Here is a 57,671-nt window from a genome sequence, read left to right as displayed (position 1 = left end):
GTCGGTGGTCGGGTCCGCCGGCGCGGGAACGGGCGTCACCGCAGGGGACAGGGCCGACAGCGTCCGGTCGACCCGGTCGAGGTCGGCCTCCGCGCCACGGGCGCCCGCCGGGCGGCGTTGCAGGTAGACGGTGGCGAGCACGGCGGCCTGCACGGCCGGCACGACGATCGCGGCGACGGCGGCGACCACCAGGGCGAGCGCGGGCTGCGCCTGAGTCAGCGCGGCGGCGCCCATGCCGACCAGCGCCGGGGTCACCACCACACCGATCGCCAGCGCACCGCCGGCCGTCAGCAAACGGCCCGCGGCGAGCGCGTGCGCGTGCGACAGCCAGGAGACCGCCCCGTCGCCCAGCACGATCGCGGGCACCGTCAGCAGCCTGCTGGCCAGCACGATCAGGGTCAGCACGAAGAGGCCGAAGACCGCCGCGGTGGCCACGTCCTGCGGCAGCGCGATGTCGAAGAAGGCGACCGCGAGCATGGTCACGACCTGCAGCCCGACCGCGGCGACAGCGAGCAGCAGCAGGGCCGGCACCAGCGCGGGCAGCCGTCGCAGGGACAGCAGCAGCGCGGCCCGGGGATCGACCGGGATGCCGCGCAGGCCGCCCGCCGCCACCGCGATGCCCGCGACCAGCGCCACCACCCAGCCGAGAGCGAGCGCGACCAGTCCCGCCCCGCCGGCGGCCGCCGCGGGCGCCGGGGTGAACGACCCGTCCACGATCGTGGCGCTGCCGTTGAGCGCGAACATGCCGATGACCTCACGGGCCAGCAGCGCGGGCACGAGTGCGGCGGCGGCCACCGTCAGCAGGCCGCGCCACTGCTTCAGCGTGAGCGCGGCGGCGTCGCGCAGGAGGGCCGGCAGGCTCCGGTTGGCGAGGCGCTCAGGGGTCGGCACCGGCGCAGCGTACCGGCGACACCCGTGTCACGCCTATGGCTTAGACGTCCTCCGAAAAGTCGGCATCACGCCTTCGGTCAGCCCGTGCCGGCCACGGCGGTGTGCGCGGGCCCGAGCGTGATCGCCCGTACGTGTTCGATCAGGGTGACCAGCACCTCGCGGCCGGATCGGCGGTCGCGCACGTCGCACATCACCACGGGCACGTCCGGGTCCAGCGACAGCGCCCCGCGCACGGCGTCGACGCCGAAGGGCTGGTGGCCGTGGAAGCAGTTCACCGCGACGACGAACGGGATGCCCCGGCGCTCGAAGTAGTCGATGGACGGGAAGCTGTCCGCCAGCCGCCGGGTGTCGGCCAGCACCACCGCGCCGAGCGCGCCGATCGCCAGCTCGTCCCAGAGGAACCAGAACCGGTCCTGGCCCGGCGTGCCGAACAGGTAGAGCACCGCGCTGTCGCCGATGGTGATCCGGCCGAAGTCCATGGTGACCGTGGTGGTGCGCTTGGCCTCCACTCCGGACAGGTCGTCGGAGTCGGTGCCGGCCGAGGTGAGCACCTCTTCGGTGTGCAGGGGCAGGATCTCGCTCACCGTGCCCACCATTGTCGTCTTGCCTGCGCCGAACCCCCCGGCGACCAGTATTTTGATCGCCGTGGGTACGGACCGGGCACGCTCGTCACGCATGACGGAGGCCAAGGATCACCGCCTGGAGGATGTGGTCGTCCGGAATGTGGCCGGGGGCCACGGCGGGCGCCAACCGCTTGACGGCGCCCTCGTCGAGCAGGTCTGCGAGGAGTACCCGGACCACGCCGAGGGCAAACCCGGCACGGGAGGACAGCTCGGCGACCGAGATGGGTTCGCGAGCGTGGGCCAGTAGCGCCCGGTGCTCGGGTTGCAGGTGGACGGCGTGGCGGCGCTGCCCCACCGGTGTCGCCACGACATAGCTGAGCAGGTCGAACGTGCCCGCGCCGGGGCGCGCCCGCCCGCCGGTGACCGCGTACGACCGCACCAGCGGCCCGGCCTCGGCATCGAGCCACTCGTGCGCATCGTCGTCGTCAGCGCGCATGGGTGGAGGTCGGCCGCGGCTGGGTGCCGAGGCTGTGGCCGATGCGCTCGATGACCATCTGCATCTCGTACGCGACCATGCCGATGTCCGAGTCGGCGTTGCTGAGCACCGCGAAGCAACTGCCCTCGCCGGCGTCGGTGACCAGCAGGACGGCCTCCTCCATCTCGATCACGGCCTGCCGCACCGGCCCGGCCTTGAAGTGCCGTCCGGCACTGCGCGACAGGCTGGCGAAGCCGGCCGCGATCGCGGCCATGTGGTCGGCGTCGGCCTGGGACAGGTCGCGCGACGCGCCGAGCAGCAGCCCGTCCACTGAGAACACGACGGCCCGCAGCGCCGCGGGTATGCGGTCCACGAAGTCGTCGAGCAGCCAGTCCAGGCCCGCGGGATTGCTCATGATGTCGACTCCTCAGGCGGTTCGGCCGCTGCGGGGGTGTCAGCGGGAGGGGTGGGTCCGGTCCGGACCGTGGCCGCGACCCGGCCCCGGTGCGCACCTGCGAGCAGGGACGTCAGGATGTTGCGCGTGCGGTCGGCGGGCCGGACCGGTGGCTCGGCGTCGCCGGGCACGGGGTCGAGCTCGATGACCGGCTCCTCGCGCAGCGGTGCGGCGAGGTGGGTCTGCGGGTCGCGTACCGGCAGCTCGCCCTCGGCGGGCGAGGCGCTCTCGGCGATCGTGGCCGGCCCGGCGAACGGGACGGCCGGGGCGGACGGCACCGGGGTCGCCGGCGGGACGGGGGCGTTGGCGTCGACGACGAGCTCGCGCGGCAGCAGCACCACCGCGGTGAGCCCGCCGTACGGGGACTGGCGCAGGGTGACCCGGATGCCGTGCCGGGCGGCGAGCCGGGCCACCACGAACAGGCCCAGCCGGGAGCTGTGCGCCGGGTCGAAGTCCGGCGGGTCGGCGAGCCGCCCGTTGGCCTCCTCGACGACGGACGCCGGCATGCCGACGCCGCGGTCCTCGATCTCCACCGCGTAGCCGTTGGGCAGCAGCTGCCCGGCCACCGTGACGTGGGTGTCGCGGGGCGAGTAGGCGGTGGCGTTCTCCAGCAGCTCGGCCAGCAGGTGGATGACGTCGCTGACGGCGCGGCCGCGCAGCGCCAGCTCCTGCGGCGGCACCACGGTGATCCGGGTGAACTCCTCGACCTCGGACACCGCCGAGCGCATCACGTCGTGCAGCGGCACCGGATGCCGCCAGCCCCGGCCCGGCTTGGCCCCGGCCAGGATCACCAGGTCCTCGGCGTGGCGGCGCATCCGCGCGCCGAGGTGGTCGACCCGGTACAGGTCCTCGAGGTCCTGCGGGTCGGTGACCCGGCGCTCCATAGCGTCCAGCAGCGCCAGCTGGCGGTGCAGCAGCACCTGGCTGCGCCGCCCGATGTTGAGGAAGACCTGGTTGAGCCCGTTGCGCAGGGTCGCCTCCTGCACGGCCGAGGCCACGGCGGTCCGCTGCACCAGGGCGAAGGCGTTCTCCAGCTCGTTGAGCTCGTCCTCGATCGGGCCCGGCGGCGGCACCTCGGCGTCCACGTCCACCTCGACGCCCGCGCGCAGCCGCGCCACCACGTCGGGCAGGCTGTGCTCGGCGACGTGCAGGGCCTGCGTGCGCAGCGCCTGGATGCGGCGGATGATCGAGCGCGCCACCCGGACCGAGACCAGCGCCAGCACCACGATCACGACCAGCCCCGCGCCGCCGGCCAGGCCCAGCCGGAGCAGGATCGCGGTGGCCGCGGGCATGGTCGCGTCGATGGTGCGGGCGGCCGCGGCGGACTCCAGGTCGTAGAGCCGTTCGTCGACGGTGGCGAAGTCGGCGGACCACTGCGTCGCGTCGATCGCGGGGGCCGGGCGGCCCAGGTCGGCGAGCCGGTCCTCGACGGCCCGCATCCGCAGGTAGGCCGCGCTGTCCAGGATGGCCGTGTAGCGGTTCGCGTCGTCGGGGTGCAGGTAGCGGGTCGCGGTGCCGTGTGCCCGGCGCTGCAGGCCGATCAGCGCCACCACCTCGGCCCGCTCGGCCGGCGACATGCCGCCGCTCGCGATGGTCGCGCTGACCAGCGCGTTCTCGCGGGCGTAGAGTTCACGCGCCTCGGTGAGCGCGATGACCGTGCCCGCCTGGCGGTTCAGCTCGTGGTCGTCGAGGCCGGAGACCGACCCGTACAGGCCGAACGTCTTGTCGATGATCCCGCTGTACAGCCGCATGATCTGCACCCGGTCGTACTGCCGGGTGTCCACCACGGCGCGGCCCAGCGGCAGCTCCTCCAGGGCCTTGCCGACGGTGGCCAGGTGCTGGCGGGTGAGCGCGCTCGCCGCCGCCTCGGCGTCGTCGCCGCCGGCGAGCCTGCGGAACTCGGCCAGCGCCGCGTCGGTCTCGGCGCGCTGCACGCCCAGTTCGGTGGCCGCGCCCGCGCCGCCGCTGACGAAGCGCATGGACAGCGCCCGCTCCGCCTGCAGCTCGGTGACGAGGTCGTAGGCGGGCTTGCCGAACATGTCCACGCCGGACTTGACGTCGAGCAGGTTCGCCGCCGGGCCGACCGTCACCGTGGTGCTGAACAGCCACATGCCGAGCAGCGGCACCAGCGGCGCCAGCAGGAGCAGCATCACCCGCGACCTGATCGACCAGCTCTGCTGGGAGAAGAAGCGTCGGGGCATAACGACCTCATAAGCGCACCGGGGGCGGGACCACGCGAGGGAAACGTGGAAATACTACTGATCTCACGGCCCCGGCACACCTTTCGGGTGGCCTCAGTTCACCAGGTAGGACACGAAAAACACGATGACCGGCACCGATACCGGTGCCGGTCACATGTTGAAGGTCATCGTCACGCCGGTGCGAACCAGACCGCTCCGTAAGGTCCGACCTGGACGACCGTGTTGCCCTCGGCGTCGGTGCGGATCCGGCCCATGTTGCCGACCCCGGAGCCGCCGTACACCTCCGCGTCGGTGTTGAGCACCTCCAGCCACGAGCCCGTGCGCGGCAGCTTGATCGGGTGGGCGTGCAGCGGGATGCCGGAGAAGTTGGCCACGCAGGCCAGCAGCTTCTTCGACGTCTTGCCGTGGCGTACGAAGGAGACGGTGTTGCTGCCCGAGTCGTGCGGGTCGATCCAGCTGAACCCGCCCGGCTCGGTGTCGCGGGCCCACAGCGCGGCGCTGTCCCGGTAGATCCGGTTCAGGTCGCGCACCAGCCCGCGCACGTCCCCGTGGTAGTCGGCGTGCGCCCAGTCGAGCCCGAACTGCTCGCTCCACTCCGATTCCTGGGCCAGTTCCGCGCCCATGAACAGCAGCTTCTTGCCGGGGAAGGCGTACATGTAGCCGAGCAGCCCGCGCAGGCCCGCCAGTCGCTGCCAGCGGTCGCCGGGCAGCTTGCCCAGCAGCGAGCGCTTGCCGTGCACCACCTCGTCGTGGCTGAGCGGCAGCACCCACTGCTCGTCGAACGCGTACACGCTGGGCCAGGTCAGCTGCGCGTGGTGGTAGCTGCGGTGCGACGGGTCCTTCTTCAGGTACTCCAGCGTGTCGTGCATCCAGCCCATGTTCCACTTCATGCCGAAGCCCAGGCCGCCGAACTCCACCGGGCGGGAGACGCCCGGCCAGGCCGTCGACTCCTCCGCGATGGTGAGCACGCCGGGGTGGTCGGCGTACACGGAGGTGTTGAGCTCCTGGAGGAAGTCCACCGCCTCCAGGTACGTGTTGCCGCCGTGGACGTTGGGCGTCCACTGCCCGGCCTCGCGGGAGTAGTCGAGGTAGAGCATCGACGCGACCGCGTCCACGCGCAGGCCGTCGACGTGGAACTCCTCGCACCAGTAGCGGGCGTTGGCGATCAGGAAGTTGCGCACCTCGCGCCGGCCGTAGTTGAACACCAGCGTGCCCCAGTCGGGGTGCTCGCCGCGCTGCGGATCCTCGTGCTCGTAGAGCGGCGTGCCGTCGAAGCGGGCCAGCGCCCACTCGTCCCGGGGGAAGTGGGCGGGCACCCAGTCCAGCAGCACCCCGATGCCGGCCTGGTGCAGCCGGTCGACGAGGTGGCGGAACTGGTCCGGGTCGCCGAAGCGGGCCGTGGGCGCGAAGAACCCGGTGATCTGGTATCCCCACGAGCCGCCGTACGGGTGCTCCATCACCGGCAGGAACTCCACGTGCGTGAAGCCCAGGTCGGTCACGTAGGCGACGAGTTCGTCGGCCAGCTCCTTGTAGGACAGCCCCGGCCGCCACGAGCCCAGGTGCACCTCGTAGGTGGACATCGGCCGGGCGTGGTGGTCGGCGCGCTTGCCGCGCCCGGCCATCCAGGACTCGTCGTTCCAGGTGTAGTCGGTGGAGAAGAGCACCGAGGCGTTCTCCGGGGGGCACTGCGCCGCGACGGCCAGCGGGTCGGCGCGGTAGGTCCAGCGGCCGTCGGCGCCGTGGACCCGGTAGCGGTAGCGCTGGCCGGCCGCGGCGTGCGGCACCGTCGCCGCCCAGACCCCGCTGCCGCCCTGCGGGCTCATCGGGATGCCGTCGTCCGGCCACCAGCCCGAGAAGTCACCGATGACCTGCACCTCGCGGGCGTTCGGCGCCCACACGGCGAAGCGCCAGCCCTGGCCGTCGGGCTCCGGGTTGGCCCCGAGCACCTTCCAGAGCCGCTCGTGCCTGCCCTCGCCGATGAGGTAAAGATCAAGATCGCCGATCAGGTTCATGGCTTCTCCTCGCCGTTCCGGATGCCCCGTTGACCAACGAGCCGAAGCCGTATCCGCACCGTCCTCGCTGCTCATCGGTTCGCTTGCGGTCGGGGTGGGGCGGGCCTGGCCGTCGGCCGGGCCCGCTGGGCGCGCGCTCATCGCGACGCCGGAGGCGGCGCGATGAGCCAAACGGCGCCCATGATTCGCTCGCTCCGCTCGCTCATCGGAGCAGGTTTCCGTCAGGGACGATGATCTGAGGGCGTTCACCGCCGGTCTGCTCGGCCAGGCGCTCGACCTGGAAGGCGGGCTCCTGGGCGATGGCGCTGCGATAGGTCTGCACGGTGCTGGCCGCGATGGTCTGCCAGCCGTACCGCTTGGACACCATGGTCAGCGCGCGCTTGGCGATCTGCTTGGCCTTGACCGGCTCGGCGAGCAGCGTGCCCACGGCGCCCGCGAGGGCCTCGGGGTTGCTGTGCGGGAAGGTCATGCCGGTCACGCCGGGCTCGACGATCTCGGCCAGGCCGCCGGTGTCCGCGACGGCCAGCGGCGCGCCGGCCGCGGCGGCCTCCAGCGCGACCATGCCGAACGGCTCGTACAGCGAGGGCACCACGGTGGCGTCGGTCGCCGCGAGCACGGCGGGCAGCTCGCGCTCGGACAGGAAGCCGATGAAGCTGACCTGTTTCTCGATCTTCAACTGGTGCGTCGCCTCGACCAGCTGCTCGCGGTAGGGGCCGTCACCGGCGATGACCACCCGCAGGCCCGGGTGCTCGTCAGCCAGCTGCGGCACGGCGTCGACCAGGTGCTGCACACCCTTCTCGTACACCAGCCGCCCGGCGAAGCCGACCAGCGGGCCGTCCCCGGCGAAGCGCGAGCGGGCCTCGCGGACCGCCTGCACGGGCGCCTTCCAGACCCGGCCGTCGACCCCGTTGGGGATGACGTCGACCTTGCCGATGGGCAGGTTGAGCAACCGGGTGACCTCCCAGCGCATGTACTCCGAGCAGACCAGCACCCGGCAGGCGCGGTGGCCGAGCCACCACTCGACGGAGTGGATGCTCTTGTTCAGGTCCTCCGGCAGCCAGCCCTGGTGCCGACCGGCCTCGGTGGCGTGGATGGTGGCGACCAGCGGGCGGCCCAGGTGCTCGGCCAGCGTCACCGCGGTGTGCGTGACCAGCCAGTCGTGGCCGTGGATCACGTCGTAGTCGTCGGCCTCGGCGGCCCGCAGCGCGGCCCGGGTGAGGGTGTGGTTGAACGCCATCGTCCACGCCAGCAGCGTCGGGGTGGCGAGCGGGAACAGCGGCGGGTCCTCGGGCGCGCGGACGATGCGCACCCCCTGCAGCCCGGGCATCGGCGGGGGAGCGTACTCCTCCAGCGGCGCGCCGGGCGCGTGCCGGGTGACCACGGTGACGTGGTGCCCGGCCATCACCAGCGAATTGGCCAGCGCATGCACGTGCCGACCGAGACCGCCGACCACAACCGGCGGGTACTCCCAGGAAAGCATCATGATCCGCAGCGGCTTCGATGCCGTCGGCAGACCCGATGGAACGGGAAGGTTCATGGTCATGCGGCCCCCTCGCAGACTCCCGGGCATACGGAATCAGGCACCGGACACTCGATGCCGCGTACGCCGTTGGGGTTGTACAAAGTCTGACTGATACCAATTTCGAGCTGGGGACCTTGTGTTTCGTGTCTGTTACGCTCTGCTACTAGTCAGTAGACGTGACGTGAATTCTCATCGTCTCGGCCACGCTCCACGCCTGGAACGGGCAGCCCGTGGCCCGGTGCGGCGCGTCGCCGTCGGCGGTCTCGCTGACCGAGCCGAGACCGTGGTCACCCAGGTGCGCCAGCAGCCCGGTCAGCACCTCGCGGGTCGGCAGCCCGGCCCGGCGCAGCGCGTCACCCAGCGGCCCGATCAGCCACGGCCAGACCGTGCCCTGGTGGTAGGCCAGATCCCGGTCGCGCAGCGTGCCGCCGTGCACCGGCCGGTAGGCCGGGTCGGCCGGGTCGAGGCTGCGCGGCCCGAGCGGGGTGAGCAGCGCGTCGGTGATCCGGTGCAGCACCGCCGGGTCCGGCTCCATCGGGGCGTACGGCAGCGAGTAGGCCAGCAGCTGGTTCGGCCGCAGCGCGGCGTCGTCCGGATCGAGCACGTCGTAGAGGTGGCCGTCCGGCGCGGGGAAGCGTCGCCGGAACGCGGCCTCCGTCACGACGTGCCGCCGCCGCACGTCGTCGCTGTGCCGCCCGGCCCGCTCGCGCAGCGCGGCCAGCGCCGCCAGCCCGTTGCACCACAGCGCGTTGATGTCGACGGCCTTGCCCGCGCGAGGGGTCACCCCCATCCCGTCGACGCGGGCGTCCATCCAGGTCAGCGCCTCGCCGTCGGCGCCCTGCACGAGCAGCCCGTCGCTCTCGTCCACCTTGATCCCGTAGCGGGTGCCGCGCAAGTGCGCCGCCAGCACCTCGTCCAGCGCGGGCACCAGCTCCGCGGCGAGGTCGTCGTCGTCGCTCGCGCGCACGTGCCGGTCGATCGCGTGCAGGAACCACAACGTCGCGTCGGCGGTGTTGTAACCGACCGCGCCGCCGTCGGCCGTGTTGGCGAGCATGCCCTCCGAGAGCGTCGCCGCGTACGCCCGCAGCAGCTCCCGCCCCTGCTCCGCGCGCCCGGTGGCCAGGAAGAGGCCCTCGTAGGAGGTCATCGTGTCGCGTGACCAGGCACCGAACCACGGGTAACCCGCCACCACGTCCGGCCCGGCGGCGGTGGTCACCACGAACGCGTCCGCGGCCAGGGTCAGCTGCGCGGCGTCGGCGTCGGCCGCACCGGCGGTCAGCGCCCGGCGGCGCGCGCGCTCCGCGTCCACGATCGTCGCGGCCGGCGGCGGCTCGACGCTCAGGTCACCGGCCCAGGCGGTCACCTCCAGGGCGTCGCCGGGCTCGGCCAGCGTCGCGGTGAACCGGCCCGCCAGCAGCAGATCCTCGTTCGGCACGTAGCCGCGGGCGGCCTCCATCCGGTGGTGCACGTTGTGCAGCCAGGTCCCGTCCGGGGCCCAGCCGGCGTCGGCGGCCCGGTCGGCCCACGGCCGGGTGTCGGGCGGTCCGGCGGGCGTCGACGCGGGGCCGCCGCCGGTGGCCAGGCGGCCGCGCAGCCGGTACGCGCCGGCGACGACCGCGCCCCCGGCGACCTCGTGCACCGGCAGGTCACCCGCGCGACGCTCGCCGTGCTGGTCACGCCACGTGCACAGCGCCTCCAGGGACAGCTCCACCGGCCCACCGCCGACGAGCCGGTCCACGACCGCCACGCACGGGGAGCCGTGGCGCATCCCGAGGGTGCGCTCCAGCACCGTCGCGCCGATCCGCCAGCGCCACCGGGGCAGCCCGTCGACCAGGGTGAACTCCTCCAGCAGGAGGTGTCCCTGCGGGGCGATCGTGCCGTCGGCCCACTCGTGGACGCCCAGTCGCACGATCCGGCCGCCGGGCAGGCGCACCACCGGATCCAGGGCGGCCAGGCCCACGTGCCGTGCCGCCGGAGTGTCACCCGCGACCACCAGCAGTGCGTGGTAACGGCGGGTGCGCAGCCCGCTCACCGTGCCCATCGCGTAGCCGCCGCGCCCGTCGGCCACCAGCCACTCCCGCGCCGCGCCGAGGCCCGGCTCGCCGCATACCTGCGTCCCGAATCGCATGCAGCAACTCTGTCAAAAAACCGGGGCAATCGGGATGGTGATCGCGCGACTCCGCCAAAGATACGCAGACGTGTAACAGAGGCAGGAGACAATCACGGGGTGGGCGAGCAGAGCGGGGAACACGCGTGACGGATGCGGAACGCAGGAGACTTGCCGACGCGGATGCCGGGGCGGAGCCCTGGCGGATGTGGGGGCCGTACCTGTCCGAGCGGGCCTGGGGCACCGTGCGCGAGGACTACAGCGAGCACGGCACGGCCTGGGAGTACTTCCCGCACGACCACGCCCGCTCCCGCGCGTTCCGCTGGAACGAGGACGGGCTGGCCGGCATCTGCGACGAGCGGCAGACCTTCTGCTTCGGCCTGGGCCTGTGGAACGGGGCCGACCCGATCCTCAAGGAGCGCATCTTCGGCCTGACCGGCAACGAGGGCAACCACGGCGAGGACGCCAAGGAGTACTGGTGGTACACCGACTCCACGCCGACGCACTCGTGGATGTCGTGGCGCTACCACTACCCGCAGCGCGAGTTCCCGTACTCGGAGCTGGTCGCGGTCAACCGGCAGCTGGACCGCTCCGAACCGGAGTACGAGCTGGCCGACACCGGCGTCTTCGCCGACGACCGGTACTGGGTCGTCACCGTCGACTACGCCAAGGCCTCGCCGACGGACATGTGCGTGCTCGTCTCGGTCACCAACCGCGGCGCGGACCCCGCGACCCTGCACGTGCTGCCCACGCTGTGGTTCCGTAACACCTGGTCATGGGGCCTGCCGGGGCGCGACGACAAACCGGAGATCGTGGCGGACGGCAGCGGGCTGCGGGCCCAGCATCGCATCCTGGGCCGCCTGATGCTGCAGGGCGACGGCACGCCCGTGCCGCTGGCCTGCGACAACGAGACCAACGCGGCGCGGCTGTGGGGATACGAGGAGACGCCCGACTACCCGAAAGACGGTATCGCCGACCACGTGGTGCACGGGCTGCCCACGGTCAACCCGGAGCGCACCGGCACCAAGGCCGCGCTGCACTACGTGCTGACCGTGCAGCCGGGCCAGACGGCGCAGATCCGGCTTCGGCTGACGCAGATCGCCGCGCCGGGCGGCAAGGAGCGCCCGGCACCCTCGCTGGGCGTGGAGTACGACCAGGTCATGGCCGCGCGTAAGGCCGAGGCCGACCAGTACTTCGGCTGGCTGATCCCGCCGGGCACGCCGCCCGCGCAGGCGCAGGTGGTGCGCGAGGCGGTCGCCGGGCTGATGTGGGGCAAGCAGTTCTACCACTACGACGTGGCCCGCTGGCTCGACGGCGACCCGGCCTCGCCCGCGCCGCCGGAGGGCCGCCGGTTCGGGCGCAACAGCGCCTGGCGGCACATGACCAGCTTCGACGTCATCTCCATGCCGGACCCCTGGGAGTATCCCTGGTACGCCGCCTGGGACCTGGCCTTCCACTGCGTCGCGCTGGCCCGCGTCGACCCGCACTTCGCCAAGGAGCAGATCCTGCTCCTGCTGCGCGACTGGTACCTGCACCCCAACGGGCAGCTCCCGGCGTACGAGTGGGCGTTCGGCGACGTCAACCCGCCCGTGCACGCCTGGGCGGCGCTGCGGGTGTTCGAGATCGACGGCGGGCGCGACTACGCCTTCCTGGCCCGCGTCATGCACAAGCTGCTGCTCAACTTCACCTGGTGGGTCAACCGCAAGGACACCGGCGGCAACAACCTGTTCGAGGGCGGCTTCCTCGGCCTGGACAACGTCGGACCGTTCGACCGGTCGGCGTCGCTGCCCGTGCCCGGCGTGCTGGAGCAGTCCGACGGCACCGCCTGGATGGCGATGTACGCCCTCAACCTGCTGGAGATCTCGCTGGTGCTGGCCACCCACGACCGGGTGTGGACCGACATAGCGACCAAGTTCCTCGAACACTTCGCGTACATCGCCAACGCCGCCTCGCACCAGGGGCTCTGGGACGACGAGGACGGCTTCTTCTACGACCTGCTGCGGCGCACCGACGGGCGGGAGGTGCCGCTGAAGGTGCGCTCGGTGGTCGGCCTGCTGCCGCTGTGCGCGACGACGACGCTCAGCTCGGTGACGCTGGTGCGGCTGCCGGAGATCGCCGCCCGGCTGCGCTGGTTCCTGACCAACCGGCCGGAGTTCACCGAGGTCGTCGGGGCGCGCCGGATCTCCGACGGCGGGCAGCAGCAGCGCCTGCTCGCGGTGGTGGGGCCGGAGCAGCTGCGCCGCATCCTGAGCCGGATGCTGGACACCGAGGAGTTCCTGTCCGACTACGGGCTGCGCACGCTGTCGCGCGCGCACCTGGACAAGCCGTACACGATCCGGCTCGGCGGGCACGACTACACGGTGGGGTACGAGCCGGCGGAGTCGAACAACGGGCTGTTCGGCGGCAACTCCAACTGGCGCGGGCCGATCTGGTTCCCGACGAACTACCTGCTCATCGAGGGGATCCGGCACTACGCCCGGTTCTTCCACGACGACCTGCTGGTGGAGTATCCGACCCGGTCCGGGCAGAAGCTGACCCTCGACCAGATCGCCGACGACCTCTCCGACCGCCTCATCAGCCTGTTCCTGCCCGACAAGCACGGCAACCGGCCCTACCTGCCGGTCCACCCCCTGCTAGGCGACCACCCCGACTGGACCCAGCACCTGACCTTCCCGGAGTTCTTCCACGGCGACAACGGCCTGGGCCTGGGCGCCACCCACCAGTGCGGCTGGACCGCCCTGGTCCTCGACCTCATCCTCACCCGCAACCGCCACCACTGACCGCGGGGCGGGGCGGGGTCAGGCGAAGCGGCGGGGTTGGCCGGTCGTCTCCAGGACGGACATCCAGAGGTCGCCGGCGGGGTCCACCTGGTTGCGCTTGCTGATGGCGAGGGCTATCGGGACGTGCACGAAGCGGCCGCGCCAGCGGCCGACCACCATCGCGGTGCGCCCGGCCATGGCCGCGTGCACGGCGGCGTGGGCCAGCCGGATGCAGTAGACGCTGTCGTACGGGTTGGCGGGCACGCTGCGGATGGCGTAGCTCGGGTCGATGTACTTGAGGCTGGTCTCCATGCCGTGCTCGGCGAAGTCGTCGGCGATACGTCTGCGCAGGTAGAGGCCGATGTCCTTGAGTTTGCGGTTGCCGGACTGGTCGACCTGGCCGGGCTCGCCGGACTCCAGGTACTCCTGGCCCGCGCCCTCGGCGGCGACCACCACCGCGTGGCCGCGCTCGCGGACCCGCCGCCGCAGGTGGGCCAGGAAGCCGTCGGCGCCGTCGAGCTGGAACGGCACCTCGGGGATGAGCACGTAGTCGGCGTCGTTGTTGGCCAGCGCCGCGTAGCAGGCGATGAAGCCGGAGTGGCGGCCCATGACCTGGACCAGGCCGACCCCGTTGGGCACCGCGCGGGCTTCGACGTGGGCGCTGCGCAGCGACTCGGTCGCCTTGGAGAAGGCGGTCTGGAAGCCGAAGCTCTGGTCGATGTACGGGATGTCGTTGTCGATGGTCTTCGGCACACCGATCACGGCGATCTTCAGGCCGCGCTCCTTGACCACGTCGGCGATGGTCAGCGCGCCGCGCATGGAGCCGTCGCCGCCGATCACGAACAGCACGTTGATGCTCATCGACTCCAGGCAGTCGACGATCTCGTACGGGTCCTGGCTGCCCCGGGAGGTGCCCAGGATGGTGCCGCCGTACTCGTTGACGCCGCTGACCGCCTCGGCGTCGAGGTCGATCGGCGGATGGCCGTACTTGGCGATGAAGCCCTGGTAGCCGTTGCGGAACCCGTAGATCTTGGTGACGCCGTAGTGCGAGGTCAGCTCCAGCACCAGGCCGCGGATGACGTCGTTGAGGCCGGGGCACAGGCCGCCGCAGGTGACGATGCCGACGCGGGTCTTCGACGGCTGGAAGAAGATCTTGCGGCGGGGGCCGCCGGGCTCGAAGCCGGGCAGCGCGTCCAGCTTGGCCTTGCGCGCGGCGACCATGTTCACGGTGTCGTCGAACAGCACCCGGTCGTTCTCGTCGACGTAGTGCTCGGTGCTCTCGGTCTCGGCCAGCAGCGGTGCCAGCGGCGATGCGATGCGGCAGTCGCCGAGCGTGCGCACCGTCAGGTCAACGGACTCCGGAGCCATGGCCGTCCTCCACATGTCGCTGGTCGCGGCGGGGCGAGCAGCCTATCGGGACAATGTTTCACCGGGCCGCGGCTGCGCCGCCGGGTCCGGCAGATGGATCATCGCTCAGAACAGCAGCCAGGTCGAGAAGAGCATGCCCATCGGCACCGCGATCACACCCGCGACGACGGCGTACGGCCACAGCAGCTTCGCGGGCAGGTGCCGCAGCACGAGCAGCGCGGGCAGCAGCAGGGTGTGCGAGCGGTACTGGGACACGCCCGGCCCGGCGATCAGCGGCCCGACGAACAGCGCGACCGCGTAGATCGCGAGCCCGGCGTCGAACGGCCGCAGCCGCCCGCGAGCCGAGGCGATCACCGCGGCGGCCACGGCCAGCAGCGCCAGCGCCAGCGCCCACCACAGCTCGGCGTCGGTGAACACATGCAGCACCCAGAGCAGGTCCTGCCGGGGCTCGGAGATCGGGATCACGGCCGGTTCGGTGGCAAGCTCGGCCAGCGACTCCAGCGGGTTGTGCAGGCCGTTGCCGTAGTGCTCCTGGATCATCAGGTACGCGTTCCAGTGCCCGACGGTCAGCTGGTGCAGGCCGAAGACCGCGCCCAGCCCGGCCAGCGGCAGCCCGCACACGGCGAGCGCGGCCCGCCCCGCCGCCCACGGCCGCAGCTCACGGCGGCCGAGCAGGGTCAGCACCGCGCCGAAGCCGATCGCGGCGACCGCGACTCCCATCGGGTAGGCCGCGGCGACCAGCGCTCCGGCCAGTCCCGCGAGCACCCACCGGCGGGACGCGACCGCGGTCACGCAGGCGAGCAGCAGGGCTCCGGCCAGCGCCATCGGGAACACGGCGTGCAGGTAGACGCCCGCGGGCAGCAGCGTCGCCAGCGTCAGCACGGCGGCGGCGACCGGCCGGGGCGTGTCGCGCAGCAACCGCCACAGCAGCACGAACGACAGCAGCAGGCAGACCTCGGTGACGATCAGGCCGGCTTCGTACTCGCCGAGCCCGGTGGGCCAGGTGAGCACCCGGATGAGGCCGGGGTAGAGCGGGAACCAGCCCGCGTTGCCGCACCATGCGCCGGGCGCGAACATCGGGCCGAGGGCGGGGTCGGCGTCGCACAGGAACAGCTCGTAACCGCGCGAGGCGACCAGCGCGTAGAGCCCCGAGTCGGCGCGCACGCGGCCGGACACCGGCAGGAACGGCTCGGCCACCAGCGCCGCGGCGACCGTGTAGACCAGGTGACTGACCAGGTAGGCCAGCACCGGCGGGAGCAGCGCCAGGGCCCTGCGGCGCCACCGCGACGGCGACCGCGGATCCTCGGGAGCGGTCGCCGGGACCTCGGGGGCGAGGACGGCGAAGGGCGCTGAGGACATGGGGAGAATCCTCCCCGGAACACCTGCCCGCCCGCAGCCCGGGTCCCCACCCGGCGGCGACCGTCACCCGAGGTCGTCCGACTTGCCCGGCAGATGTGCGTATCTTGCGCACGCATACCCGCATGCGCCGGGCAAGTCGGACGATCGAGGACGCCCGGGTCGGGTCAGGGCCGGATCACCAGGCGGAAGCCGAGGTGGCAGGTCGAGGTGTCGACGGCCTGGGGCATCCGGGCGGCGGGGCGGTAGCGGCGGCAGTAGTTCGGCGCGCAGAGGAAGGAGCCGCCCTTCATCACCCGGCGGGGGATGCGTACGGCGGGCGTGGCCGGGTCGTAGCTGGCCTGCTCCACGCCGCCGCGCGGGTTCGCAGGGGCACAGCAGCCGTGCTGACCGGCGGTGTCGTGCGGGCCGTACCAGTCGGACGTCCACTCCCACACGTTGCCGATCATGTCGTGCAGCCCGAACGCGTTCGGCGGGAACGAGCCGACGGGCGCGGTCGACTCGTAGCCGTCAGCGGCCAGGTTGAGGACCGGGAACTCGCCCTGCCACACGTTGGCCAGGTGCCGCCCGGCCGGGGTCAGCTCGTCGCCCCAGGCGTACTCGGCCGGCTCGGTCGCGCCGCCGGACGCGGCGTACTCCCATTCGGCCTCGGTCGGCAGGTCGCCGCCCGCCCAGGCCGCGTAAGCGGCGACATCGGCCCAGGCCACGTGCACGACCGGATGGTCGTCGAGGCCGCGCAGGTCCGAGCCGGGCCCGTACGGGCGACGCCAGTCCGCGCCGGGCAGCAGCTGCCACCAGTTCCGCACGTCGCGCAGGTCCACCCGGCGGGGCGGTCGGATGAACACGACCGACGCGGGGACCAGCAGCGACGGGTCGGCCCCGGGATAGTCGGCCGGGTCCGGGGCGGTCTCGGCGACGGTGACGTGGCCGGTCCGCCGGACGAACTCGGCGAACTGCCGGTTGGTGACCTGCTGCCGATCGATCCAGAAGCCGCCGACCCGCGCCGGGTGCGCGGGGGCCTCCTCGGGGTAGTGCGCGTCGGAGCCCATCCGGAACGTGCCGCCGGGCAGCCACACCATGCCCGGCCGGGGCGGCGCGCCTGGTGCCTCGCCGTCCCGGCCGGGCCGGGTCAGGGTGACCGGTCCACTCACGCGGTGACCGCCGTGCCGGTGCCGCCCGGTCCGACGAGCCCCTTCTCCGCCTGGTGCTTCAGGTCGCGCATCCGGAACGCCATGATGAAGTCGGTGATGCCGCGGGCCAGGCAGATCGCGCCGACGAACACGATGAGCAGGAAGAACGAGCGGGTGAAGCGACCCGCGGCCCAGAAGCCCAGCAGCATCTCGATGATGCCGACGACCAGGCCCAGCCACCAGCCGTCGTGCTCCTTCTTGGTGAGGAAGGCGAGCACGATGTCGGCGGCGCCCTTGAACAGCAGGTACCAGCCGATGAACGCGGCCAGCCAGAACACCGTGCCGCCGGGGTTGATCCAGCAGATGAAGCCGGTGATCAGGAACAGCACGCCGAGGATGGCGTGCAGCCAGCGCCAGCCGGGTGCGGTGAACGCCTGGAACAGCTCGAAGATGCCGGCCACCAGCACGACGATGCCGGCCAGCGTGGCGACCGTGGCGATGCTGCGCACCGGCGACTGGTTGAGGGCCAGCACGAACCAGCTGACGATGATCCAGCAGACGCCGGTGATGAGGAACAGCCACCACGGCACCCGGGACGCGGGCAGCGGCGTTCCGGCGCTGCGGAACACGTCGCCGGTCGACGTCGTGCCCGGTGGGATCGGGCCGGGCGTGGACCCGGTGGCCGCCCGTGCGGTGCCGGTCGCCACGCCCTCGGCCTCCTTCGCCGCGTGGGCGCCGGCCGTGGCGGCCGCGCCGGGCTTACCGGTGCTGGGGCTGGGCGATGCGGTGCTCATGCCTTCTCCTCGCTGCGCTCGTCGGCGGCATGTGCGGACCGCGGCCGATTTCGATCGTCGCGCCTGCTCATGGATCCCGCCGGAAGTGAGAGCCATCCGGTTGCAGACTATGCACCGGCTCATACTGAAATGCGGTTTTTCCGCAATATGTCCTTGATATCGGCTACTCCAGCGCGGAGAGCGCGCCGGCCACCGCGAAGCCGAGCACGGCCAGCAGGCCGGTGGCCTTGCCGCCCTGCCGGTAGGCCTCCGGGATCATCGAGTCGGCCAGCATGGTCAGCACCGCGCCCGCGGCGAAGGCCTCCACGTAACCGCCGTCGGCGCGCGGCACCACCTGGTACAACACGTAGCCGGCGGCCGCGGCCAGCGCCGACACCGCCACGATGCTCCACCACACGCCGTACACCTGGGCTCTGGTGTGCCCGTGGGTGCGCATGGTCGCCGTCGCGCCGATGGCCTCGGGCAGGTTGGACACGAACACCGCGACCAGGAAGGCCACCGCCACCTCGCCGCTCATGGCCACCCCGATGCCCAGCACCAGCGACTCCGGCACGCCGTCCAGCAGCGCGCCGATCACCAGGGACCGTTCCGCGGAGCCCGCGCCCATGGTGCGCCGCCCGGCCACGACCGCGTCCGTGACGAAGAAGACCACCCCGCCCAGGCCGAACGCGGAGAACAGCAGCACGTCCTGGTGGAAGCCGGTGGGCACCAGCTCGTACGCGATCGCCGCGAGCAGCGCGCCGGAGCCGAAGCCCATAACCATGCCGACCCGTGTCGCGGGGACCGGGCGCGTCCGCAATGCCAGCCACGCGCCCACGACCAGGGAGAACGCCGCCAGGGCGCCCCATCCCGCAGCCGTCAGCACGCCCACGCGACCTCCATCGTCCGGTTACGACGGTATCAACGCATTCCGGCAATAACGGAAATAAGGCTCGTATCTCCGGAATACTGGAGCGCGGTATCCGGGTCCTGGGAGGCGACATGCCCCGTACGCAGTCCACGGCGAAGAAGGCCACCGCGAAGAAGGCGTCGGCGAAGCAGGCGGCCGCAGCGCAGACGGCGGCCCGCAAGGCCGCCCCGAGCAAGGCGACCGTGACGAAGACCGTCGCGCCGAAGGCCACCACGTCGAAGGCCGCTGCCACCAAGGCCACCGGGAAGAAGGCCACCGCGAAGGCCGCCCCCGCGGAGCAGCTGCTCAGGTCGGCGGCTGTGGTTGCGGGCGGGGGGCTGGGTGGGCCGACCGCACGCAAGGCGGGGCCGCGTAAGAAGGCGGCGGTTCCCGTACCGGCGAAGAAGGCCCCGCCCTCCCGCGCGAGCGCACGCAACTCGGCCGACCGAGGGCCGGCGCGCAAGTCCTCGCCGCGGTCGGCGGCGGGCGGGGCGGGCGCGGGCCGCAAGCCCAACATCCTGGTCATCTGGGGTGACGACATCGGCATCACCAACCTGAGCTGCTACAGCGACGGGCTGATGGGCTACCGCACGCCGAACATCGACCGGATCGCCGCCGAGGGGGTGCGCTTCACCGACTACTACGGCGAGCAGAGCTGCACCGCGGGCCGGGCCGCGTTCCTGACCGGGCAGTCGGTGTTCCGCACCGGACTGTCCAAGGTCGGCATGCCGGGCGCCGACCTCGGCCTGCAGGCCGAGGACCCGACGATCGCCGAACTGCTGAAACCGCACGGGTATGCGACCGGCCAGTTCGGCAAGAACCACTTCGGGGACAAGGACCGGTTCCTGCCCACCATGCACGGCTTCGACGAGTTCTTCGGCAACCTCTACCATCTCAACGCCGAGGAGGAGCCCGAGCACGAGGACTACCCCGACCCGCGGCGCTTCCCGGACTTCAAGGCCAACTTCGGGCCGCGCGGCGTGCTGCACTGCTGGGCGCTGCCCGGCGGCGGCCAGAAGATCGAGGACACCGGACCGCTGACCCGCAAGCGGATGGAGATCATCGACGACGAGGCGTTCGAGCACGCGGCCGACTTCATCGGTCGGCAGGCCGCCGCGGACACGCCGTTCTTCGTCTGGTTCAACACCACGCACATGCACTTCAAGACGCACCCGCGGCCCGAGATCAAGGGCCAGGCGGGCCCGTGGCAGTCCGACTACCACGACGTGATGATCGACCACGACCGGCTGGTCGGCGAGCTGCTGGGCCTGCTCGACGCACTCGGCATCGCCGACGACACGATCGTCATGTACAGCACCGACAACGGCCCGCACATGAACTCGTGGCCGGACGCGGCGACGACTCCGTTCCGCAGCGAGAAGAACTCGAACTGGGAGGGCGCCTACCGGGTGCCGGCCATGCTGCGCTGGCCCGGACGCATCCGGCCGGGGCGGATCTCCAACGAGCTCGTCAGCCACCTGGACCTGCTGCCGACGCTGCTGGCCGCGGCTGGCGACCCGGACATCGTGGACAAGCTCGAGGCGGGGCACGAGGCGGCGGGCAAACACTTCCAGGTGCAGCTGGACGGGTTCAACCTGCTGCCGTACCTCACCGGTGAGGAGCCGCACGGCCCGCGCGAGGGCTTCTTCTACTTCTCCGACGACGGTGACCTGACCGCGCTGCGCTACGACAACTGGAAGGTGGTCTTCCTGGAGCAGCGGGCTCCGGGCACGTTCCGCGTGTGGTCCGAACCGTTCACGGTGCTGCGCGTGCCCAAGCTCTACAACCTGCGCACCGACCCGTTCGAGCGAGCCGACGTCACGTCCAACACCTACTACTCCTGGTTCCTGGACCGCGTGTACATGATCCTGGCCGCGCAGAAACTGGTCGGCGCCTTCATGGCCACGTTCGGAAAGTTCCCGCCGCGCCAGCACGCGGCCAGCTTCACGGTCGACCAGGTCATGGAGAAGCTGCGGGAAGGGATAGGGAGTCACTGATGGCATTCCTGCCCTCCTGGCGGCCCGGCCCCGCGCGCGAAGCGATCACGTCGTTCCTCGACGAGTCGCTGGCGCTGCCTCCCGACCAGCGGGTGGCCGTGCTCGACAACGACGGCACGCTGTGGTGCGAGAAGCCGAACTACATCCAGTACGACTTCCTCGTGCGCACCCTGCACGCCGCCGTCGAGCACGATGCCGCCCTCGCCGACCGGGCCGAATACCGGGCCCTGCTGGACGGCGACCGGGCCGCACTCGGCGAACTGGGCCTGCAGCGGATCGCGCTGGCCCTGCTGGAGCTGTGCGCGGGCTGGACGCCGGACGAGTTCGCCGAACGGGTGCGCGACTTCATGGCGGCCGAGAAGCACCCGGGCCGAGGCGCCCCGTATCCGAAGATGGTCTACCAGCCGATGCTGGAGCTGCTGGAGGCGCTGCGCGGGCACGGCTTCGACGTCTTCATCGTCACCGGCGGCGGCACCGAGTTCGTGCGCGCGGTCAGCCGCGACCTCTACGGCGTGCGCCCCGACGACGTGGTCGGCACGCTGGTCGAATACCACTACGAGGAGCAGCACGGCGGCGGTCCGGCGCTGGTGCGCACCGCGCAGGCGCAGGGCGAGGTCAACGAGGGCTCGGCGAAGGTCGAGCACATCCAGACCCAGCTGGGCCGCCGCCCGATCTTCGCGGCCGGCAACTCCGCGGGCGACCGGGAGATGCTGGAGTACGCGCGCGCCGCGGGCATGCCCAGCCTGGCCGTGCTGATCGACCACGACGACGCGGAGCGGGAGTACGCGTACGCCTCGGCCGCGGTGACCTTCAAGGACACCGAGCCGATCACCGCCACCGCGGGCCGTCTGGGCTGGACCGTGGTCTCCATGCGGGACGACTGGTCAGTGATCTTCCCGGCGTGAGCGTCCCGGGTGTGTCCCCGCCGGTCGGGGCCGCACGGGTGGGCCCTGCCGCGCGGGTCGCGGGTGACGGTGCCGCGGGTACGGTGCGGCGGGTCGCCGGTGGCGGCTAGGGTCGTCCGGGAGCGCCGACCGCGAGGAGCCCTGGCATGGTTTACGACCTGCTGCTGACCGGTGGTCATGTGATCGATCCGGACGGCGGCCGCGACGGCGTGGCCGATGTGGCGGTGACCGGCGGGCGGATCGCCGCGGTCGGCACGGACCTGGCCCGCGAGGGCGCCCGCGAGCTCGTCGACGCGAGCAGCCGCCTGGTCACGCCCGGCCTGGTCGACCTGCACACGCACGTCTTCCCCGGGGCGACGTACTGGGGCATCGACCCCGACCCGGTCGCCTGGTGCTCCGGCGTCACCACCTGGGTCGACGCGGGCTCCGCGGGGGCGTACGGGCTCGACGCCCTGCGCCGCGCGGTGCGCGGCTACCGGGTGCGGGTGCCGGTGCTGCTCAACATCTCCGCCGTCGGCCTGACCGGGCTCACCGGCGAGTCCCGCGACCTCGCCGCGTGCGACGTCGACCTCGCGATCGCCGCCGTCACCGCGAACCGGGACGTGGTGTACGGGATCAAGGCCCGCATCGACGCCAACACCGTCGGGGCCAACGGGCTGGAGCCGCTGCGCCGCGCGGTCGCCGTCGCCCGGGCCTGCGAGCTGCCGCTCATGGTGCACGTGGGGCTCGCTCCGCCCACCATCGCCGAACTGCTGCCGCTGCTCGGACCCGGTGACATCGTCACGCACTGTGCCAGCGGCATCGCCCTGGGCCGGGGCGGCCTCGATCCGGCGCTGCGCCGCGCGTACGACGCCGGGGTGCTGTTCGACCTCGGCCACGGCTCGGGCGGCTTCGCGTACGACGTGCTGGAGGCGCAGCTCGCGGCCGGGATGCCGCCGCACATCGTCTCCACCGACCTGCACGCGCGCTCGCTGCACGGCCCCGCCTTCGACCTGCCGACGACGATGGCCAAGCTGCTCGCCGTCGGCCTGCCGCTCGCCGCGGTCGTCGCCGCGGCGACCAGCGCGCCCGCGCACGCCCTCGGGCTGCCCGCGGGCACCGGCACGCTGCGCGTCGGCGCACCGGCCGACCTGGCCGTGTTCGCCATGGAACGGGGCGGGTTCCCGCTCGCCGACGTGCACGGGCAGATCCGGAGTGCGCCGCTGCGGCTGCGCAACGAGGCCACCTACGTCGCCGGGCGGCTGCTGCCGCCGAGCCTGCCCGCGCCGCCGCCGCCGTGGATCCCGCTCACCGCGGCCCAGCGCGACGCGCTCACCCGCCGCGACCGCATGGTCCGCGACCTGCTCACGACACCCCTCGTCACGCCTGACGGCCTGGCAGAACAGTTCCCCCGCGGCTGACCGCCCCTTCTCACCCGGCAACCTCGGCTCGCCGCTGTGCACTCTCGCGCAGACGCCACGGATCCAGAAGAGTCGCGGCCACCGGCGTGACCACGACTCATCTGGATCGGGACAGGCTGGTCAGCGCGGTGTGGCCGGGGTGCCGGAGGAGGCGGCGCCGCAGATGGCGATCATCTTGTCGGAAAGGGCGTCGATCTTGGTGACGTCGAGCTTCTGCAGCGAGCTCATGTCGGTCAGGCTCTTGCCCTGGGACTCGAACTCGTCGGCGAGCTGGCCCAGGGTGGTCTTGACGTCTGCGGCGTCCGCGGAGGCCGCATCGGTGCGCAGGTTCGCGGCGAGGTCGACCAGCTCGCCGCCGGCGGCCTTCACGGACTGGTTCGCGGCGGCCATGTTGCCGGAGTCGGCGGCCGCAGTGACCTTGGAAAGCTCGGTCGCGAACTGGCTGAGGCCGTCTTCGACGGTCTTGGCGGTCTTGGTGCAGACCTGCGGCGTGGGTTCGGCCGCGGCAGGCACCGCGCTGAAGCCGAGCGCGGCGAGGACCGTGGTGGAGAGGATGCAGGCTGCGCGTGAGAGGCGTCGCATGACGTCCTCCAATCGGGGCCGCGGGCCCGGCTGGGAGAGCCGGCCCCAAGACGTCCATCTTCTGCCCGCGACGGGCAGGCCCGGGCGAACTCGGCCAAGCCCGCGCAGGGGACCGCACGGCCGCGTACCATTCCCCCTCCCGACGCTGCGGCCAGTGCCGAGAGGCGGAAAGTGGGGCTAGGGCTTAGGCTCCTGCGGTGCGTAGGCGTTCCTGGGTTGCGGTCGTTGCCGGTGCCGTGATGGCGGTGCTGCCGGCGGGGTGCGGGTCGGAGGCCGTCCCGGAGGCGCCGCAGGGCAGCTGGGTGGCGGCCGGGGCGAGTGCCGCGCCGTCGTCGGCGGCCCCGAGCGCGGCGCCCGCGGCGCCCTCGTCGCCCGCGCCGACGGCTGCGGTGGTGGTGGGCAACCCGAAGGGCCAGGCGGTCGTGCCGGCCGAGGCGAAGGCCGTCGACACGTCGCGGCCGACCCGGGTGATCGGCAACGGCACGCCCGCGAGCTGCACGTCCAAGGCCGTGGTCGCCGCCGTCGCGGCGGGCGGGGTCATCACGTTCGACTGCGGGCCGGATCCGCTGACCATCACCATGGCGGCCACCGCGAAGGTGAAGAACGCGAACGGGCCGAAGATCGTGCTCGACGGCGGCGGGAAGATCACCCTCAGCGGCGGCGGCAAGCGGCGCATCCTCTACATGAACACGTGTGACCAGGCGCAGGGCTGGACCACCTCGCACTGCCAGGACCAGGACCACCCCCAGCTCACGGTGCAGAACCTGACCTTCGCCGACGGCAACTCGACCGGCGAGACCGCAGAGGGCGGCGGGGGCGGCGCGATCTTCGTACGCGGTGGGCGGCTCAAGGTGGTCAACTCGCGCTTCATCCGCAATCGCTGCGACGACACCGGCCCGGATCTGGGCGGGGCGGCGATCCGGGTGCTCAGCCAGTCCAAGAACCTGCCGGTCTACATCGTCAACAGCACCTTCGGCGGCGGCAAGGGGCTCGGCGGCCGGTGCTCCAATGGCGGCGCGCTGAGCAGCATCGGCGTCTCCTGGGTGGTGCTCAACAGCGTACTCACCCACAACAGCGCCATCGGCAGCGGCGCGAACCCGGCCCGCGCAGGCAAGCCCGGCGGCGGCAGCGGCGGCGCGATCTACACCGACGGCAACCTGTTCACGGTGCGCATCGCGGGTTCGATCGTCACGGACAACCACGCCGAGGAGGGCGGCGGCGCGGTCTTCTTCGTGAGCAACGACCGCACCGGCACCATGACGATCGAGAGCTCCACCCTGCAGCGCAACCCCAGCGACGGCTTCGAGACCAGGGGCTTCCCCGGCATCTTCTTCCTCGGCGCCCGCAACCCCACCGTCAAGTCCTCCACCCTGCGCAAGTGAACCCGCAGGCAGCGGGGCCGGAGCGTTAAGAAGGTGCCCTTCCTCCACGCATAGCGACGGGAAGGTGCCCTTCCTTTGCCCGGTCTGCTGGGTGGGGGCGCAGGGCGGTGGCGGCGGCTGCGACGAACAGGGCCAGGACGGCGGGGACCGCCAGTGCCGCGGGCAGGTCGACCACCTCGGCCAGCGCGCCGATGACCAGGGGGCCGACGACGAAGCCGAGGAAGCCGAGGCTGGCGACCCGGGCGATGGCCTGTCCCGCCCGCGCCGGGTCCTGGCTGCCGGCCGTGGAGAACACCTGCGGCGCGATGCAGGCCAGTCCCGCGCCGAGCAGGCCGAACCCGGCCACCCCGGCGACCGGGTGCCCGATCAGCAGCGCCGCCCCGAGGCCCAGCGCGGCGAGCACCCCGCTGTAGCGCACCAGCCGCACCGGTCCCAGCGCGGCGGTGAGCCGGTCGCCGACGAGCCGCCCGGCCATCATCATGATCGAGAAGGCGGCGTACGCCGCGGCCGCGAAGCCCGGCGTGCTGCCCAGGCTGTCGCGCAGGTAGACACTGCTCCAGTCGGCCGCCGCGCCCTCGCCCACCAGGCAGCAGAAGACCAGCACACCGAGGAACGTCACGCCCGGCAGCCCGCCCCCGCCCGGCCCGGTCGCCGCCGTCGGGACGGCCGAGGGGGCGAGCCGCCAGCGTGCCGCCACCGGGGCGGTCACCGCCACGACCGCGGCCACGGCCAGGAAGGTGGCTGTCGCGCTGAGCCCGGCGTACGCGCACAGCCCGCCCACCGCCGCCCCGAGGAAGCCGCCGATGCTGTACACGGCGTGGAACGACGACATGATCGGCGCCTGCCAGGCCCGCTGCACCTCGACGGCGGCCGTGTTCATGGTGATGTTGAGCAGCCCGTGCGCGGTGCCGAAGGCGAGCAGGCAGCCGGCCAGCACCGTCAGGTTCGGCGCGAACGCGGGGGAGGCCAGCAGCAGGCCGTCGGCGAGCACGACGGGCAGCAGCAGCCGGCCGGCGCCGTACCGGTCGACCAGCCGTCCCGCGGCCTGCATACCGATGATCGCCCCCGCGGCGAAGGCCAGCAGGCCGAGGCTGAGCGCGCCGTCGGTGAGCGCCAGGCCCTGTTTGATCGCCGGGATGCGGGCGGTCCAGGTGCCCAGGATCACGCCGTAGAGTCCGAAGAGCAGGCAGACGGCCAGCCGGGCCCGGTGCAGCCGGGCGCGGTCGTGCAGTGGCGAGGTCATGGGGTCCGTCTCCGAGGGGGCGCGGGCCGGGGAGACCCGCTGTCGACGCGAACATCATGAATGTATGCGCCCGCTGCGCCGCCCGCAGCCCGGTCGTCCCAGCACACGAGGCTGTATGCTGCGCAGTGCCCTGGCCAGGCCCTGGGTTCGAGCGGCAGACCCGCTCGCGGCCGGCCGGGAGCTGACTAGTGCCGGTCGAGAACTGCGGGAGCGAAGATTCATGTCGAACGAGACGCTGCTGGTCACCGGTGGTGCCGGCTTCGTGGGGACACACCTCATCCGGGCGCTGCTGGACACCCACCCGACCGCGCGGATCGTGTCCGTCGACAACTACTTCACCGGCCGGCACGACAACGAGATCGTCGATGAGCGGGTGAAGTACCTCGACGGGTCGACGGTCGACATCTTCAAGATCTGGGCCGAGCACGGCTACGAGTCGCCGAAGATGGTGTTCCACCTGGGGGAGTACGCCCGGATCGTGCAGTCGTTCGACGAGTTCGACCGCACCTGGGAGTACAACACGCACGGCACCAAGGAGGTCATCCGCTTCGCCGCCCAGCACGGCGCGCGCCTGGTCTACTCGGCGTCCAGCTCGAAGTTCGGCAACGAGGGCAAGGACGAGCACCTCAACCCGTACGCCTGGACCAAGGCCAAGAACGTCGAGCTGATCAAGAACTACGGCGAGTGGTACGGCCTCGACTACGTGATCACGTACTTCTACAACGCGTACGGCCCGGGCCAGATCAGCGCCGGCACCTACGCGACCGTGCTCGGCATCTTCGAGCGGCAGTACCTGGCCGGCGAGCCGCTGACCGTGGTCTCCCCGGGCACCCAGACCCGCGACTTCACCCACATCTCCGACATCATCTCCGGCATCCTGGTCTCCGCCGAGGGCGGCAAGGGCGACGGCTACCTGCTCGGCAACGGCCGGGAGTGGGAGCTGATCGAGGTCGCGAAGATGTTCGGCACCGAGTACGTGCTGATCCCGGCCAAGCGCGGCGAGCGCACCCACGGCCGTGCCGACAACTCGAAGGTGCGTGACCTGGGCTGGGAGCCGAAGGTGGCGTTGGACCGCTACATCGCCGACTCCGTGCGCGACAACCCGCGCCCGTGAACCCGTGAGCCGCGGGCCGGGTCCAGCTCCTGGACCCGGCCCGCGGCTTCGTTTCCCCGCAGCGACGGTCAGATCCAGCCGCGGCGGGCCGCGATCGCGCCCGCCTGGAAGCGGTTCGCCGCGCCCAGCAGCTCGTACAGGCGGCTCATGCGCCGCCGCATGGTGCGCACCGACCAGTCCAGCTGCCGCGCGACGGCCTCGTCCTTCAGGCCGCTGACCAGCAGGATCAGCAGTGCCCGGTCCTCCTCGGACACCGGGTCCTCGGCCGGGGCGAGCAGCGGCACGGCCGTCCGCCAGCACAGCTCCCAGTAGTCGATCAGGCCGTCGAGCAGCGTGGACGGCCGGATCACGGCGGCCCGCACCTCGGACAGGTCCAGCGACAGCGGCATCAGCGCGATGCGCCGGTCCGCGATGGCCAGCTTGATGCGCAGTCCGGGCAGCACCCGCGCCTGCTCGCCGTGGCTGATCAGCTCGCGGATGTCGTCGAAGACGCCGGGCCACTCCAGGGCCTCGGGCGCGTACACCGCCCGGTACCGCACGCCGCGGGCGATGCCGGTCTGCTCGATCGGGTTCGACGTGGTCAGCGCGTACGGCGGCCGGTCCAGCGTGATGACCTCCTCGCGGGCCTCCTGCTGGATCTGCACGAACCACCGGCCCAGCGCCTCGCTGCCGGTCACGATCTCGATCTCCTCGCCGGTGCCGGAGTGCGCCGCGGCGAACAGCATCGACAGCTGTGCGGCGGCGGCCTGCACCCGGTCCAGCTCCGCGGAGCGGGCGCGGACCAACGCGGACACCCCCGCCTGCGGCTCGATCGCGGCATACCGGCGGCGGGCGCCGGCCAGCCGCCCGACCAGCCCGTGATCGCGCAGCCGGTCCAGGGCGCGGGCCACCCGCTCGGCCGAGCAGTCGAGCTCCTCGGCGAGCTCGGCCGGGGCGGCGGTGCGGCGGACGAGGATGGCGCGGTAGACGGCCTCGTCGAAGGGGTCGACACCGGCGGGGGTGAGGTCGGAGGGCATGGCCAGATCTTGGCCCAAGGGTGCCACCGGCAGCAACGGGCCAGCTGAGATCATTGCGCCGATCGGCTGAGGACCAGTAGACCGCTTAGCTATGAAACTCCCCCCTCACTCACTGGCGACCAGACTCGCGGCCGGGCTGTCGGCCGTGGTCGTCGCCGGGACGCTCTCGGCATGGTCCCCAGCCGACGCCGCCACCCCGGCCCCGCAGCGGCGGGTGATCGTGCTGCTCGCCGGGGACGCGGCGGTGGCCTCGGCCCCGGCCGGCGCGCTGCGTGACGCCGCCGGCGCGGCACAGGTCACCGGCGCACGCAAGGCGGTGCAGGACCGCCAGCGCGCCTTCCTCGACGGGGCCCGCGGCAAGGGCCTGCGGCTGACCCGCGAACGCCCGCTGGGCCTGCTGGTCAACGCGGTCACCGCCACCGTCCCGGCGGACGAGGTGGCGCGGCTGTCCGCGCTGCCCGGGGTGCTCGCCGTCGTGCCGGACGCGCCGGTGCGCGCGTACACCGACGTGAGCGTGCCGCTGATCGGCGCGACCGAGGTCTGGCAGCGCAAGGACAACACGGGCACCCCCGCCAAGGGCAAGGGCGTGACCGTCGCCGTCATCGACAGCGGCGTCGACTACCGCCACCCCGACCTCGGCGGCGGCCTGGGCGAGGGGTTCAAGGTCGTCGGCGGGTACGACTTCGTCAACGGCGACGCCGACCCGATGGACGACAACGGCCACGGCACCCACGTCGCGGGCATCATCGCGGGCAAGGCGGCCACCACGGGCGGCGTCACCGGTGTCGCGCCGGAGGCGAACCTGCTGGCGTACAAGGCGATGAACGAGTGGGGTGAGGGCTACACCTCCGACATCGTCGCGAGCATCGAAGCGGCCGCCGACCCGGCCAACCCGCACCGGGCCGACGTGATCAACATGAGTCTCGGCGGCTACGGCGACGGCCTCGACCCGCTCGGCATGGCCGCGACCGCGGCCACGCGGGCCGGGGTCGTGGTGGTCGCCGCAGCGGGCAACAGCGGGCCGGGCCGCGACACGGTCGGCACCCCGGCCGTCGCGGACGGCGTCATCGCGGTGGGCGCGTCCACCAGCAACATGGTGCTGCCCACCGCGTACGTCGGCGGGGTGCGGCTGCAGACGTACCGTGGTGTCCTGTCGGCCAACCCGGCCGCCAAGCCCGTCACCGGGCGGCTGGTCGACGCGGGCTACGGCAGCACCGAGGAGCTGGACGCGGCCGGTGACCTGCGCGGCAAGGTCGTGCGCATCACCGGCTTCGCCGCACCGGTGCTCGACTACCTGTCGCAGTGGGAGCTGGACCTGGCCAAGGAGCTGGAGCGCCGCGGCGCGCTCGCGGTGATCTCGGGCCAGGCCGACTCCGGTCCGGTGGTGGCCGCCGCCGACGGCTCCGTGCCGGTCGCGCCGTCCACCTCGGTGAAGGGCCTGGCGAAGGGCCTGGCCAAGGACCTGGTGGGTACGCAGGCCTCCGGCGACCTGTACCGGATGGACAAGCTGGTCGTGCTCGGCATGGACGGCACGCAGCACGAGGAGCTGACCGCGCGGCTGGCCGCGGGGCCGATCGAGGTGACGCTGAAGGGCGAGGACGTCACCGACCGGATCGCCGCCTTCTCCTCGCGCGGCCCGTCGCTGCGCTTCGGCCTCAAGCCCGACCTGGTCGCGCCGGGTGTCGGCATCCGCTCGACGGTGCCGACCGCGCTGTTCGGGCCGGGGCAGTACCTGATGTCCGGCACCTCGATGGCCGCCCCGCACGTGGCCGGCGCGGCGGCACTGCTGCGCCAGCTGCACCCGGGCCAGGAGCCCGCGCAGGTGCTGGCCACGCTGACGGGCACGGCCAAGCCGGTGGGCGGCACGCCGACCGCGTACGGCGCGGGCCGGCTCGACGTGGCCGCGGCCGCGCGCGCCACGCTCACCGCCGACCCCGCGTCCGTCTCGTTCGGCCTCGCCGACCTGGGCGGCTCGACCGTCGGCGGCAGCCGGACCGTCACCCTGCGCAACTCCGGCCCGAGCGCGATGACCGTGCGCCTGCGCACCGGCGACAAGACCGTCACCGTCAAGCCGGACCGGGTGACCGTCCCGGCCGGACGGACCGCGCAGGTGACCGTCACGCTGCGGGCCGCGCGGCCCGCCGGGGACACCGAGCTCGCCGGCGTGATCACCGCCGACGGCGGCGCGGGCCGGGTCGCCCGGGTGCCGTACCTGCTGGTGGTGCGGCCGTTGATCGTGGCCGCGACGCCCGACCCCAGCGACGGCCACAGCACCGTGTGGATCGGCGCGCCGACCGGGCTGGCCGCCGCGCCCGTCGTCACCGTCGACCAGCCGCGCGGCCGGTCGTACACCGTGACGGCGACCCACCGGTACGACAACGTGTACACCGCGGACCTCACCGGCGAGGACGCGGGCGCGTACCGGGTGAGCGTGCGCGGCACGGCCGCCTCCGGGCAGCGCCTGATCGGGTCGAGCGGCTTCGAGGTGCTGCCCGAGGACGTGCGGCGCAACAAGTGGGAGCCGGTCGGCCCGTACGGCACCGGCGGGCAGCTCGCCCTCACCCCGGCCGACGGCGCGGTCGGTGTCATGAGCACCGACTACAAGGCGGGCCCCTGGCTCACCACCGACCATGGCAAGAGCTGGAGCCAGCTCAACCGGCTCCCCGTCGCCGGGAACGCGGGCGTCGGCACACCCGTGCTCGACACGAAGAACGCGTCGCGCTGGTGGTACGCCGTCAACGATCCGCAGACCGGCGGGAAGATCCTGCGCACCACCGACCGGGGCCGCACCTGGCAGACGCTGCCCACCCCGGCCGGCTGGGTCGACGTGCTGGTCGCCGACGCGCAGACCCGCGTGCTGGTGGCGGTCATCGGCGGCGCGCTGTGGACCAGCGTGGACGGCGGCGACAGCTGGACGCCGCAGCAGTCCGGGCTGCCCGGCGAGATCCAGCACGCGGCGATCGGCGGCGACGACCTCTACCTCGCCGACTTCGACGGCGTGTGGAAGCTGTCCGGCGTCGTCTCCGGCACGCCCGCTCCGGCCGTGCGGGTGTACGACAGCGCCTCGAAGTTCGTCGCCTCGCTGAGTGCCGACGACGGCGTGGTCGCGGCAGTGGTGTGGGGCGACGGCGTGGTCGGCTCACACGACGGCGGCAAGAACTGGTCCACGCTGTTGCGCCGCGAGTTCGGCCTGCACACGATGCGGACCTCGGGCGGCGACCTGTACGTCGCCACCCTGTCCGGCGAGGGCCTGGTCGGCCGCGACCACGGCCGCACCTGGGAGTCGGTGGCGCTGCCGGCGCACGACGCACTGGTCACCGACTACGACCGCTGGGCCGACGGAACGGCGACCACGGCCACCTCAGCCGGGCTCTACGCGACCGGGCCGGACGGTTACCACCGCCTGGGCGTGCAGGGCACCACCGTGCACGACCTCGCGGTGGCCGGCGGCGACCTGCTGGCGGGCACCGAGAACGGCCTCTACCGCACGGCGTCGCCCGCGACCGGCCCGGACTGGGGCGCGGCCGAGGGCGAGGGCTGGATCGGCGCGGGCGCGGAGTTCCTCGCCGTCTCCCCGGCCGACGCCAAGGTGGTCTGGAAGATCCGCCGGGCCGCCTGGGGCGACCAGTTCATGTTCGGCCGCAGCGACGACGGCGGCCGGACCTGGACCGAGGTCTACACCGGCACCGAGAAGCCGACCTCGCTGCTGATCCACCCCGCCGATCCGAACCGGGTGTACGCCGGCTTCGAGCGGCTGTCCGGCCAGGGCCTCACCGTCACCCTCGACGGCGGCCGGACCTGGAAGAACCTGTACCTGGACGAGCGGGTCAACGCGCTGGCCGGGGACCCGGCGGACGCGAAGCGGCTGTGGCTGGGCATGAACAGCGGCCTCTACCGCTCCGACGACGGCGGCGTCACCCTGACCAAGGTCGCCGACGGCCAGGTCACCGCGCTGCGGGTGGACGGCAAGCGGCTGGTGGTCGGCGGTCCGAGCATCCGGACCAGCACCGACGGCGGCCGGACCTTCCGCACCGCCGACACCGGTTCCCTGGATCTGATGGTGTCCGACTTCGCCGCCAAGGGCGACACCCTCTACGCGGCCACCACCACCTGGTCCGCGTACGGGTTGGCCAAGGGCGGGCGCGGCGTGCTGCGTAGCGTCGACGGCGGCCGGACCTGGCACAACATCTCGTCCGGCCTGCAGAACCTGGACGTCACCACCCTCGCGGTGAGCCCCGACGGCCGCTGGCTGTTCGCCGGCACCCTCCGCGGCGGCATCCACCGCATCCCCCTCCACTAGCAGAAAGGAAGGGCACCTTCTTATCGCTCCGCGATGTAGAAGGTGCCCTTCCTTTCGTGCTTGTCGCGTGCGGGGAAGCGGCCGCGCCGCCGCGCTCGGACCGCGGCACCCGCGTGCCCCGGGCAGTGACCTGGGCCCGGCCCTAGTGCGAGTCGCGCGGGACCTCGGAGCCGCGGCAGCCGGTGAGGAAGTCGAAGTCGGCCCCCAGGTCGGCCTGCTGCACGTGGGCGCGGTAGAGCCAGCGGTAACCCGAGCGGTCCGCCGCCTGCGTCTGCTCCGTCCAGTCCGCGGCCCTCGCCGCCAGCTCCTCGTCCGGGACCAGCAGGTCGAGGGTGCGCCCCGGCACGTCGAGCCGGATCCGGTCGCCGGTGCGGACCAGGGCGAGCGGCCCGCCGACGGCCGCCTCCGGGGACACGTGCAGGACCACCGTGCCGAAGCCGGTGCCGCTCATCCGCCCGTCGCTGATCCGCACCATGTCCGTCACGCCCTGCCGGAGCAGCCTGGTCGGGATCGGCACGTTGGCCACCTCCGGCATGCCCGGGTATCCCTTCGGCCCCGCGCCCCGGACCACGATCACGTCGTCGGCCGTCACGTCCAGGTCCTCGTCGTCGCAGACGGCGTGGTAGTCCTCGGGCGAGTCGAAGACCACGGCGCGGCCCTCGTGCGTCAGCAGGTGCGGCGAGGCCGCCGACTGCTTGAGCACCGCGCCGCGCGGGCACAGGTTGCCGGTCAGCACGGCGGTGCCGCTGCCGGGGGCCTGCAGCGGCTTGTCCCAGGGGCGGATCACCTCGTCGTTCCAGCACCCGGCCTCTGCGGACTCGGTCCCGACGCCGCGGCCGGTGACGGTGACCGCCTCGCCGTGCAGCAGCCCCGCCTCGGCGAGCCGCCGCAGCACCACCGGCAGCCCGCCCGCGTAGCAGAAGTCCTCCATCAGGAACCGGCCCGACGGCATCAGGTCGACCAGGGTCGGCACCTGCCGGATCAGCCGGTCGAAGTCGTCGAGGCTCAACTCGACCCCGACCCGTCCGGCCAGCGCGAGCAGGTGCAGCACCGCGTTGGTCGAACCGCCGATCGCGGCGTTGGCCCGGATGGCGTTCTCGAAGGCCGCCCGGGTCAGGATCGCGCTGGGCCGAAGGTCCTCGTCGACCATCGCGACGATGCGGCGGCCGGCGGCCTGGGCCGTCTCGTACCGGCGGGCGTCGACCGCGGGCCAGCTCGCCGAGCCGGGCAGCTGCATGCCGAGGGCCTCGGCCAGGCACGCCATGGTCGAGGCGGTGCCCATCGTCATGCAGTGCCCGTTGGAGCGGGCCATACAGCCCTCGGCCACCTCGCACTCGGCGACGGTCATCCGGCCGGCCTTCACCTCGGCCTCGAACTTCCAGACGTGCGTGCCAGATCCGACGTCCGCGCCCTGGAACTTGCCGTTGAGCATCGGCCCGCCGGTGACCATGATCGCCGGCAGGTCCACGCTCGCCGCGGCCATCAGCAGGCCGGGCGTGGTCTTGTCGCAGCCGGACAGCAGCACGACGCCGTCGAGCGGGTTGGCCCGGATCAGCTCCTCGCCCACCATCGCCACCAGGTTGCGGTAGAGCATCGCGGTGGGGCGCATCAGCGTCTCGCCGGTCGCCATCACCGGGAACACCAGCGGGAAGCCGCCGGCCTGCCAGACGCCCCGCTTGACGGACTCGGCGACCCGGTCCAGGTGGGCGTTGCACGGCGCGAGCTCCGACCAGGTGGAGGCGATACCGATCACGGGCCGGCCGTCGAAGACCTCGGGCCCGTGGCCCTGATTGCGCATCCAGGACCGGTACACCATGCCCGACCGCCCCTCGGCGCCGAACCAGTGCCGGCTGCGCCGTGCCGGCGAGGCCTCCGCGTCCATGTCCACCTCCGGCCGTGCGCCGCCGTGCGGTGACCGGTTCGGTGCCGCGACGGCCGCGCTGGGATTACCTGCATCGACACACTAGGGTCTGCTGGCATGTCGGCACCACAGCGCCGGCCGGGCAGGTCGGAGCCCCGGCCGTGAACATCGTCAGATACCAGGTGGCCGGTGCGCCGGACGTCCGCGTCGGCCGGCACGTCGACGGCGAGGTCACCGAATTGCACGGCGTCGTGTCGCTGGCGCAGCTGTGGCGGCTGCCGCTGGCGGAGCTGCGCGACCGGCTGGCCCGGCCGGATCCGGGCCCGGCGCTGCCGCTGGCGCAGGTGCGCCTGCTCGCGCCCGTCGACGGAACCACCGAGGTATGGGCGAGCGGCGTCACCTACCGCGTCTCCCGCGAGGCCCGGGTCGAGGAGAGCGAACGCGCCGCCGACGTCTACCAGCTCGTCTACGACGCGGCCCGCCCCGAACTGTTCTTCAAGTCGGCGGCGTGGCGGGTGCGCGGCCCCGGCCAGGACATCGGCGTACGCACGGACTCCGAGGTGGACGTGCCCGAGCCCGAGCTGGCCCTCGTCGTCAACCGGTTCGGCGAGATCGTCGGCTACACGATCTGCGACGACGTGTCCTCGCGCACCATCGAGGGCGAGAACCCGCTGTACCTGCCCCAGGCGAAGATCTACTTCGGGGCCTGCGCCCTCGGCCCGTGGATCACGCCCGCCTGGGAGGTGCCCGATCCCTACGATCTGGACATCGCGCTCGCGATCACGCGCGACGGGGCCACCGCCTGGCAGGGCACGGCCGGCACCTCGCTGCTGCACCGGCGGCTCGACGAGCTGGTCGGCTACCTGATGCGCGGCGACGTCCACCCCGACGGCGTGGTGCTGTCCACCGGTACCTGCCTTGTCCCGCCCGCGCCGTTCAGCCTGCGCGACGGCGACACCGTGCAGATCACCATCGACTCGATCGGCACCCTGGCCAACCCGGTACGGCGCGGCCTGCCCGCATACGCCGAGGACGGCGGCGCGCAGCCGGTCGGGGGACGGTGAGGACACGGTGTACGACGAGATCAGCGCGCTGATGGCGGCCGCGCCGATGCCGGCGGTGGCCGTCAGCGTCTTCGACCGCACCACCACCCGGTTCAGCGAGGTGACAGGTACCGCCGACGCCACGACCGGCCGGCCGGTCGGCCCGCACGACTGGTGGGACCTCGCCAGCGTGACCAAGACCCTGGTGACGCTGCCCGAGGTGCTGGCACATCTCGACCTCGACAGCCCGCTCGCCGACGTGTGGTCTCCCACGCGTGACCATCCCGTCGGCCGGGCGACGGTCGGTCAGCTGCTCTCGCACCAGGCGGGCCTGCCCGCGGTCCGGCAGTTCTTCCGCACGGCCGCCACCAGGCAGGAGATCGTCGCACAGGCCGTGGCGACCCCGCTGGTGCGCGCGCCCGGCAGCGGGGCGGAGTACAGCGACCTCGGGTTCCTGCTGCTCGGCGAGGCGGTCCAGGACCACACCGGGCTGAGCCTGGCCGAACTCGCCCGGCGGCGCAGCGGGCTGCGCTACGGGCCGGCGCCGGGCGCCGCCGTGGCCACCGAGATCTGCGCGTGGCGCGGCCGGCTGATCGTCGGCGAGGTGCACGACGAGAACGCGTACGCCATGGGCGGTGTCGCCGGCCACGCCGGCGCGTTCGGCACCCTCGCGCAGGTCACCGCGGCGGCGCAGGCCTGGTTGACGGGCGAGGTGCTGCCGTCGCACCTGCACCGCGCCGCGTCCCGCTGCTGGGCGGAGAACGCGGCGGACGAGCGCTTCGGGCTCGGCTGGTGGCTGCCGCCGACCCGGGGCATCTGCGGGCCCTCGGCGGGCGCCGACGCTTACGGCTGCTCGGGTTTCGTCGGCAACCGAATCTGGCTGGAGCCCGCGCGCGGCTATGGCGTGGTCGTGCTCAGCAACCGCGTGCACACCTCGCGCGAGCACCCGGAGCGGTTCCGCGACTGGTGCGTCTGCCTGCTCGAAGCCGTGGCGGCACTCCACGGGTGACCGTCGGCCACCGGTCAGAACGAGCAGTTGACCAGGTGGCACTCGGGGGTCAGCGGGACGTCGAACATGGCCTGGACCCCGTCGCGGAGGTGCGCGGCGAACTTCAGCACGTCCGCGGTGGTCGCCCCGCCCCGGTTGGTCAGGGCGAGCGTGTGCCTGGTGGAGAGCGCGACGGTGCCGTTGCCCCACTCGGTCCCGTAGCCCTGGCCGAAGCCGGCGTGCTGGATGAGCCACGCGGCGTGCAGCTTCGTGCCCTTGGCGTCCGGCTGGCTGGGGCACGCACGGGCACGCTCCGGCACCTCGGCGAGCACCGGGTTGAGGAAGAAGGAGCCGACGCTCCAGGTGTCGTGGTCGGCGGCGTCCAGGACCATCTTGCGGGCCCGGCGCTGTTCCAGGACCGCCTCGCGCACGTCGGCCGGGTCCGCGGTGCCGCCGACCTCGATCGACAGCCGCTCGGCGACCGCCGGGAACGTGATCGGGGCGGACTGCCCGCCCCGGCGGAGCCGGAACGTGACGTCCAGCACCACCCAGCGGTCGCTGTGCTTGAAGACCGACTGCCGGTGGCTGCCGAACCCGCACCGCTCCGGCGTCCAGCGCGCCACCTCGCCCGTCGTGCGGTCGTACACGGACAGCGACTCCAGCACGTCGGAGGTCAGGGTGCCGTACGCGCCGACGTTCTGCACGGGTGTGCCGCCGACCGACCCGGGGATGCCCGACAGCGCCTCGACTCCGGCCAGGCCCTCGGCCAGCACCGTGCGGACCAGGTGATCCCACTCGACCCCGGCGGCGGCGGTGACCAGCTCGCCGTCGACGGCGAACTCGGCCGACTCCATGCGCACGACCGTGCCGTCCCAGCCGACGTCGCCGACGACGAGGTTCGAGCCGCCGCCCATCACCAGCAGCGGCGCGGCGGTCCGGTCCGCCTCGCGGAGCAACTCGATCGCGTGCGGCGTGCTGCGGGCGACTTCCAGCCGTCCCACCGGGCCACCGACCCGCATCGTGGTCAGCTCGGCAAACGTGATGGTCACGGGCCCGAGCCTACCGAGGGATCAGCGCACCCCGGTCGGCGGTCGCCCGCGTCGTGGCCGGACGGCCCGGTCAGCTCCGGCTGGGCTGGTTGAGGCGGATCATGTTCCCGGCCGGGTCGCGGAAGGCGCAGTCGCGCACGCCGTACGCCTGGTCGGCAGGCTCCTGGAGCACCTCGGCGCCCGAGGCGCGGATGTGCTCGAAGGCGGCGTCGACATCGTCGGTGGTGAAGATGAGCCCGCGCAGCAGACCTTTGGCGAGCAGGTCGTACTCCTTCTGCTTGTCCTCGGCGGAGGCGTCCGGGTGTGATTCGGGGGTCTCGATGGTGATCTCGAGGTCGGGCTGGCTCGGCGGTACGACGGTCACCCAGCGCATGCCCTCGTAGCTGACATCGGTGCGCACCTCGAAGCCGAGCACGTCGCGGTAGAACCCGATGGCCTTGTCGTGGTCGTCGACGATGATGAAGCAGTGTGAGACCTTGATGTCCATGCAGCTCACGTTACAGACGGGAACCCGGCCGGGGCCTCGCTCCCACTGAGCGGCGTCGTCTTCAGTGCCCCGTCTCGGCGCCCCGGTGCTGCACCAGGTTGAGCAGGTAACTGCCGTAGCCGCTCTTGACCAGCGGCTCGGCCAGTGTGCGCAGCTGGTCGTCACTGATGTAGCCGGCACGCCAGGCCACCTCCTCGACACAGCCGACCTTCAACCCCTGCCGCTCCTCGACCACCCGGACGAACTCGGCCGCCTGCATCATCGACTGGAATGTGCCGGTGTCCAGCCATGCCGTGCCGCGGTCCAGGACCGTCACGGTGAGCTCGTTCCGGCGCAGGTAGGCCAGGTTCACATCGGTGATCTCCAGCTCACCGCGGTCGCTCGGCTTGAGGTCCCGGGCGATGTCGACCACCTGGTTGTCGTAGAAGTACAGACCCGGGATGGCGTACCGGGACTTCGGCGCGACGGGTTTCTCCTCGATGGACACCGCGCGGCCGTCGACGAACTCGACCACGCCGTATTCCGACGGGTTGGCCACGTGGTGGGCGAAAATGCGCGCACCGCGGTCGCCGACGCTGCCGGCGAGCTGGCGCCCGAGGCCGCTGCCATAGAAGATGTTGTCGCCGAGAATCAGTGCCACTGATTGGTCGCCGATGAATTCGGCGCCGATGACGAATGCCTGGGCAATACCGGCCGGAACCTCTTGTGTCGCATATCCGATGGAGATTCCCCAGCGGCTGCCGTCACCGAGCAGTCGCTCGAATGACGACCTGTCGTACGGTGTCGTGATGACCAGGATCTCCCGCACACCGGCCATCATCAGCGTGCTGAGCGGGTAATAGACCATCGGCTTGTCGTACACCGGCATCAGCTGCTTGGACACTGCCTGGGTGACCGGCCAGAGTCGGGAACCGGTACCACCGGCAAGGATGATGCCACGCATGGCGTGCAACATACCGGAGTCCTCCTCTAGAATCCAAAGCCATGAAAATCCTCGTCACGGGTGGAGCCGGATTCATCGGCTCCGAATACGTGCGTAATGTCCTCGGTGGCGTTTACGGCGATGTCGATACGACAGTGACCGTGTTGGACAAGCTGACCTACTCCGGCAATGTCGCGAACCTCGACGTCATTCGCGACGACCCGCGCCTGACCTTCGTGCAAGGCGACATCTGCGATCTTGATCTCGTGCATGACGTGATGCCCGGCCACGATGCTGTGGTCCACTTCGCGGCGGAGACCCACGTCGACCGTGCGGTGCACCAGCCGGCCGCGTTCGTGCAGACCAATGTGGTCGGTACTCAGGTCCTGCTGGAGGCCGCGCACCGGCATGGCGTCGGGCGCTTCGTGCACGTCTCCACCGACGAGGTGTACGGCTCGATCGAGCAGGGCTCGTGGACCGAGGACTGGCCGCTTGCCCCGCGCTCGGCGTACTCCGCCGCGAAGGCGGGCTCCGACCTGCTCGCGCTGGCTTACCACACCACCTACGGGCTGGACGTGGTGGTCACTCGCTGCTCCAACAACTATGGCCACCACCAGTTCCCGGAGAAGGTCATCCCGCTGTTCGTGACGAACCTGCTGGACGGGGGCACCGTGCCGCTGTACGGCGACGGGCTCAACATCCGCGACTGGCTGCACGTCTCCGACCACTGCCAGGGCATCAACCTGGTGCTGGCCAAGGGCCGTCCGGGTCAGGTCTACCACATCGGCGGCGGCACCGAGCTCACCAACCGCGAGCTGACCGAGCGGCTGCTGACCGCGACCGGGCGGGACTGGTCCGCGGTTACTTACGTGGCCGACCGCCAGGGCCACGACCGGCGCTACTCGCTGAGCATCGAGAAGATCCGCGCCGAGCTGGGATACGAGCCGGCGGTTTCGCTGGCGGACGGTCTGGCCCGCACCGTGGCCTGGTACCGCGACAACCGTGCCTGGTGGGAGCCGCTCAAGGCGCGCGCGGGGCTCAGTTGATCCGCGCGCTCGTCACCGGCGCCGGGGGCATGCTGGGCCGGGATCTCGTCGCGGCGCTGCGGGACGCGCCCGGGTTCGACGTCGTCGGCCTGCGCCGGGATGAGCTCGACCTGCGCGAGCCCACCGCGGTGCGCGCCGCGGTGGCCGGGGCAGACGTGGTCGTGAATGCTGCCGCCTGGACGGACGTGGACGGGGCCGAGGCCGACGAAGCCGCCGCCACCGCGGTCAACGGCACTGCGGTGGCGGTGCTCGCGCAGGCCTGCGCGGATCGCGGCACCCGCTTGATCCAGATCTCGACCGACTACGTGCTGTCCGGTTCCGGACCGGCGCGCGCGTGGCCGGCCGACGCGGCCACCGGGCCGGTCAACGCCTATGGCCGCAGCAAGCTGGTGGGGGAGCTGGCCACCCGGGAGCTCCTGCCGGACACCGGCTACGTCGTGCGCACCGCCTGGCTCTACGGTGCACACGGGCGAAACTTCGTGTCCACCATGCTGTCCTTGGCACAGAATCGGCCGAGCCTGACCGTCGTCGACGATCAGCACGGCCAACCGACCTGGACCGTCGAGCTGGCCCGCCAGCTGGTCGACCTGGCGGCGGCGGCGGTGGCCGGGCGGGCGGCGGCGGGCATCTATCACGGCACGGCCGCAGGGGAGACGACGTGGTACGGCTTTGCCCGGGCGATCTTCGCCGCAGCCGGCCTTGATCCCGACCGTATCTCCCCGGTCACGTCCGCACAGTTCCCGCGGCCCGCCGTGCGACCTGTGCGCAGCGTGCTCGCGCACGACATGTGGGCGGCCGCGGGCGTGCCGGTGCAGCCCGATTGGCACACGCAGTTGCGCCAGGCGCTCGCCGCCGGGGTCGGGCGGGTGGCGGTCTAGCGGGTCGACGCGTGACGGTGCCGGGGGTGCAGGCTGCCCCCGGCACCGTCTTCGTATCCGTCGCACTTAACATGTCCGAAATAGATCATTGGCATGTTCTGCCCGGATGCAGGAGAAAAGATCAGCCGTATAGCCAGGCCCGAAATGGCTGTGTAGTCGGTCCATTGCGGAATGTCAGGTAGCTGACCCCGGTAATGCCCTGCCCAACCATAGACTCGGCGCGGTCGTGCAGCCCTGAAGCGGACACGCCCGGACGATGCATAACGGTCCGGTGCGGGGGGGGATTCGAGTGTGAGCATCACCCAGACCGACATGCGAGCAAGCAACACCCACGCGTACCAAGACGCCGAGGAGGGCATCACCGTCGTCCTGCCCAGGATTCCCTCGGGAAACCAGGCCGGGTTCGCACGGGTGAACTGGGAGACCGGGTACGTCCGGCTCGCCGTGCTGTGCGACATCGCCGTCGCCGCCTTTGCCGCGGTATTCGCGGTCTATGTTCGATTCGGTCAAACCTGGAACAGTCCTTGGAACCGGATCCATCTGGCCATCGCGGTGCTGTTCCCGCTGGGATGGCTGACGGCGCTGCTGGTGACGCGTGCCTATGACGCGAGGTACATGTTCATCGGCAATGAGGAATACCTGCGTGTGCTACGCGCGGCGATGTGGATCTCCACGATAATCGCGTTCGCGTCGTACATGCTGAACCTGAACATCTCCCGGGCCTACCCGCTGATCGCCATCCCGATGGTGGTGCTGCTGTCGCTGTCCTGCAGGTATCTGCTCCGTCGCGGCCTGCACGCGCGCTGGGCCAGCGGCCGGCTGCTGCGCCGGGTCATCGTGGCCGGTCATGAGCAGGCGGTCTGGGAGCTGACGGCGCAGCTGCGTCGCGAGCGCTATCACGGCATGGAGGTCGCCGGCGTCTGCCTGCCCTCTGAAGCCAAGCTGGCCGGTGCGATGCTCGGTCGCGGGCAGCGCCACCCCCGGGTGTACGGCACGCTCGACGTCGACGAGGTGGCGCACGCGGTCGCCGCATCCGGTAGCGATACGGTGATCGTCCTGCCGTGCCCCGAATTCGGCAGCAACGCGGTCCGGCGGCTGGCGTGGAAGCTGGAGCGCGACGAGATCGATCTGATCCTGGCAAGCGCCCTGGTCGACGTCACCGGCGACCGGACGACCATCCGGCCGGTGGTCGGCCTGCCGCTGCTGCACGTCGAGCACGCCCGGCTCAAGGGCGGCAGCCGGATGCTCAAGGACGCGGTCGACTTCGTCGGTGGCCTGGCCGGAACGCTGCTGCTGATGCCCTTCTTCCTGCTGATCGGCCTGCTGATCAAGATTACGCCGGGCCGGCGCGGCCCAGTGATCTTCCGGCAGACCCGGGTCGGTCGCAACGGTGCCCCGTTCCGGATCTACAAGTTCCGCACCATGTACAGCGATGCGGAGAGTCAGCTGCAGAAGCTGCGCACGCTCAACGAACATGACGGCTCGCTCTTCAAGATTCGCGCGGATCCCCGGGTCACGCCGATCGGCCGGTGGCTGCGCAAGTACTCGCTGGACGAACTGCCGCAGCTGTGCAACGTGCTCAAGGGCGACATGTCGCTGGTCGGCCCGCGGCCCCCGCTACCGACCGAGGTCGCCGAGTACGGCTTCGAGATGCGCCGCCGGTTGCTGGTCAAGCCGGGCCTGACTGGTCTGTGGCAGGTGTCGGGCAGATCCGACCTGCCGTGGGCGGAGGCGGTGCGACTGGACGTCCACTACGTCGAGAACTGGTCGTTGTGGATGGACCTGCTGATCCTGGCGCGTACCGCCCGTGCGGTGCTCAAGGGAACCGGTGCGTACTGAGCGACGAGTAATTTCGCGGCGGCGGTGAAGCACAGCCCGGTGTCTGTCACAAGACCGACATTAGGCGAGCGCTCACCGCCGCCGTGACTAGGTTGTAGCCGCAGGCGATCGCTGACCGCGTGCCACATGAACACGTGGTTCCCGACGCCGACTTCCTGAGGATGACAATGACCGAATCCGCACGCCGAGAGCGGGTCGTGCTCGGTGGCACCACCGTCGACCTGCTCAATACCGACGAGCTCATGGCCGCCGTGAGCCGCGCTGTCGCGGCGGACCTTCCGCGACCGCTCGCGATCGCTTCGGCCAACATCGACCACATCCACCACTTCTCGGCCCCCCGGGACCTGGACCGATCAGCGTCGGAGGTCGAATGGCTGGTCCTGCTCGACGGCGTGCCCCTGGTACGCAGAGCCAGCCGGCTCTCGGGGCGCGCCGAGGCGAAGCTGTCGGGATCGGACATTCTGCCTCGCGTCGTCGAGTTCGCCGAACGCGTCGGTGCCACGGTCGGATTCCTCGGCGGGATGCCGGCGATGCACGAGAGGCTGAGCCTCGCGCTGGCCGACCAGCACCCGACGCTGAAAGTGGTCGGGCAGTGGTCGCCGAGTCGTGACATCGTCGACGACCTGGGTGCCAGTGCCGCCCTCGCCGACGAGATCCGCGTAGCCGGGCCCGAGATCCTCGTGGTGGGGCTGGGCAAGCCGCGCCAGGAGCGTTGGATCGCGCAGCACGGCGCGGCGACCGGTGCACGCGTGATTCTCGCCTTCGGCGCTGCGGCCGACTTCCTCGCCGGAACCGTGGGCCGGGCGCCCGAGTGGGTGGCCGCCATGGGCGCCGAGTGGGCGTATCGGCTGCTGCGTGAGCCGCGTCGACTCGCTCGCCGCTATCTCGTCCAGGGCCCGCCGGCCTGGTGGAAATTGCGCACGAAGTCATATCTGCCTTGATCGACAGCCGGCGACAGATCGTCCGTGACCGGTCCGGCTGCCCTGCCCCGAGGAGCTGATGTGAACCTTTCCGTCCCGCGCGGATCTGTCGTCGTTCCGGCGCACAACGAGGAAGCTGTGCTCGCGGCCTGCCTGGACCCGCTGGCGGAAGCGTTCGCCAGCGGGGTGCTGGAGGGCGTCGTGGTGGCGAACGGGTGCACCGACGCGACCGCTGCCGTCGCCAGAAGATATCCGGGCGTCCGTGTCATCGAGCTCGCCGAGGGTTCGAAGTCCGCCGCGTTGCGGGCCGGTGAGAGGGCTGTCACGGCCCTGCCGCGCATCTACCTCGACGCTGACGTGGTGCTGCCGCTGTCGTCCGCCCTGGCCCTCGTCGATCGGCTGGCCCCGGACATGGCCGGTGACGGTCCGCTCGCCGCGCGGCCGCCCGTGAGCTATCGGCAGCAGACAGCGGACGGCCTGGTCCGCCGCTATTACCGGGCACGTGCGCAGATACCCGCGCTGCACCGTTCGCTATGGGGAGCGGGAGTTTACGCGGTGTCGGCCCGAGGTCGTGAGCGGTTCACGGAGTTCCCCGATCTGGTCGCCGACGATCTCTGGATCGACCAGATCTTCGAGCCGGACGAGATCGAGATCGTGAACTGCCCGTCGGTCGTGGTGACGACCCCCGGTGACGTGGCGAGCCTGATGCGGATCCTGCGGCGCACCTACCGGGGCAAGTCGGAGTTCCACGCGTCGGCGCCGGCAGCCCGCGAGACCGCCGGGGACACCGCCCGGGACATCCGCAAGCTCGCCTTCGGCTCCCCGACCGGCCTGGTCGACGCCGCCGCCTACTCCGGGCTGGTGGTGACCGCGCGGCTCGTGTCACGCCTGGCCCCTCGGCAGCGCAACGGCTGGGAGCGGGACGCCAGCTCCCGCCTCGGGACCGACTGAGCACAACCCTTCATACGCCGAATGACCGGACCTGCCCGATGCGGGCGGGTCCGGTCATTCGGTCATTCGGCGGTTATCCGCGTACGCGGTCCGACAGTCCGGGCAGAACGATCGTGGCGTCCGCGTCGCGCTCCACGTCCGGAGCCTGGCCTGACCCTGTCTTCGGCAGTTCCTGAGGCTCGTCGTCCCAACGGGACGCGTCGTCTTCGCCGTCGTCCGGGCCGGAGGCCTTCGCCGACGCGTCGTCCGAGGGCTGGCCGGCGCCGGGCTCGATGTCCCACTGCGGCACGATCACCGGCGTTATCGCGGGCACGACCGCAGCCGACGCCCGACGGCGTTGACGGCGGCGGAGCAGGGCGTCGATCGCGATGGTCAAGCCGATGGAGAGCAGGAAGCCGACACCGGCGAACACCACCGCGGCACGCTTGATCGTCGAGGAGGACTCCTTGACGTTGGTCCCGACGTCCAGCCGGTAGCTGGTGATCATGTCAGCCTGCTTCACCCCGTATGCCGTCTGCAGGGTGCTGACGGTCCTGCTGAACCGGGTGATCAGCTGCTCAGTCGTCCCGTTGGCCTGCGCGGCGCTGTCCCCGACGACCTCGAAGGTGATGAGCGGTGAGCTCGGGCTCAAGAGGACCGTGTAGGAGTCGCTGTATCCGTTGTCGTACAGCTCTTTGGCGACCGAGGCGTCGGTCACGGTCACGATCGACGCATTGCCCAGGGCCTGCAGGCCGAGCCCGGCCCACGGGTTGCGGTCGAAGGCGTTGGCCTGACCGGGTTGCACCTGCCCGATGGTCGGCGGCACGAGCTGCACGTAGGAGGTGGCGACGTAGGAAGGGTTTACGCGGGCTGTGGCCAGCGCGGCTACGGCGCCGCAGACCACGAGCAACGGCACGAAGATCATCCACCGGCGAGCCAGCAGCTTCGTAATGTCCCAGAGGTCCACCGTCCTCCTCCCATGCTTGAGCGACGCGTCCCTCGAGAGGTTCTCGCGAGACCGGAAGGGCCGCCTTGTTGAAGTTGACTACGTCCGGATGGAGGTCAACGTCCGGCAGGATACAGACTCGACGACGGCCCTCACCATCGCGCATCCCGGCAGTCCCCGTCGGGGCTCGGCCAGATCGCGTCACTTGCTCGGGCCACTTCGCAGCGAGCCGCGCGACCTGTCGGTCTACCGGACCGACGGGTCGGTGCTGACGCCTCGAATCGTCCGGCATCGCGTCGGAGCGGTGACTCCGCCGGTGCCACCTGCATTCTCACACCACGGCGAGCGTCGTGCGAGGACCGATCCGTGAACGCGATGGTGCCGACGGTCGACGACGCTCCGACGAACGTATGACGCCGCCGGGGCGCACGTGGCCGTCGTCCAGCGTTTCCGCACCCCGCGCCGCCGGGCGACCGCCGTCCCGCGGTGGCGCCGATCAGTACGAAGGCCGCTGTCGACAATCGGACTACCCCGACGGTGGAATCGCATGAGCGTCACCGGGTTTCGGCAACACTGGCGCACTTCCGACTCGGGCTGCCGCCACCTGGGGATTCTCTGGCCGTGTCAGCGTGAATCGAGCGGAGCACGCGCTGATTCGAGGTGAGTGGCGGCACGTCGCACCCTCGGACCACTAGTACCGTGGGGAACGTGGAACGGTGGCGCAGAGGCGGCGAGTCCATGTTGCGAGCATTGCGATACTGCCGGCTTTCGCCGGCCACGCCTGTGACACCGAGATCAGAATCCCGACGCCGACACACAGGATCCCGATGAAGCGACGTGACACCAGCCGAGCCCGTACGAAATTGGCGAAGACAGGCGGCACCGCCACAGCTCTCCTCGCGGTGATGACCGGGTCCCTACTGGCCTGCACCTCCCCGGCGGAGGAGCAGGGCCCCAGCGCCGCCTCCAGCGAGTCACCGGTCGCGGTGGTCGACGAGACCGGAGGCCCGACGTCCAGCCCGTCCGCGGCCAAGCCGACGGAGAAGGCGACGCAGAAGACGCTGAACCTGCCGCGTATCGAGTGGGAAGGCGGGCCTGCCTTCTGGAAGAAGTTCCCCGACGCGGCCGACTGGACGGACCCCGCGTTCTTCCCGGTCGGGATCTGGTTCAGCGGCATCAGCTCCGACGCCGAGGCCCAATGGGACAAGCAGCACGGCATCAACTTCTACATCGGCATGCACGAGGGCACGAACTTCGCACTCTTCGAACGCAACGACATGTACTGGATCGGCGACAAGCTCAACCCGACGTTCAAGGACTCCTCGCGGAACTGGCCGGGGATCTTCATGGACGACGAGGTGGACGGCACCGCGGCCAGCCCGGCGGAGGGCTTCCGGAAGCTACAGAAGATCAAGAGCGACAACGCGGGCACCAAGAAGTTCCTCTACACCAACTACACCCAGCTCGTGATCGGTTCCGACATGGGCCGGCGCGACCAGGAGCGTTACGTCAACGACTTCGCCGACGCCGTGTCGCTCGACATGTACTGGTACACGATCCCGTTCTGCGACTGGAAGCCCTACCGCGGCACGCTGTACGCCGATCCGGTGCCGGCCCGCACCTGCCGCACCGCGTCGAGCTACGGCCGCGCCGTCAACGGTCTCACCGTGCGCGACGCCGTCGACGGACGGCTGCAGCCCCGGTGGATGTTCATCGAGAACTTCAATGGACTGTCCGGCCATGCGCACCTGTCGTACATCACGCCCGAGCAGCTCAAAGCCGCGGCCATGAGTTCGGTCATCAACGAGGCCCGCGGCCTGTTGTGGTTCAACCAGTCGTTCACCGGCCCGTGTCAGAGCAGTGGCGTGCTGCGTGAGGCTCAGACGAAGGGCAGCAGCTTCTGCGGTCACGCGCAGATCGAGGCGATGGGCCAGGTCAACAAGTTCATCCACAGCCTCGCCCGCGTCATCAACACGCAGTCCTACAAGTGGAACTTCGGGTCGGGCCTCGACACGATGCTCAAGGCCCAGAACGGCAGCGCGTACATCTTCGCCATGACCGACGGCACGACCGGGCAGCGCACGTTCAAGCTTCCCCCGGAGGTTTCGGGCAAGTCGGTAGAGGTCGTGGGTGAGAACCGCACCATCGACGTGTCCGATCACTCGTTCCGGGACTCGTTCCCGCACGAGTACACCTACCACGTCTACCGCATCGTCATCTGACCGGCACAAGCGATCAGACCGTAATCCGTGGCGGTGATCCGGCCGGGCCGACAGGCCGGTGGATCGCCGCCACGGCGCGTGAACCCGTGAGGTAGGCCGATCACCCCGTGCGGGCTCCGCCCCGGCCGGGTCGTCGCCGCGACGCGGTCGCGGCTCACGCCCGCAGAACCGCCATCACTAGATCTTGCCGACGGAGACGCTCGCCGTGCGGACGAGGCGCTCGGGATGGGTGAGGCGCCACACGGCACCGCAGAGGCCCACCAGGATGGCGATCAGCACGACGTAGGTGGTGAAGCTCAGCGAGTCGAACGTGGCGCTCGCCGCGATGGCGGTGATCTGCGTCGACATGAGGGCAGCCGCCAGGTGCCGGTCGGCGGCCGTCTTCGATCGGCGCCAGGCTACGGCGACCAGGACGATCGCGCAGATGTGCAGGCTCGCCAGGGCGGCCACGCCGACGATGCCGTTCTCGAGCGCGGTCGCGAACCACTGGTTGTCGAGGTACTGGTATTGGGGCCACACCCACGTGCCCGTGCCCCGGCCGAACCACGGGCGCTGCACGAAGAAATCGAGCACCATCTGGTAGCGGTCGGTCCGCGAGGTGATGCTCGGATCCTCGCTCGCACCGGTGAACATCCATAGCAGCGTGCCCACCAGACTCGGCTTCGTGCCGGCCAGGACCGCGCCGAACACCAATGCGATGACGAACAGGTTGTAGCGCAGGCGCCAGGTCCAGACCGATGCGACGACCAGCATCGCGAGCACCGCGCAGATGATTCCGGTTCGGGAGATGGTCAGCGGGATGGCGATCGCGATGAGCCCGGCCAGTGCCCAGTAGGTCTGGCGGGCCTTGCTCGTCGGCGCGAAGGCGGCGAAATGGATGCCGAACGGCAGCGCCAACGCCATGACCACACTGAATTCGATGTAATGGGTCGCGGTGCTGGCGACGCGGATGCCACCGCCGCGAGCGACGATGTCCGCGGCCTCCGCTCCCTCCCGGAGCCCGGGAATGACGAAGTAGGTGGTGATGTCCAAGGCCAGGAACGACTGCAGGACGCCGACCACAGCCATGAACGCGGCACACCAGACGAAGGCCTTCAGCACGGCCTTCAGCCGCTCCCAGTTGGAGATGCCGTCCGACGCCAGCAGCATCAGCCCGCACATGGCCGCCGCCTGGAGCATCCACCGGTCCGCGGAGTTCGCCTCCATCATGGTCAGGCCACGCCCGTAACCCACCGCGTAGGAGACGAGCATGTCGACGAGCAGCAGCAGTGCGATCCAGCGGATCGGCTGCCGCCCTCGCATGACGAGCCGCGGGCTCAGCTTGACGAGGATCCACCACGCCACCGTCATGATCGCCAGCACCATGGCGGGGCGACCCAACCCGGTCAGCCCGGGCAACACCAGACGCGATGGGATCAGGGTCAGTAGGCAGATCGTCACGGACAGCACCACCGCCGCATCGATCTTCATGGGCCGCCGGCGGCTGAGGTACGTCTGCTGCCCGAGCCAGCTGGGCTCGAAGTCGACCGGGTGCCGCGTCTCGAGTGCGGGTGTGGTCGTCATCGGGCCGGCCACGCACGGCAGGGGCCGGAAACGGCCGGCAGGTGGGTCGTGGCGTCACCGGACGGGCTGACGGTCAGCGCACGCCACGCACGGGAGGTGTCCCGCCACTGCGGCGCAAGGGGCTTCGGCAGATGGCACACGTCTACGATTCGTCCTCTTCGTGGGTTCGCCCGTGGCGCGTCGGGACGCGACGTCTGCTCGCGCAGCATCTCGTGTCTGGCGCCAGGTTACCTGACAGGTGTCGACCCGAGGAATCCGTGGAATCAGACCATCGGCTCGGGCGACGCGCCGACCGGGTTCGTGGCGGCGCTGCCGTCGCAGCCTCCTCCGCACGGTGCGCAAAGGCAACAGGCCGCGACACGGGCGGCACCCGGCCCGAGCCGGCCGGCTCGGCGTCCAGCGGACGAAGGCACTGGTGACCGTCATGTCGAGGCATGTCGTATGCCCGACAGGCGTGGAGGTTCGCACCTGCTGACGCCGCCGCTAGCATCCCTGCGTGACCACACAGCGGAGCGAGCCGGAACGGCTTCGGCGAGTCGTCCACAAGGCATCTGGTGGCGACGGCCCAGACGGTCCGGTGAGCAGCTTGCGCGCGAAGCGAGGGACCCGCGCCGCCCGTCACGGCAAGGGCGTGGGCTGATGCCAGGTCGTGCCAGCGTCAGCGCCGTCATCGTTTCCTACAACACCCGCGAGCGCACGCTGCAGTGCCTCGCCCGGCTCACCGAGCAGTCGGTGGCCGCGCCGTTCGAGGTGGTCGTCGTCGACAATGCCTCGTCGGACGGGTCGGCAGACGCCATCGAGCAGGCGTTCCCCGGCGTGCGGGTGCTGCGGCTCCTGGAGAACGTCGGCTTCGGCCGGGCGGTCAACCGTGCCGCTGCCACGATCTCCAGTGATTTCCTCATGCTGTTGAATCCGGATGCCGAGACTGTCGGCCCGGTCGTAGACAACTTCGTCGACGTCGCCACCCGGCAGCCTGGGCACGGGCTCTACGTCGGTAGGTCGCTCAGGTCCGACGGGTCGGACGACGGGTATTCCATCCGCGGCCTTCCCTCGCTGTGGAGCCTGTTCACCGCGGCGACGGGGATCAGGTCGCTGGCCCCGTCCGCGCGGTGGGCGAATCCGGAGAGCCTGCCGCATCTCGACCGGAGCCAGCCGCACGAGGTGCCGGCGGTCTCGGGGTGCATCCTGTTGATCGACCGCGAACTCTTCGCCCGGATCGACGGGTTCGATCCGAGGTACTTCATGTACTGCGAGGACATCGATCTGAGCGTGCGCGCCCGGGTGGCCGGCGCCCGCCCCCTGCTGGTGCCGACCGTGAAGGTGCTGCACGATGTGGGCGGATCGTCGAGCTCCGTGCGGCAGAAGGTCATGGTCATGCGTGGCAAGACCACGTTCCTCCGCCACCACTGGCCACGCTCTGCGATGGCGCTCGGCCTGGCGCTGATGAGGGTCGAGGTGCTGACCCGCGCCGTGGCCGGCGGCGTCGGCCTCGGCTCGGCCGACTGGATCTCGGTGTGGCGGAGCCGGACCACCTGGCTGGGCGGGTGGCCACCGGTCGATGAGCAGCGTGTCCTCTCCGCCATGCAGTGATCGGACGTCCACCCCCGCCTCCGGAACGAGGAGACCCCCACGTGCAAACCCCTGACCCGCATGCCGACTCGGTGAGCCAGGTCTTCCTGACCCGCTTCAACCTGCCGAGCCAGGGCGTGGAGTCCCTGATCCGCGCCAAGGAGGGCTGGCTGCACGAGCGGATCGGTCTCTTCGAGCGGTTCACCGTGCCGTCGGTCCGGGCGCAGACGGTCCCGGTGAAGTGGATCGTGTACCTCGATCCCGAGAGCCCGGCATGGCTGCTCGAGCGACTGGCTCCCTTCATCGCGGAGGGACTCTTCGAGCCGATCTACCGGGAGTCGGTGCCGCCCGAGCAGCTCGCCGCCGATGTCCGGCGAGTCGCCGGCGCCGGCTCGACTCGGCTGATCACGACGAACATCGACAATGATGACGGTCTGGCCGCCGACTTCGCCGAGCGCGTGCGCGCTGCGGACCCGGGCGGGACCGGTCGTCACGCCATCTATGTCGCCTACGGGCTGGTGCACGCGCCGAGCGGGCTCTACCTGCGCAAGGATCCGACCAACGCCTTCGTGTCGGTGGCGGAGTCGTGGGACTCGCCGGTGACCTGCTGGGCAGGATGGCACAACCTGCTGGGCCGGCAGATGCCGACGGTGCTGGACACGGGGGCCCCCACCTGGCTACAGGTCATCCACGAGCGCAACGTGAGCAACCGGGTACGCGGGCGGCTCGTCGACCCCAGGCCATACCGTGCCCGTTTCGGCAACCTCCTCGATGAGGCGGAGATTCCGAGCGGCCGCGACCGGCTGCGCGACCGGCTGGTGCACGGCCCCGTCCGCGCGACGCGTGAGGCGGCGCGGGCCGGTGTCAAGGCAGTGGCCTTCCGCCTGCTCGGTCAGAACGGCTTCGACCGGGCCAAACATCTGCTCGGCCGGCTTGCCGGCTAGGAGCGTGCTTCGGTCACGCCGGGGCTCGACCGGGTCTGCCCATCGCCTCGGCCGTCGCCGACTCACGCACCCCGGCCGTCACCGGTTTACTCGTCCGAGCAGCCGGGCCTGGTCCTGACCAGGCAACGCGATCGGGAAGAACAGCTCGGTCGTGCCACCCGCGGCGCGCAGCACAGCCGGTGGCAGGCCGTCCCAAGGCTCAGCCGGCGGCACCTGCGGTGGGCGACCCAACTGTGTTCCGTGTGCCGCCAGCGCATGCATCTTGGCGTGGCGGAGATGTTCGGTTCGCACCACAACCGCACGGCGGCGCACGACCGTGGCGATCGCGGCCGCTGTCGACCTCAGGCGGTGTCCGGGCGTCATCGGCCACGCGTGCCAGAGCCATACCGGATACTCCAGCAGCTGCACCGTGCCGACTGCCGCACATGCACGGCGTGCCGCACGCCCCAGTGCCGCATGATCCGGATGTGGTTCATCCGAACATGTCGCATAGACCTCTTGAGGTCGCACGTCCTTGATGACCTCTGCGATGACGTCGACGAGCCGATCCTCGGCCGCTGCCAGCGTGCCGTCGACGAAGCCGGCCCAACGGAGGGCATCCGCCCGGAGGCCGAGCCGGCGAGCGGCCTCAGCCATCTCCTCGGCCCGCAACGCGGCCAACGCAGCGGGCGAGAGGTATGCGCTGGTGTGCGATCTGCTGCCGTCGGTGACCACGAGCACCGTCACTGCCGCGCCTGCCGCGAGCTTGCGCATGATGGTCGCGCCGCAGCCGAGCGTCTCGTCATCGGGATGCGGAGCAATGACCAGCGCATCTCGAGCAGCCACCGTTTCGGTGACATCCTTGGCGCTCAGCTTCGTCAACGAGCCGAACAACCGGCGCAGGCCGGCGAGCATGGCGCTCACCGCAGCCCTCGGCTCACGACATGGCGTGGCTCACGCCGGGCGAACGGCCCACGGCATCGCAGCATCATGCACACTCCGATCCAGGCACGGGCACGATCTGGCGCTGGTGGGCAGTCACGTCGGCAGCATATCGGGAACGGTCGTTGGCCGAGCATGTGACCTGGCAGGGGGGAGACACCCGATGGGGCGACGAGACGCCGTTCGAGCCGCCACGACGGTGTCTTGAAGCGGACACAACAGAATTGGTGACAGGGCCCGCTCGTACGATCGATCGGCAGGCCGCACCGCTAGCTGAAGGACATGGATACCTGGTGGGCGACACGATGCGACAGCTCGTCCGAGCAGCAAGCCACGCCCGCGAGTTGCGCAGGCGAAAGCCGCCACCGATCCGGGTCGAATCCGGTGCCCACCAGCGGCCGACCGTCTATTACCTGGCCCCTGACCTGGCCACGCCGAGCGGGGGCGTGCGAAACATCTACCGGCACGTGGATGCGCTGAACGCTCTCGGCATCGACGCCGCGGTCATGCATACGAAGGCGGGCTTCCGTTGTGGTTGGTTTCCCCACCACACCCGCACGGTGGCGGCGGCCGAGGTTACCGTGCGCGGTTCCGACATTCTGGTGATTCCGGAGTGGTACAGCCTGCACCAGCTGCCCCGTGGCCCGCGTAAGGTCGTATTCAATCAGGGCGTGTATCACACGTTCGACTACGTCCCTTTCGAGGGCACCGCCGCGGGCGCGCCCTACGCGGCTGTGCCGGACCTGGTGGCGCTGCTCGCGGTGTCCGAGGACAACGAAGCCCTGCTGCGATACACCTTTCCGGCGATCCCGGTCCACCGCTGCCGCCCGGTGGTCGACAGCAAGGTCTTCCATCCCAGGGTCGGTGCGCCAGGCCGCCGGGTCGCCTTCCTGCTCAACCGGCGGGCGGCTGAACGCGAGCACCTGCTGCACATGCTGCGGGCCCGCGGCGTCCTCGATGGCTGGGAGCTTGTGCCGATCGAAGGCCGCAGTGAGACGGAAGCGGCGGCGTTGATGCGCGAGTGTGCCATCTTCTTCAGCTTCAGCGACCGGGAAGGCTTCGGGCTACCGCCCGCCGAGGCCATGGCCAGCGGCTGTTATGTCGTAGGTTTCTCGGGACTGGGCGGCCGCGAGTTCTTCGACCCGGAGCACTGTTCGCCGGTCGCGGAGAATGATCTGCTGGCATTCGCCGGCGCCGCCGAGGCGGCGATGACGGCGTTCGCGCATGACCCCGAGGAAATCGTCAAGGCGGGCCGAGTCGCCTCCGAGCGCATTCTCGCGCGTTACTCCGATGACGGTCTGCGCGATGACCTGCTCGCCTGCTACGGGCAACTGCTATGACCGGTGCGCCAACGGCCTGAGCGCCGCCTGGGCCGACAGTGCGACCGGACCCGGCCGACCGGGTGCGTGACATGAAACGGCGACGGCGGCCGGTGAGAACCGCCGTCGCCGTTGTCCCGTATCAGCGCACCGTCGAAGTCTGGCTGGAAGTCGCGGCCGGTGCCGGCACAGGCGCCTCCGGTGCCTCGTCCGTCATCGGATTCTGGAAGGCGCTCAGATCGCCCAGCTGGTTGATGTCGCGATCCCACCACCGCTCGGCGAGCAGTTTCGCGATCGTCTGCTCCGAGAAGCGGTACTTCACCACCCGCGCCGGGTTGCCGAGCACCACGGCGTACGGCGGCACGTCCCGGTTCACGACGGCGCCGGCGCCGATGACGGCACCATGCCCGATCCGGTTGACCTCGGGCAGGATGACCGCGTTGGCGCCGATCCAGACGTCGCTACCGATCTCCAGCGGCCGGTGCTCGACCAGCCACCGGTCGGTCAGACCGAGCGCCGGGTTGAAGAACAGTCCGCTGGTGCTCTTGAACGTCAGCGGGTGGTTGTGATTGACGACGCGGACGCCCGCGGCTATGGAGCAGTAACGGCCGATGGTCGTGTCCCGATCGATCATCCATGGCGCGAAGCAGCCGCCGTGGGTGTACATGCCTATCTCCACGCCCCAGTATCTCTTGAAGATCTCCCGAAGAGCGGACGACGTGAATTCGTCGCCGTCCGTTCGGCGTAGGAGCCACAGCACCATGCTTCGCACGCGTGCGCGGCGAATCCCATAGAGCTTCACCAACACCCGCCGGATCACTCGGCCTCCCGGACCCCAGATGATGCAATCGATCGAGTCGAATAACTCGGCACGGCGCACCCACCCCCGGTGGGCCTGCCAGGCTCGTTCTTAGCAGATGGAGGGCGCGTCCGCCAGGCGATCACTGCGGCGCCCGGCCACACGGAGGGCTGGGCCACCGGCCGACCGGGCGTCTGCTGCGAGCCGAAAAGGCAGACTTTACGGCCGAGTTCCGGCGCGCCCGCCATAGTAAAGTGCCTCGTGCACGATCGTCGTGCCGATTCGGCGCTGGAGCCCTGATGACCATCGGCGTTCGTCATTTTGTCGACAGTGTCGGCACGCGACCGTTGGTGGTCCTCTTCGGAGCCAATTCGTGGGACGGCATTCTCGTCAACGATCGGCTGCTCGCTATTGAGCTGCAACGCCATTGCGACGTGTTGTTCATCGATCAGCACCTGTCGGTGCTCTCCGAGCGAGCCAAGGAGCGGGGCCGGCTGCACGCGCTGTGGCCCGAGGTGGAGCACGTAGGGCCCCATCTGACGCTGTTGCGGCCGGTGGCTCTGCCCGCGCACACCCGGCGCGGCGTGCGGCATCTGACGCCGCGGCTGTTGCGGGTGCAGGTGCGGCGCGCGCTGCGCGCGATGGGCCGGCAGCCGCAGGTCGTGATCGACGCACGGTTCGGCCGCATGACGGGTTTCTGGGGCCGCGGGGTCCTGAACGTCATGTACGCCACGGACGATGCCGTGGCCGGTGCCTACCTGATGGGCCGTGACGTGTCGGCGGTGGAGGAGGACGAGCGGGAGACGCTCGCGCACGCCGATCTGGTGCTCGCCGTATCGGACACGCTGGTCGCCCGGCTGGCCGGGCTCGGGCGGAAGGCCAAGCTGCTCGCCAACGGCGTGCCCGTCGAGGCGTACCGGGACCTTGACGCCATGGCACCGGCGCCCGAGGTCAACCTGCCTCATCCGGTCGCCGGCATCATCGGCTACCTTTCGGAGCGCATCGACATCGAGCTGCTCGAAGCCATCGTGGCGGCCGACCTGTCGCTGCTGCTGGTCGGCCCGCACGATCCACGGTTCGAGCCGGATCGGTTCGCACGGCTCGTCAGCCACCCGCGCGTGCATTACGTCGGCAAGCAGCCCTTCGCGAGGCTTCCCGCATATCTGCACCACATCGACGTCGGCATCACGCCATACACCGACTCGGACTTCAACCGCGCGTCGTTCCCCCTGAAGACTCTGGAATATCTGGCCGCGGGCCGACCCGCGGTGAGCACCGATCTGCCCGCCACCCGTTTTCTGGGGACAGATCTGATACACATCGCCACGAGCGCTGAGGCGTTCACGGCAGCCGTGTGGAAGGCCAGCGCGGAGGCTCACGAGCCAGACCGGGTGGTGGCCCGTCGGGCGTTCGCCGAGCTCCACTCATGGCGCCGACGCGGCGACGAACTCGCGGCGCTGCTCGGCTTCGCGCCGGCCGACTGGCCGCCAGGCAGCGGTGGAGCATCGAGATGGGGAGAGCATGTCTGACCGACCGAGGGTGACACTCGGCATCACCGCGTACAACAACGAGCGATACCTGCCTGGCGCGCTCGATGCCGCGCTCGCCCAGGAATTCGCCGACTTCGAGGTGGTCGCGTGCGACAACCGGTCGACGGACGCGACGTGGGACATCCTGCAGGCGTACGCCGCCCGAGACGCACGGGTGCGGGTCTTCCGCAACGAGTCGAACCTCGGTGAATCAGGCAACTACGCACGTGTGGTGAGCCTGGCCCGGGGGGAGTTCTTCCGGCTGACCTCGCACGACGACCTGATGGCGCCGGCCCTGCTCCGCCGCTGCGTGCAGGCCCTGGACGACAATCCGGCAGCGGTCGCGTCCTATCCCCAGAGCATCGTCATAGACCACACCGGGCAGCAACTCTTCGCCTGCACGGACGAGCCGGCCGTGCGGCAGGCGACGCCGGCGGCGCGCATCGCGGGCGGCATGGGACTGCTGCGATACAGCAATGCGGTCTTCGGCCTCGTGCGCATGGACGTGCTGCGCCGGACCAGGCTGCATCTGGCCTTCGGGACGGCAGACCGTACGCTGATCCTCGAACTCGTCGCGCGGGGCCAGATCGAGCTCGTCCCGGAGTATCTCTTCTACCGGCGCGGCTCCCGCGACGGCAACGATTTCGGCGGAGCCACCAACGCCCGCGACCGGTATGCCTGGCTGGAGCCCGAGCTGGCGACGCGGCGGCGGCTCAGGTTCACCGGCAACAACGAACAGCTGCGCTTCTACCGCGAGACCATCCGCTCCCTGGCCGTCAGCGAACTACCGCTACGCGGTAAGGCGGGGGCGATCGCCGCGTTCGGTATGGTGTGGCCGGCAACCGAGGCACGCATCCGGCTTGGCGCGCTGCGCCGACGCCGGGGGTGGGCAAGGGACGCGATGACCTCGAAGGACACATGATGAGTGCGGACCGCATGGAAGCCGCTGCGCCGAGCCTTGCCGCCGTCGCACAGCCGGGGCCGGTGCGCCAGGAGCGTGTGACCGACGACATGGCTGACGCGACCACGGAGTCGCCGGCGCCGGTGCTGCAGGAGGAACCTGCGCCGGCGACGCCGGACGGCCGGTTGCCGCGCGCGGCCGTGCTGTGGTCGTACGTCTTGACGATCGGTCGTTTCGGCACCACCGCCGGCGTCACCATCGTCATGGCGAAGTTCCTCTCGCCGGCCGACTACGGCCTGGTGGCGCTCGCACTGGTCTGGGTGACCTTCGCGCAGTCGCTCTCCATACACGGCCTGGTGCAGGCGATCACGCAGCGCGAGGAGGTCGACGACAGCCACTACGACGCCGCGTTCTGGGTCACCGTCGGCACGGGTACGGCCCTGGCGGCCGTCTTCGTGATCGCGGTGCCGCTGTGGGCGGCGGTAAACCAGACGGCGGACCTGATCCCGATCTGTCTGGCGCTGGCCCCGGCCAT

44 protein-coding genes and 1 pseudogene (2 of these 45 cut by a window edge) are annotated in these 57,671 nt (G+C 71.2%); 21 read left to right on the top strand and 24 right to left on the bottom strand.

The genetic code is table 11. The features are described 5' to 3' along the window. The 8 genes from F9C41_RS30850 to F9C41_RS30815 form a co-directional block, all read right to left on the bottom strand. Positions 1 to 891 carry the beginning of a serine/threonine-protein kinase gene (locus tag F9C41_RS30850; protein WP_155390308.1) on the bottom strand. 1,500 nt of this gene lie to the left of the window's left edge, so the window shows 891 of its 2,391 coding nt (coding positions 1-891); the start codon lies at positions 889 to 891; its stop codon lies beyond the left edge, outside the window. Between the two features lie 77 nt (positions 892 to 968). After that, entirely contained in the window at positions 969 to 1,568 is a 600-nt protein-coding gene (locus F9C41_RS30845) for a GTP-binding protein (protein WP_120318237.1), read from the bottom strand. After that, the gene (locus tag F9C41_RS30840) at positions 1,561 to 1,950 is read right to left on the bottom strand and encodes a DUF742 domain-containing protein (protein WP_155390307.1); all 390 of its coding nucleotides are present in this window, start codon (positions 1,948 to 1,950) and stop codon (positions 1,561 to 1,563) included. The genes F9C41_RS30845 and F9C41_RS30840 overlap by 8 nt, the downstream gene beginning before the upstream one ends. Continuing rightward, on the bottom strand, positions 1,940 to 2,344 hold the full coding sequence (locus F9C41_RS30835; protein ID WP_155390306.1) for a roadblock/LC7 domain-containing protein: 405 nt from the start codon (positions 2,342 to 2,344) through the stop codon (positions 1,940 to 1,942). Before F9C41_RS30835 ends, F9C41_RS30840 begins: the two co-directional genes overlap by 11 nt. Then, the gene (locus F9C41_RS30830) at positions 2,341 to 4,584 is read right to left on the bottom strand and encodes a sensor histidine kinase (protein WP_155390305.1); all 2,244 of its coding nucleotides are present in this window, start codon (positions 4,582 to 4,584) and stop codon (positions 2,341 to 2,343) included. The genes F9C41_RS30835 and F9C41_RS30830 overlap by 4 nt, the downstream gene beginning before the upstream one ends. Before the next feature lie 170 nt (positions 4,585 to 4,754). Then, positions 4,755 to 6,596, bottom strand: a complete 1,842-nt coding sequence (gene glgB / locus F9C41_RS30825; protein ID WP_230690142.1) for a 1,4-alpha-glucan branching protein GlgB — start codon at positions 6,594 to 6,596, stop codon at positions 4,755 to 4,757. Positions 6,597 to 6,798: 202 nt separating this feature from the next. Continuing rightward, entirely contained in the window at positions 6,799 to 8,139 is a 1,341-nt protein-coding gene (locus tag F9C41_RS30820) for a glycosyltransferase family 4 protein (RefSeq protein WP_230690141.1), read from the bottom strand. Between the two features lie 142 nt (positions 8,140 to 8,281). After that, a complete protein-coding gene (locus tag F9C41_RS30815; RefSeq protein ID WP_155390302.1) occupies positions 8,282 to 10,246 on the bottom strand; it encodes an amylo-alpha-1,6-glucosidase in 1,965 nt (654 codons plus the stop codon). A gap of 185 nt (positions 10,247 to 10,431) precedes the next feature. Between F9C41_RS30815 and F9C41_RS30810 the strand changes: the two genes are divergently transcribed. After that, on the top strand, positions 10,432 to 13,005 hold the full coding sequence (locus F9C41_RS30810) for an MGH1-like glycoside hydrolase domain-containing protein (protein WP_155390356.1): 2,574 nt from the start codon (positions 10,432 to 10,434) through the stop codon (positions 13,003 to 13,005). Positions 13,006 to 13,023: 18 nt separating this feature from the next. Here F9C41_RS30810 and F9C41_RS30805 read toward each other — a convergent pair whose 3' ends face one another. The 5 genes from F9C41_RS30805 to F9C41_RS30785 form a co-directional block, all read right to left on the bottom strand. After that, complete coding sequence (locus F9C41_RS30805) at positions 13,024 to 14,352, bottom strand: ATP-dependent 6-phosphofructokinase (protein ID WP_155390301.1); 1,329 nt, start codon at positions 14,350 to 14,352, stop codon at positions 13,024 to 13,026. Between the two features lie 105 nt (positions 14,353 to 14,457). Then, entirely contained in the window at positions 14,458 to 15,711 is a 1,254-nt protein-coding gene (locus F9C41_RS30800) for a hypothetical protein (RefSeq protein ID WP_155390300.1), read from the bottom strand. A gap of 164 nt (positions 15,712 to 15,875) precedes the next feature. Then, positions 15,876 to 16,787, bottom strand: coding sequence for a formylglycine-generating enzyme family protein (locus F9C41_RS30795; RefSeq protein ID WP_155390355.1), 912 nt, complete (start codon positions 16,785 to 16,787; stop codon positions 15,876 to 15,878). Between the two features lie 68 nt (positions 16,788 to 16,855). Then, complete coding sequence (locus tag F9C41_RS30790) at positions 16,856 to 17,632, bottom strand: HdeD family acid-resistance protein (RefSeq protein WP_196280026.1); 777 nt, start codon at positions 17,630 to 17,632, stop codon at positions 16,856 to 16,858. 163 nt (positions 17,633 to 17,795) lie between these two features. After that, a complete protein-coding gene (locus F9C41_RS30785; RefSeq protein ID WP_155390298.1) occupies positions 17,796 to 18,503 on the bottom strand; it encodes a ZIP family metal transporter in 708 nt (235 codons plus the stop codon). 110 nt (positions 18,504 to 18,613) lie between these two features. Here F9C41_RS30785 and F9C41_RS30780 point away from each other — a divergent pair, with 110 nt between their 5' ends. The 3 genes from F9C41_RS30780 to F9C41_RS30770 all read left to right on the top strand — a co-directional run bounded on the left by F9C41_RS30780 (position 18,614) and on the right by F9C41_RS30770 (position 22,823). After that, positions 18,614 to 20,518 carry an arylsulfatase gene (locus F9C41_RS30780; RefSeq protein WP_230690140.1) on the top strand — a complete coding sequence of 635 codons (1,905 nt, stop codon included), beginning with the start codon at positions 18,614 to 18,616 and terminating at the stop codon, positions 20,516 to 20,518. Further along, the gene (locus F9C41_RS30775; protein WP_155390297.1) at positions 20,518 to 21,423 is read left to right on the top strand and encodes an HAD family hydrolase; all 906 of its coding nucleotides are present in this window, start codon (positions 20,518 to 20,520) and stop codon (positions 21,421 to 21,423) included. Before F9C41_RS30780 ends, F9C41_RS30775 begins: the two co-directional genes overlap by 1 nt. Before the next feature lie 146 nt (positions 21,424 to 21,569). Then, positions 21,570 to 22,823 carry an amidohydrolase/deacetylase family metallohydrolase gene (locus F9C41_RS30770; protein ID WP_155390296.1) on the top strand — a complete coding sequence of 418 codons (1,254 nt, stop codon included), beginning with the start codon at positions 21,570 to 21,572 and terminating at the stop codon, positions 22,821 to 22,823. A 120-nt stretch (positions 22,824 to 22,943) separates the two neighbouring features. Here F9C41_RS30770 and F9C41_RS30765 read toward each other — a convergent pair whose 3' ends face one another. After that, the gene (locus F9C41_RS30765) at positions 22,944 to 23,405 is read right to left on the bottom strand and encodes a hypothetical protein (RefSeq protein WP_155390295.1); all 462 of its coding nucleotides are present in this window, start codon (positions 23,403 to 23,405) and stop codon (positions 22,944 to 22,946) included. 239 nt (positions 23,406 to 23,644) lie between these two features. Here F9C41_RS30765 and F9C41_RS30760 point away from each other — a divergent pair, with 239 nt between their 5' ends. Next, positions 23,645 to 24,787 carry a hypothetical protein gene (locus tag F9C41_RS30760; protein ID WP_155390354.1) on the top strand — a complete coding sequence of 381 codons (1,143 nt, stop codon included), beginning with the start codon at positions 23,645 to 23,647 and terminating at the stop codon, positions 24,785 to 24,787. A gap of 25 nt (positions 24,788 to 24,812) precedes the next feature. Here F9C41_RS30760 and F9C41_RS30755 read toward each other — a convergent pair whose 3' ends face one another. Further along, entirely contained in the window at positions 24,813 to 26,030 is a 1,218-nt protein-coding gene (locus F9C41_RS30755) for an MFS transporter (RefSeq protein WP_155390294.1), read from the bottom strand. A 220-nt stretch (positions 26,031 to 26,250) separates the two neighbouring features. Here F9C41_RS30755 and F9C41_RS30750 point away from each other — a divergent pair, with 220 nt between their 5' ends. Next, positions 26,251 to 27,144, top strand: coding sequence for an NAD-dependent epimerase/dehydratase family protein (locus tag F9C41_RS30750; protein ID WP_155390293.1), 894 nt, complete (start codon positions 26,251 to 26,253; stop codon positions 27,142 to 27,144). A 68-nt stretch (positions 27,145 to 27,212) separates the two neighbouring features. Here F9C41_RS30750 and F9C41_RS30745 read toward each other — a convergent pair whose 3' ends face one another. Then, positions 27,213 to 28,160: a helix-turn-helix domain-containing protein gene (locus tag F9C41_RS30745; RefSeq protein WP_230690138.1), complete on the bottom strand. Its 948-nt coding sequence runs from the start codon at positions 28,158 to 28,160 to the stop codon at positions 27,213 to 27,215. A 91-nt stretch (positions 28,161 to 28,251) separates the two neighbouring features. Here F9C41_RS30745 and F9C41_RS30740 point away from each other — a divergent pair, with 91 nt between their 5' ends. Beyond that, a complete protein-coding gene (locus F9C41_RS30740; protein WP_155390291.1) occupies positions 28,252 to 32,460 on the top strand; it encodes a S8 family serine peptidase in 4,209 nt (1,402 codons plus the stop codon). A 142-nt stretch (positions 32,461 to 32,602) separates the two neighbouring features. Here the strand turns inward: F9C41_RS30740 and F9C41_RS30735 are convergent, their stop codons facing one another. Beyond that, complete coding sequence (locus F9C41_RS30735; protein WP_155390290.1) at positions 32,603 to 34,342, bottom strand: IlvD/Edd family dehydratase; 1,740 nt, start codon at positions 34,340 to 34,342, stop codon at positions 32,603 to 32,605. Positions 34,343 to 34,482: 140 nt separating this feature from the next. Here F9C41_RS30735 and F9C41_RS30730 point away from each other — a divergent pair, with 140 nt between their 5' ends. Next, complete coding sequence (locus F9C41_RS30730; protein ID WP_155390289.1) at positions 34,483 to 35,385, top strand: fumarylacetoacetate hydrolase family protein; 903 nt, start codon at positions 34,483 to 34,485, stop codon at positions 35,383 to 35,385. Positions 35,386 to 35,392: 7 nt separating this feature from the next. Beyond that, the gene (locus F9C41_RS30725; RefSeq protein WP_155390288.1) at positions 35,393 to 36,373 is read left to right on the top strand and encodes a serine hydrolase domain-containing protein; all 981 of its coding nucleotides are present in this window, start codon (positions 35,393 to 35,395) and stop codon (positions 36,371 to 36,373) included. Between the two features lie 14 nt (positions 36,374 to 36,387). On the opposite strand, the gene F9C41_RS30720 is transcribed toward F9C41_RS30725, so the two are convergent. The 3 genes from F9C41_RS30720 to rfbA all read right to left on the bottom strand — a co-directional run bounded on the left by F9C41_RS30720 (position 36,388) and on the right by rfbA (position 38,831). Beyond that, positions 36,388 to 37,401, bottom strand: a complete 1,014-nt coding sequence (locus tag F9C41_RS30720) for a UDP-N-acetylmuramate dehydrogenase (protein ID WP_155390287.1) — start codon at positions 37,399 to 37,401, stop codon at positions 36,388 to 36,390. Between the two features lie 70 nt (positions 37,402 to 37,471). After that, a complete protein-coding gene (locus F9C41_RS30715) occupies positions 37,472 to 37,888 on the bottom strand; it encodes a VOC family protein (protein ID WP_155390286.1) in 417 nt (138 codons plus the stop codon). Between the two features lie 61 nt (positions 37,889 to 37,949). Beyond that, entirely contained in the window at positions 37,950 to 38,831 is an 882-nt protein-coding gene (gene rfbA / locus F9C41_RS30710) for a glucose-1-phosphate thymidylyltransferase RfbA (RefSeq protein ID WP_155390285.1), read from the bottom strand. A 41-nt stretch (positions 38,832 to 38,872) separates the two neighbouring features. Here rfbA and rfbB point away from each other — a divergent pair, with 41 nt between their 5' ends. From rfbB to F9C41_RS30685, 5 genes are all read left to right on the top strand, one after another. Next, positions 38,873 to 39,856: a dTDP-glucose 4,6-dehydratase gene (gene rfbB / locus F9C41_RS30705; protein WP_155390284.1), complete on the top strand. Its 984-nt coding sequence runs from the start codon at positions 38,873 to 38,875 to the stop codon at positions 39,854 to 39,856. Continuing rightward, positions 39,853 to 40,734: a dTDP-4-dehydrorhamnose reductase gene (gene rfbD, locus F9C41_RS30700; protein ID WP_155390283.1), complete on the top strand. Its 882-nt coding sequence runs from the start codon at positions 39,853 to 39,855 to the stop codon at positions 40,732 to 40,734. Before rfbB ends, rfbD begins: the two co-directional genes overlap by 4 nt. Positions 40,735 to 41,178: 444 nt before the next feature. Continuing rightward, complete coding sequence (locus F9C41_RS30695; RefSeq protein WP_230690137.1) at positions 41,179 to 42,573, top strand: sugar transferase; 1,395 nt, start codon at positions 41,179 to 41,181, stop codon at positions 42,571 to 42,573. 167 nt (positions 42,574 to 42,740) lie between these two features. Further along, the gene (locus F9C41_RS30690; RefSeq protein WP_196280025.1) at positions 42,741 to 43,514 is read left to right on the top strand and encodes a WecB/TagA/CpsF family glycosyltransferase; all 774 of its coding nucleotides are present in this window, start codon (positions 42,741 to 42,743) and stop codon (positions 43,512 to 43,514) included. Between the two features lie 60 nt (positions 43,515 to 43,574). Further along, entirely contained in the window at positions 43,575 to 44,444 is an 870-nt protein-coding gene (locus F9C41_RS30685) for a glycosyltransferase family 2 protein (RefSeq protein ID WP_196280024.1), read from the top strand. Positions 44,445 to 44,517: 73 nt separating this feature from the next. Here F9C41_RS30685 and F9C41_RS30680 read toward each other — a convergent pair whose 3' ends face one another. Then, entirely contained in the window at positions 44,518 to 45,390 is an 873-nt protein-coding gene (locus tag F9C41_RS30680; protein ID WP_155390280.1) for a YveK family protein, read from the bottom strand. Positions 45,391 to 46,274: 884 nt separating this feature from the next. On the opposite strand from F9C41_RS30680, the gene F9C41_RS30675 reads away from it, so the two are divergent. Continuing rightward, positions 46,275 to 47,591 (top strand): hypothetical protein, encoded by a 1,317-nt coding sequence (locus tag F9C41_RS30675; protein WP_155390279.1) that lies wholly within the window; start codon positions 46,275 to 46,277, stop codon positions 47,589 to 47,591. A 177-nt stretch (positions 47,592 to 47,768) separates the two neighbouring features. Here F9C41_RS30675 and F9C41_RS30670 read toward each other — a convergent pair whose 3' ends face one another. Beyond that, positions 47,769 to 49,166 carry an O-antigen ligase family protein gene (locus F9C41_RS30670; protein ID WP_155390278.1) on the bottom strand — a complete coding sequence of 466 codons (1,398 nt, stop codon included), beginning with the start codon at positions 49,164 to 49,166 and terminating at the stop codon, positions 47,769 to 47,771. A 429-nt stretch (positions 49,167 to 49,595) separates the two neighbouring features. Here F9C41_RS30670 and F9C41_RS30665 point away from each other — a divergent pair, with 429 nt between their 5' ends. Next, positions 49,596 to 50,744 carry a glycosyltransferase family 2 protein gene (locus tag F9C41_RS30665; protein ID WP_155390277.1) on the top strand — a complete coding sequence of 383 codons (1,149 nt, stop codon included), beginning with the start codon at positions 49,596 to 49,598 and terminating at the stop codon, positions 50,742 to 50,744. Between the two features lie 41 nt (positions 50,745 to 50,785). Next, positions 50,786 to 51,667 (top strand): glycosyltransferase, encoded by an 882-nt coding sequence (locus F9C41_RS30660; protein ID WP_230690136.1) that lies wholly within the window; start codon positions 50,786 to 50,788, stop codon positions 51,665 to 51,667. A 78-nt stretch (positions 51,668 to 51,745) separates the two neighbouring features. Here F9C41_RS30660 and F9C41_RS30655 read toward each other — a convergent pair whose 3' ends face one another. Continuing rightward, positions 51,746 to 52,561 carry a PIG-L deacetylase family protein gene (locus tag F9C41_RS30655; RefSeq protein ID WP_155390276.1) on the bottom strand — a complete coding sequence of 272 codons (816 nt, stop codon included), beginning with the start codon at positions 52,559 to 52,561 and terminating at the stop codon, positions 51,746 to 51,748. 320 nt (positions 52,562 to 52,881) lie between these two features. Between F9C41_RS30655 and F9C41_RS30650 the strand changes: the two genes are divergently transcribed. Then, entirely contained in the window at positions 52,882 to 53,928 is a 1,047-nt protein-coding gene (locus F9C41_RS30650; RefSeq protein ID WP_196280023.1) for a glycosyltransferase, read from the top strand. 241 nt (positions 53,929 to 54,169) lie between these two features. Here F9C41_RS30650 and F9C41_RS42235 read toward each other — a convergent pair. After that, positions 54,170 to 54,376, bottom strand: a pseudogene (locus F9C41_RS42235) (CatB-related O-acetyltransferase); the annotation flags it as partial. Between the two features lie 629 nt (positions 54,377 to 55,005). Between F9C41_RS42235 and F9C41_RS30640 the strand changes: the two are divergent. The 3 genes in view from F9C41_RS30640 to F9C41_RS30630 are tightly spaced (at most 10 nt apart) and all read left to right on the top strand, a layout consistent with a single transcriptional unit that may run on beyond the window. Beyond that, positions 55,006 to 56,235, top strand: a complete 1,230-nt coding sequence (locus tag F9C41_RS30640) for a glycosyltransferase (protein ID WP_155390274.1) — start codon at positions 55,006 to 55,008, stop codon at positions 56,233 to 56,235. A 10-nt stretch (positions 56,236 to 56,245) separates the two neighbouring features. Then, positions 56,246 to 57,157, top strand: a complete 912-nt coding sequence (locus F9C41_RS30635) for a glycosyltransferase family 2 protein (RefSeq protein ID WP_196280022.1) — start codon at positions 56,246 to 56,248, stop codon at positions 57,155 to 57,157. After that, positions 57,157 to 57,671: the 5' end (the start) of a lipopolysaccharide biosynthesis protein gene (locus F9C41_RS30630; RefSeq protein WP_196280021.1), read on the top strand. It continues 1,096 nt past the right edge of the window; the window shows 515 of its 1,611 coding nt (coding positions 1-515); its start codon is at positions 57,157 to 57,159; the stop codon falls past the right edge of the window. Before F9C41_RS30635 ends, F9C41_RS30630 begins: the two co-directional genes overlap by 1 nt.

The sequence above is a fragment of the Catellatospora paridis genome, from assembly GCF_009720365.1.
Lineage (GTDB): Bacteria > Actinomycetota > Actinomycetes > Mycobacteriales > Micromonosporaceae > Catellatospora > Catellatospora paridis.
Note: the sequence above shows the minus strand (reverse complement) of the source record. Positions and strands in the feature narration are given on the sequence as shown.

Bases quoted from the DNA above. Each gene is read 5' to 3' on its own strand.
- F9C41_RS30845 (WP_120318237.1), bottom strand. From the start codon at position 1,568: ATGCGTGACGAGCGTGCCCGGTCCGTACCCACGGCGATCAAAATACTG.
- F9C41_RS30840 (WP_155390307.1), bottom strand. From the start codon at position 1,950: ATGCGCGCTGACGACGACGATGCGCACGAGTGGCTCGATGCCGAGGCC.
- F9C41_RS30835 (WP_155390306.1), bottom strand. From the start codon at position 2,344: ATGAGCAATCCCGCGGGCCTGGACTGGCTGCTCGACGACTTCGTGGAC.
- F9C41_RS30830 (WP_155390305.1), bottom strand. From the start codon at position 4,584: ATGCCCCGACGCTTCTTCTCCCAGCAGAGCTGGTCGATCAGGTCGCGG.
- glgB (WP_230690142.1), bottom strand. From the start codon at position 6,596: ATGAACCTGATCGGCGATCTTGATCTTTACCTCATCGGCGAGGGCAGG.
- F9C41_RS30820 (WP_230690141.1), bottom strand. From the start codon at position 8,139: ATGACCATGAACCTTCCCGTTCCATCGGGTCTGCCGACGGCATCGAAG.
- F9C41_RS30815 (WP_155390302.1), bottom strand. From the start codon at position 10,246: ATGCGATTCGGGACGCAGGTATGCGGCGAGCCGGGCCTCGGCGCGGCG.
- F9C41_RS30810 (WP_155390356.1), top strand. From the start codon at position 10,432: ATGTGGGGGCCGTACCTGTCCGAGCGGGCCTGGGGCACCGTGCGCGAG.
- F9C41_RS30805 (WP_155390301.1), bottom strand. From the start codon at position 14,352: ATGGCTCCGGAGTCCGTTGACCTGACGGTGCGCACGCTCGGCGACTGC.
- F9C41_RS30800 (WP_155390300.1), bottom strand. From the start codon at position 15,711: ATGTCCTCAGCGCCCTTCGCCGTCCTCGCCCCCGAGGTCCCGGCGACC.
- F9C41_RS30795 (WP_155390355.1), bottom strand. From the start codon at position 16,787: ATGGTGTGGCTGCCCGGCGGCACGTTCCGGATGGGCTCCGACGCGCAC.
- F9C41_RS30790 (WP_196280026.1), bottom strand. From the start codon at position 17,632: ATGAGCACCGCATCGCCCAGCCCCAGCACCGGTAAGCCCGGCGCGGCC.
- F9C41_RS30780 (WP_230690140.1), top strand. From the start codon at position 18,614: ATGCCCCGTACGCAGTCCACGGCGAAGAAGGCCACCGCGAAGAAGGCG.
- F9C41_RS30775 (WP_155390297.1), top strand. From the start codon at position 20,518: ATGGCATTCCTGCCCTCCTGGCGGCCCGGCCCCGCGCGCGAAGCGATC.
- F9C41_RS30770 (WP_155390296.1), top strand. From the start codon at position 21,570: ATGGTTTACGACCTGCTGCTGACCGGTGGTCATGTGATCGATCCGGAC.
- F9C41_RS30765 (WP_155390295.1), bottom strand. From the start codon at position 23,405: ATGCGACGCCTCTCACGCGCAGCCTGCATCCTCTCCACCACGGTCCTC.
- F9C41_RS30760 (WP_155390354.1), top strand. From the start codon at position 23,645: ATGGCGGTGCTGCCGGCGGGGTGCGGGTCGGAGGCCGTCCCGGAGGCG.
- F9C41_RS30755 (WP_155390294.1), bottom strand. From the start codon at position 26,030: ATGACCTCGCCACTGCACGACCGCGCCCGGCTGCACCGGGCCCGGCTG.
- F9C41_RS30750 (WP_155390293.1), top strand. From the start codon at position 26,251: ATGTCGAACGAGACGCTGCTGGTCACCGGTGGTGCCGGCTTCGTGGGG.
- F9C41_RS30745 (WP_230690138.1), bottom strand. From the start codon at position 28,160: ATGCCCTCCGACCTCACCCCCGCCGGTGTCGACCCCTTCGACGAGGCC.
- F9C41_RS30740 (WP_155390291.1), top strand. From the start codon at position 28,252: ATGAAACTCCCCCCTCACTCACTGGCGACCAGACTCGCGGCCGGGCTG.
- F9C41_RS30735 (WP_155390290.1), bottom strand. From the start codon at position 34,342: ATGGACGCGGAGGCCTCGCCGGCACGGCGCAGCCGGCACTGGTTCGGC.
- F9C41_RS30715 (WP_155390286.1), bottom strand. From the start codon at position 37,888: ATGGACATCAAGGTCTCACACTGCTTCATCATCGTCGACGACCACGAC.
- rfbA (WP_155390285.1), bottom strand. From the start codon at position 38,831: ATGCGTGGCATCATCCTTGCCGGTGGTACCGGTTCCCGACTCTGGCCG.
- rfbB (WP_155390284.1), top strand. From the start codon at position 38,873: ATGAAAATCCTCGTCACGGGTGGAGCCGGATTCATCGGCTCCGAATAC.
- F9C41_RS30690 (WP_196280025.1), top strand. From the start codon at position 42,741: ATGACCGAATCCGCACGCCGAGAGCGGGTCGTGCTCGGTGGCACCACC.
- F9C41_RS30675 (WP_155390279.1), top strand. From the start codon at position 46,275: ATGACCGGGTCCCTACTGGCCTGCACCTCCCCGGCGGAGGAGCAGGGC.
- F9C41_RS30665 (WP_155390277.1), top strand. From the start codon at position 49,596: ATGCCCGACAGGCGTGGAGGTTCGCACCTGCTGACGCCGCCGCTAGCA.
- F9C41_RS30655 (WP_155390276.1), bottom strand. From the start codon at position 52,561: ATGCTCGCCGGCCTGCGCCGGTTGTTCGGCTCGTTGACGAAGCTGAGC.
- F9C41_RS30640 (WP_155390274.1), top strand. From the start codon at position 55,006: ATGACCATCGGCGTTCGTCATTTTGTCGACAGTGTCGGCACGCGACCG.